Annotated in this window: 47 protein-coding genes and 1 riboswitch; of the genes, 34 read left to right on the top strand and 13 right to left on the bottom strand. The window is 34.8% G+C overall.

Going from position 1 to position 53034, the window contains the following annotated elements:
• The first annotated feature begins 76 nt into the window (after positions 1-76).
• The 10 genes from CLLU_RS08525 (at position 77) to CLLU_RS08480 (ending at position 12623) form a co-directional block, all read left to right on the top strand.
• Positions 77-1720 (top strand): PucR family transcriptional regulator, encoded by a 1644-nt coding sequence (locus CLLU_RS08525; RefSeq protein WP_106009316.1) that lies wholly within the window; start codon positions 77-79, stop codon positions 1718-1720.
• 172 nt (positions 1721-1892) lie between these two features.
• On the top strand, positions 1893-3476 hold the full coding sequence (locus CLLU_RS08520; RefSeq protein ID WP_207655969.1) for an OPT/YSL family transporter: 1584 nt from the start codon (positions 1893-1895) through the stop codon (positions 3474-3476).
• 32 nt (positions 3477-3508) lie between these two features.
• Positions 3509-4570, top strand: a complete 1062-nt coding sequence (locus tag CLLU_RS08515) for a DUF917 domain-containing protein (protein ID WP_207655968.1) — start codon at positions 3509-3511, stop codon at positions 4568-4570.
• Positions 4571-4605: 35 nt separating this feature from the next.
• Positions 4606-5538 carry a DUF1177 domain-containing protein gene (locus CLLU_RS08510; protein WP_106009314.1) on the top strand — a complete coding sequence of 311 codons (933 nt, stop codon included), beginning with the start codon at positions 4606-4608 and terminating at the stop codon, positions 5536-5538.
• 17 nt (positions 5539-5555) lie between these two features.
• Entirely contained in the window at positions 5556-6227 is a 672-nt protein-coding gene (locus tag CLLU_RS08505) for an AroM family protein (RefSeq protein ID WP_106009313.1), read from the top strand.
• A gap of 18 nt (positions 6228-6245) precedes the next feature.
• Positions 6246-7187, top strand: a complete 942-nt coding sequence (locus tag CLLU_RS08500; protein WP_242977524.1) for an aminopeptidase — start codon at positions 6246-6248, stop codon at positions 7185-7187.
• 26 nt (positions 7188-7213) lie between these two features.
• A complete protein-coding gene (locus tag CLLU_RS08495; protein WP_106009312.1) occupies positions 7214-7876 on the top strand; it encodes an aspartate/glutamate racemase family protein in 663 nt (220 codons plus the stop codon).
• Positions 7877-8182: 306 nt separating this feature from the next.
• The gene (locus tag CLLU_RS08490) at positions 8183-9838 is read left to right on the top strand and encodes a glutamine--tRNA ligase/YqeY domain fusion protein (protein WP_106009311.1); all 1656 of its coding nucleotides are present in this window, start codon (positions 8183-8185) and stop codon (positions 9836-9838) included.
• A gap of 136 nt (positions 9839-9974) precedes the next feature.
• Positions 9975-11816 (top strand): asparagine synthase (glutamine-hydrolyzing), encoded by a 1842-nt coding sequence (gene asnB, locus CLLU_RS08485; protein WP_106009310.1) that lies wholly within the window; start codon positions 9975-9977, stop codon positions 11814-11816.
• 207 nt (positions 11817-12023) lie between these two features.
• A complete protein-coding gene (locus tag CLLU_RS08480) occupies positions 12024-12623 on the top strand; it encodes a nitroreductase family protein (protein ID WP_106009309.1) in 600 nt (199 codons plus the stop codon).
• A gap of 99 nt (positions 12624-12722) precedes the next feature.
• Here the strand turns inward: CLLU_RS08480 and larE are convergent, their stop codons facing one another.
• Positions 12723-13541: an ATP-dependent sacrificial sulfur transferase LarE gene (gene larE / locus CLLU_RS08475; protein WP_106009308.1), complete on the bottom strand. Its 819-nt coding sequence runs from the start codon at positions 13539-13541 to the stop codon at positions 12723-12725.
• Between the two features lie 158 nt (positions 13542-13699).
• Here larE and CLLU_RS08470 point away from each other — a divergent pair, with 158 nt between their 5' ends.
• Entirely contained in the window at positions 13700-15088 is a 1389-nt protein-coding gene (locus CLLU_RS08470) for an ATP-binding protein (RefSeq protein ID WP_106009307.1), read from the top strand.
• Between the two features lie 62 nt (positions 15089-15150).
• Here CLLU_RS08470 and CLLU_RS08465 read toward each other — a convergent pair whose 3' ends face one another.
• Positions 15151-16077 carry a DUF2156 domain-containing protein gene (locus CLLU_RS08465; protein ID WP_106009306.1) on the bottom strand — a complete coding sequence of 309 codons (927 nt, stop codon included), beginning with the start codon at positions 16075-16077 and terminating at the stop codon, positions 15151-15153.
• A 71-nt stretch (positions 16078-16148) separates the two neighbouring features.
• Positions 16149-16703 carry a GNAT family N-acetyltransferase gene (locus CLLU_RS08460; protein WP_106009305.1) on the bottom strand — a complete coding sequence of 185 codons (555 nt, stop codon included), beginning with the start codon at positions 16701-16703 and terminating at the stop codon, positions 16149-16151.
• Between the two features lie 275 nt (positions 16704-16978).
• Here CLLU_RS08460 and CLLU_RS08455 point away from each other — a divergent pair, with 275 nt between their 5' ends.
• The gene (locus CLLU_RS08455; RefSeq protein ID WP_106009321.1) at positions 16979-17989 is read left to right on the top strand and encodes an asparaginase; all 1011 of its coding nucleotides are present in this window, start codon (positions 16979-16981) and stop codon (positions 17987-17989) included.
• Positions 17990-18094: 105 nt separating this feature from the next.
• Here the strand turns inward: CLLU_RS08455 and CLLU_RS19325 are convergent, their stop codons facing one another.
• Positions 18095-18922, bottom strand: coding sequence for a methyl-accepting chemotaxis protein (locus CLLU_RS19325; RefSeq protein ID WP_106009304.1), 828 nt, complete (start codon positions 18920-18922; stop codon positions 18095-18097).
• 596 nt (positions 18923-19518) lie between these two features.
• Entirely contained in the window at positions 19519-20196 is a 678-nt protein-coding gene (locus CLLU_RS08445) for a Crp/Fnr family transcriptional regulator (protein ID WP_106009303.1), read from the bottom strand.
• 302 nt (positions 20197-20498) lie between these two features.
• Between CLLU_RS08445 and CLLU_RS08440 the strand changes: the two genes are divergently transcribed.
• Together CLLU_RS08440 and trxB are read left to right on the top strand one after the other, a co-directional pair.
• Positions 20499-21230, top strand: a complete 732-nt coding sequence (locus CLLU_RS08440) for an ATP-binding protein (protein ID WP_106009302.1) — start codon at positions 20499-20501, stop codon at positions 21228-21230.
• A gap of 70 nt (positions 21231-21300) precedes the next feature.
• Entirely contained in the window at positions 21301-22227 is a 927-nt protein-coding gene (gene trxB / locus CLLU_RS08435) for a thioredoxin-disulfide reductase (protein WP_106009301.1), read from the top strand.
• Between the two features lie 23 nt (positions 22228-22250).
• Here the strand turns inward: trxB and iadA are convergent, their stop codons facing one another.
• Both iadA and CLLU_RS08425 read right to left on the bottom strand, forming a co-directional pair.
• Entirely contained in the window at positions 22251-23417 is a 1167-nt protein-coding gene (gene iadA / locus CLLU_RS08430; protein ID WP_106009300.1) for a beta-aspartyl-peptidase, read from the bottom strand.
• A 158-nt stretch (positions 23418-23575) separates the two neighbouring features.
• Positions 23576-24562, bottom strand: a complete 987-nt coding sequence (locus tag CLLU_RS08425) for a biotin--[acetyl-CoA-carboxylase] ligase (protein WP_106009299.1) — start codon at positions 24560-24562, stop codon at positions 23576-23578.
• Positions 24563-24727: 165 nt separating this feature from the next.
• Between CLLU_RS08425 and CLLU_RS08420 the strand changes: the two genes are divergently transcribed.
• Positions 24728-24949 (top strand): helix-turn-helix domain-containing protein, encoded by a 222-nt coding sequence (locus CLLU_RS08420; protein ID WP_106009298.1) that lies wholly within the window; start codon positions 24728-24730, stop codon positions 24947-24949.
• Positions 24950-25081: 132 nt separating this feature from the next.
• Here CLLU_RS08420 and CLLU_RS08415 read toward each other — a convergent pair whose 3' ends face one another.
• From CLLU_RS08415 to CLLU_RS08405, 3 genes are all read right to left on the bottom strand, one after another.
• Positions 25082-26293, bottom strand: a complete 1212-nt coding sequence (locus tag CLLU_RS08415) for an L-lactate MFS transporter (protein ID WP_106009297.1) — start codon at positions 26291-26293, stop codon at positions 25082-25084.
• A 102-nt stretch (positions 26294-26395) separates the two neighbouring features.
• Positions 26396-27118 carry a LytR/AlgR family response regulator transcription factor gene (locus CLLU_RS08410; RefSeq protein WP_106009319.1) on the bottom strand — a complete coding sequence of 241 codons (723 nt, stop codon included), beginning with the start codon at positions 27116-27118 and terminating at the stop codon, positions 26396-26398.
• Positions 27119-27122: 4 nt separating this feature from the next.
• Positions 27123-28775, bottom strand: a complete 1653-nt coding sequence (locus CLLU_RS08405) for a sensor histidine kinase (protein WP_207655967.1) — start codon at positions 28773-28775, stop codon at positions 27123-27125.
• 128 nt (positions 28776-28903) lie between these two features.
• Here CLLU_RS08405 and CLLU_RS08400 point away from each other — a divergent pair, with 128 nt between their 5' ends.
• From CLLU_RS08400 to CLLU_RS08380, 5 genes are all read left to right on the top strand, one after another.
• Positions 28904-29812 carry a ribonuclease Z gene (locus CLLU_RS08400; RefSeq protein ID WP_106009296.1) on the top strand — a complete coding sequence of 303 codons (909 nt, stop codon included), beginning with the start codon at positions 28904-28906 and terminating at the stop codon, positions 29810-29812.
• A 140-nt stretch (positions 29813-29952) separates the two neighbouring features.
• A complete protein-coding gene (locus tag CLLU_RS08395) occupies positions 29953-31116 on the top strand; it encodes a PDDEXK nuclease domain-containing protein (RefSeq protein WP_106009295.1) in 1164 nt (387 codons plus the stop codon).
• 112 nt (positions 31117-31228) lie between these two features.
• Positions 31229-31816, top strand: coding sequence for a protein kinase (locus tag CLLU_RS08390; protein WP_106009294.1), 588 nt, complete (start codon positions 31229-31231; stop codon positions 31814-31816).
• Between the two features lie 57 nt (positions 31817-31873).
• The gene (locus tag CLLU_RS08385) at positions 31874-32707 is read left to right on the top strand and encodes a 5'-methylthioadenosine/S-adenosylhomocysteine nucleosidase family protein (protein ID WP_106009293.1); all 834 of its coding nucleotides are present in this window, start codon (positions 31874-31876) and stop codon (positions 32705-32707) included.
• On the top strand, positions 32673-33686 hold the full coding sequence (locus CLLU_RS08380) for an SPL family radical SAM protein (RefSeq protein WP_106009292.1): 1014 nt from the start codon (positions 32673-32675) through the stop codon (positions 33684-33686). Before CLLU_RS08385 ends, CLLU_RS08380 begins: the two co-directional genes overlap by 35 nt.
• Before the next feature lie 122 nt (positions 33687-33808).
• Here the strand turns inward: CLLU_RS08380 and CLLU_RS08375 are convergent, their stop codons facing one another.
• Genes CLLU_RS08375 through CLLU_RS08365 form a run of 3 tightly spaced genes read right to left on the bottom strand, consistent with a single transcriptional unit; the run spans position 33809 to position 37193 of the window.
• Positions 33809-34945: a glycosyltransferase gene (locus CLLU_RS08375; RefSeq protein ID WP_106009291.1), complete on the bottom strand. Its 1137-nt coding sequence runs from the start codon at positions 34943-34945 to the stop codon at positions 33809-33811.
• A 5-nt stretch (positions 34946-34950) separates the two neighbouring features.
• On the bottom strand, positions 34951-36111 hold the full coding sequence (locus CLLU_RS08370) for a glycosyltransferase family 4 protein (RefSeq protein ID WP_420866703.1): 1161 nt from the start codon (positions 36109-36111) through the stop codon (positions 34951-34953).
• Positions 36112-36131: 20 nt separating this feature from the next.
• Entirely contained in the window at positions 36132-37193 is a 1062-nt protein-coding gene (locus tag CLLU_RS08365) for a nucleotidyltransferase family protein (protein ID WP_106009290.1), read from the bottom strand.
• Positions 37194-37687: 494 nt separating this feature from the next.
• Here CLLU_RS08365 and CLLU_RS08360 point away from each other — a divergent pair, with 494 nt between their 5' ends.
• The 14 genes from CLLU_RS08360 to CLLU_RS08295 form a co-directional block, all read left to right on the top strand.
• Entirely contained in the window at positions 37688-38686 is a 999-nt protein-coding gene (locus CLLU_RS08360) for an ABC transporter substrate-binding protein (protein WP_106009289.1), read from the top strand.
• The gene (locus CLLU_RS08355) at positions 38649-39398 is read left to right on the top strand and encodes an ABC transporter permease (RefSeq protein WP_106009288.1); all 750 of its coding nucleotides are present in this window, start codon (positions 38649-38651) and stop codon (positions 39396-39398) included. Before CLLU_RS08360 ends, CLLU_RS08355 begins: the two co-directional genes overlap by 38 nt.
• 28 nt (positions 39399-39426) lie before the next feature.
• Entirely contained in the window at positions 39427-40035 is a 609-nt protein-coding gene (locus CLLU_RS08350; protein WP_106009287.1) for an ABC transporter ATP-binding protein, read from the top strand.
• An 81-nt stretch (positions 40036-40116) separates the two neighbouring features.
• A riboswitch (TPP riboswitch) is annotated at positions 40117-40227 on the top strand.
• A gap of 157 nt (positions 40228-40384) precedes the next feature.
• Complete coding sequence (locus CLLU_RS08345; protein ID WP_106009286.1) at positions 40385-41140, top strand: ABC transporter ATP-binding protein; 756 nt, start codon at positions 40385-40387, stop codon at positions 41138-41140.
• Positions 41137-41880, top strand: coding sequence for an ABC transporter permease (locus tag CLLU_RS08340; RefSeq protein WP_106009285.1), 744 nt, complete (start codon positions 41137-41139; stop codon positions 41878-41880). Before CLLU_RS08345 ends, CLLU_RS08340 begins: the two co-directional genes overlap by 4 nt.
• Complete coding sequence (locus tag CLLU_RS08335) at positions 41877-42893, top strand: ABC transporter substrate-binding protein (RefSeq protein WP_207655966.1); 1017 nt, start codon at positions 41877-41879, stop codon at positions 42891-42893. Before CLLU_RS08340 ends, CLLU_RS08335 begins: the two co-directional genes overlap by 4 nt.
• A 308-nt stretch (positions 42894-43201) precedes the next feature.
• Positions 43202-44005: an NUDIX hydrolase gene (locus CLLU_RS08330; RefSeq protein ID WP_106009284.1), complete on the top strand. Its 804-nt coding sequence runs from the start codon at positions 43202-43204 to the stop codon at positions 44003-44005.
• A gap of 28 nt (positions 44006-44033) precedes the next feature.
• Positions 44034-45050 carry an SPFH domain-containing protein gene (locus CLLU_RS08325; RefSeq protein WP_106009283.1) on the top strand — a complete coding sequence of 339 codons (1017 nt, stop codon included), beginning with the start codon at positions 44034-44036 and terminating at the stop codon, positions 45048-45050.
• 2 nt (positions 45051-45052) lie between these two features.
• The gene (locus tag CLLU_RS08320; RefSeq protein WP_106009282.1) at positions 45053-45991 is read left to right on the top strand and encodes a diacylglycerol kinase catalytic domain-containing protein; all 939 of its coding nucleotides are present in this window, start codon (positions 45053-45055) and stop codon (positions 45989-45991) included.
• Positions 45992-46234: 243 nt separating this feature from the next.
• A complete protein-coding gene (locus CLLU_RS08315; protein WP_170065745.1) occupies positions 46235-48877 on the top strand; it encodes a penicillin-binding transpeptidase domain-containing protein in 2643 nt (880 codons plus the stop codon).
• 55 nt (positions 48878-48932) lie between these two features.
• Positions 48933-49610 (top strand): M28 family peptidase, encoded by a 678-nt coding sequence (locus CLLU_RS08310; RefSeq protein ID WP_106009280.1) that lies wholly within the window; start codon positions 48933-48935, stop codon positions 49608-49610.
• A gap of 172 nt (positions 49611-49782) precedes the next feature.
• Positions 49783-50145, top strand: a complete 363-nt coding sequence (locus CLLU_RS08305) for a BlaI/MecI/CopY family transcriptional regulator (protein WP_106009279.1) — start codon at positions 49783-49785, stop codon at positions 50143-50145.
• A 20-nt stretch (positions 50146-50165) separates the two neighbouring features.
• A complete protein-coding gene (locus CLLU_RS08300) occupies positions 50166-51347 on the top strand; it encodes a M56 family metallopeptidase (protein ID WP_158255911.1) in 1182 nt (393 codons plus the stop codon).
• Between the two features lie 33 nt (positions 51348-51380).
• Positions 51381-53034: MMPL family transporter (locus tag CLLU_RS08295; protein WP_106009277.1), on the top strand; the 1654-nt coding region annotated here is incomplete at its 3' end.

Below are 53034 nucleotides of genomic sequence, written 5' to 3'. Positions count from 1 at the left end.
ATTGTATACTATTTAAATATAAAAAGTTAAACATTAGATGAAAAGTGGGAGATCTGTTGTGAAGAGGTGAGAAAAAATGGACATAAATTCAAAGAACTCTAATAAATTAGATTTAAAAAACAGTTTACTTGTAAGAGAAGTTTTAAGTATACCTGCCTTTGAATCCGGCAGAGTTATAGCTGGGAAGAACGGACTTGATAATGAGTGCAGGAATATAACTATAATTGAAACTCCGGATGGAATAGAATGGCTTGAAGGTGATGAATTTTTACTGAGTGCTGGATATGCATTCAAAGATAAAAAAGATGAATTGAATAATGTCGTATACAGAGCATATAAAAAGGGGGCTGCGGCACTTGCAATTAAGGAAAAAAGATATATAGATGTCATACCAGAAAAAATGATAAATCAAGCAAATCAATATAATATTCCACTTATAATATTACCCTGTAATTTTATATATACTAAGGCTTTAAGCAGTTTTTATAATTCACTCTTATATAAAAAAAACAAACATATATACAAGTCAAAAAAAATGCATGATAAATTGCTTAGACTTATGCTAGAAGATAAAAATGCTGAAGATACAATTAAAGCATTGTCAGAACTTACTGGTTTAAGCATAATAATTTTAGATTCTGTTTTTAATTTGATATATAAAAATATAATTGATATACCTTTTACTATAGTTAATGAAATGATTAAAAATAAAGTAAAAGAATTTGACGTGAATAAAATGCATGAGCATGCTAAAATAAAATATTATGGTTATGATCTATACATATATAGATTGTCTTATGATAATAAATTTTTAGGGTATATGTACGTTGTTAATAAATCACCCCAAAATAGTATTTATATTGATGTAATTGAAAATGGAAAAAGAATGTTGGAATTGAAACTGGCGAAAGAGAAAGATAAACCTCTAAATGTAGTTAATGTAAATATGATGATAACAAATATGATTTTAAACAGCAGAAATTTACCGTATAAATTTTATTCTAATATAAAAAATGACTATGGATGGAATAATGATAATAAATTTATTGGCATTTGTATAAATATAAATCATAATTTGAAGGATGATTCGAAAAGTGTAAGTCATCAATTAAATGAGGAAATATGTAATCTAATTGCAAGAATTTTTAATGGGCGTGGTTTTTTTATTACTGAAGAAAATAGCAGAATAATTTTATTTTTTTGTTTGGAAGATGTTATATCTTTAGATTATGTAGTAAAAAAAATAAACAACTACATAAATAATTATAATAATAGCATGAGAGTGTCTTTTTCAGTATCAAGATCATATGATAATATAGTAGATATACCAGAGATGTACAATGAATGTTATCTGGCATCATTGTTTAATACCAAAAAAAATATGGTATTATATTATGATTCCTTGGATACCATAAAATTACTTTACCCATTAAAAGAGAATATGCAAACTTCTGAATACTGTGATAAAACCTTGGGTGAGATTAAGGAATATGATAATAAAAATAAAAGTGAGCTACTTAGAACATTGGTTGCTTTTTTTAAATATAATATGAAAAAAAAGCTGGTGGCTGATAAATTGCATATACATCCTGAAACTTTAAGATATAGATTAAATAAGATAGAAGATTTGACAGGATATTCACTTCATAGTTCAGAGGGAATATTTGCGCTTCAGATTGGAATTAAACTCTATCAAATAACAAAGAATAATGATTTTTAAATTAATAAATATATAAAATAAAAAAATTAAACATATTAATAAAATCCACATATTTATGATAATGCGTAAATGTGTGGATTTTATTTTATGAAATTACAGTATATTATATTTTCTGAAAAATGATTATAATTTTACTATATTGTTCATGGATAAAAGAAGGGGGAAAAACTATATGACAAATAATTTAGAGAATCATCCATCTGTATTTGAACCTGTTGCATTTGTAGTAAATATACTTTGTGCCGTACTTGGTGCAGTGATAGGAATGCAGCTGGTAACTACACTTGGAGTAACACCAAATACTTCTATAATAGGTGCACTTATTGCCATGCTTATAGCAAGAATTCCTTTAAATGTACTTAGAAAATTTAGATCAATACACAGACAAAATATTGTACAGACATCGATATCATCAGCTACATTTGGGGCTGCTAATAGCTTGATGATACCTATAGGCATTCCGTTTCTGATTGGAAGAAGTGATCTTGTAATTCCACTTCTGATAGGTGTTAGTTTTGCCATGATTGTGGATTCTGCTATTTTGTATAATGTATTTGATTCTGAAGTGTTTCCAGCGTCAGGTGCATGGCCGCCGGGAGTTGCCACTGCAGAATCTATACTTGCAGGTGACAAAGGTGGTAAAAGAGCAGGCATACTTGGTATTGGAACTATAGTTGGGGTAATTGGATCTTTCCTGCACATACCGATGTCGGCTTTTGGTATATCATTTATAGGAAATATATGGGCATTATCTATGTTTGGAATAGGTCTTCTAATAAATCAGTATTCCAAGCCCTTATTTAATATAGATGTAAATGCGCTTTACATACCACATGGAATTATGATAGGTGCAGGATTTATAGCCATATGCCAAATTTTCAAGATTATATTTGTTAAACAGAAAGAAGTGAAGAATAAATCAGAAAATGTAAGCTATACTCGTTCGGCTTCAAGAGTTAAAAAGTCTTTACTGTTTGGGTATATAGCCTATGCATTGATTGCTTCTGGAATTGCTATAACTTGTGGACTTGCTTCTAAAATGACTACAAAAATGATAATAGGATTTGTGATTTATGCTGCTGCAGCTGCTTTTGTTCACGAACTTTTAGTAGGAATTGCAGCAATGCATTCAGGGTGGTTTCCTGCATTTGCCATAGCATTTATTACACTTATAATCGGCATGCTTATAGGATTTCCGCCCATAGGTCTGGCACTGCTTGCTGGATTTAGTGCTGCAACGGGGCCTGCTTTTGCAGATATGGGATATGATTTAAAGTCCGGCTATGTACTCCGTGGAAATGGAAATAATTCAAAATTTGAGCTGTTAGGAAGAAAGCATCAGTATATAGCTGCTATTGTAGCATTTGTAATAGCTATGATAATTGTATTCCTGGCTCATAACAGTTTTTTTTCCAAGGATCTTGTGCCTCCAATAGATAAGGTGTATATATCCACAATTAAGGCTGGTGCGTCAGCTGAGGTCGCAAAACAACTTCTTATCTGGATGATTCCTGGGATAATACTTCAATTTATAGGTGGATCCAGCAGACAACTTGGTGTTTTGTTTGCTACAGGGCTTCTTATAACATCTAAGAACGCCTGTTGGGCCGTGCTTGTTGGTATATTGATAAGGGTGATATTTATAAAACTAAAGGGAAAAGAATCGGAGACACCTCTCAGTATCTTCGCAGGGGGCGTAATAGCAGGAGATGCTTTGTTTAGTTTCTTTAGTCCTATTGTTAAACTGAGGAAATGAAAATTTTTAATTTTTTTAAAAGGAGAATTTTTATGGGGAAAATAAAAATTGATAATGAAGTTTTAAATTATGCCGTTTTCGGCGGGAATATACTTGGAGGTGGCGGCGGCGGCTCCCGGAAGGTTGGAATGGAGCTTGGAAAAGCAGCTCTTGGATATGGAAACATTCAAATGCTTGATATAGATGATATTCCGGAAGACAGGCTTATAATTACATGTTCTGCAGTAGGGGCTCCTGCAGCTAATTTACAGCGTATGTCACCGGAAGATGCCATAGACGCTATAAAAATATTTAAACGGAATGTGGATAAGAAAATAGGAGGAATAATAACAAATGAAAATGGCGGAGGTTCCTCCATAAATGGATGGATACAGTCTGCAGCATTGGATCTGCCGCTTGTAGATGCTCCTTGTAATGGGAGAGCCCATCCTACAGGTGTCATGGGAAGTATGGGACTCAACAATATTAAGGATTATGTTTCCTGCCAGACAGCAGTTGGCGGTAATCCTGAAATAAACAAACATATTGAGATATTTGTTAAGGGTTCTATAGAAAACACTTCCAATATGGTAAGGAAAGCCTCTGTATGTGCAGGTGGACTTGTTGCAGTTGTAAGGAATCCCGTTACTGTGAAGTATGTAAAGAAAAATGCTGCTTTGCATGGTGTGAAACATGCGATTGAACTTGGAAAAGTGTTTTTGAAAGCTTTAGGAAAAAATCCATGTACTGCACCTGAAAAAACAGCAGAGTATTTAAATGGTGAGATAATTGCAGATGGCAGAGTTGACAGAATAGATTTGAAAACAAGTGGTGGATTTGATACAGGCAAGGTGCGAGTAGGAAGTTTTGAAATAACATTTTGGAATGAATACATGACTCTTGAGAAAAATGGAGAGAGGCTGGCGTCTTTTCCCGATCTGATAATGACTTTTGACAGTAATACGGGTTTGCCAGTGACGAGTGCGGAAATAAAAAAAGATCAAAATGTCAAGATATTGAAAACTTCCAGGGAAAATCTGAGGCTTGGAAGCGGAATGAGAGATGTAAATTTAATTACCCAGGCTGGGGAAATTGTAAATAAAAAAATTTTGTAATTATTTAAATATATATGTAAAGAAGGATGAAATCAATGGTATTAAAACAAATTATAGAAATAAATGACATTATAGACAGAGCTGATGCCAGTGGAAATATGGTGAAAGAATACCTGGAATCATATGGAGGAAAAGATATACAGGTTAAAAAAGTAAAGGGAAACAAAGGCTCAACTGATTTTGTCAAGGTAAAAATCCCTGGATTAAAGGGAAAATCAAAAGGAAAGGATGCCCCTACAATAGGCATACTTGGAAGACTGGGAGGAATAGGGGCAAGGCCTGAAATTACTGGAATGGTTTCAGATGCAGATGGTGCTGTGACTGCTATGGCGGCAGCTGCCAGAATTTTGGATATGCAAAATAAAGGTGATTATCTTGATGGTGATGTGATTTTATGTACTCATATTTGTCCTGATGCTCCTACACAGCCGCATGAACCGGTGCCATTCATGGATTCCCCTGTGGAGATGTCTGTAATTAATAAAATGGAAGTTGATGACGAAATGGATGCAATATTATCTGTAGATACGACCAAGGGAAACAGTATAATAAATACAAGGGGTTTTGCCGTTTCGCCTACTGTGAAGGATGGCTATATATTGAAGGTGAGCAGTGATATTTTAAATATAATGCAGATCACTACAGGAAGGCTTCCCTATGTTTTTGCATTGTCACTGCAGGATATTACACCCTATGGAAATGGACTTTACCATATGAACAGCATACTTCAGCCTGCCACGGCAACAAGTGCACCTGTAGTTGGTGTTGCAATAACCACGGAGTCATCTGTATCTGGGTGTGCAACTGGAGCAATTCATTTTGGTGATGTAGAGGAAACAGCCAGATTTGTAATTGAAGTTGCCAAAGCCTATGGCAAGAGACAGTGCAGCTTCTTTGATGAAGATGAATTAAACATTATGGAAAGTAAATACGGATTTATGAAACATTTTCAGACTTTGGGAAAGTAGGAAAGGAGTGCATTGCTTTGAAAAAGAAAATAGGTGCTATAACTATAGGACAATCCCCCAGGACCGATGTTGTTCCGGAGATAAAGGCCGTAGTCGGGAATAATATAGAGATACTGGAAGCTGGAGCTCTTGACGGGCTTACCAAGGATGAAATAGACAGATTTATTATAGAAAAAGATGATTATATACTTGTGTCTAAACTTAGAGATGGCAGTTCTGTAAAATTTGCGGAGAGAAATATATTGGAGAGATTGCAGAAATGCATATATGAACTAGAAGACAACGGAGCAGAAATTATTGTGTTTATATGTACGGGATGTTTCCCTGATGTATTCAAATCAAGGAAGCTTCTTATATACCCACAGAAAATACTGCATTCTGTGGTGCCTAAAATTTCAAATAATAAGATAGGCATTTTTACTCCAGTTAAAGATCAAATAAAGCAGTGTTATGAAAAGTGGTCGGAGAGCGGAAAACATATCGAGGTGGTGTCCGCATCACCATATGGTGATATTGATAAAATTAGAGAGGCTGCATTTTCCATGAAGGAAAAAGATGTGGATATAATTGTCATGGATTGTATAGGATATAACATGAAGATGAAAGTGATGGTGAGGGAGATAACAGGGAAACCTGTCATATTGCCCAGAACTTTGGTTGGCAGAATTGTAGCGGAAATGTTTGATTGATTGTGGGAGGATGGTATTTTGAATTTAAAAAAAGGTAGTAAAATAGTTCTTGATAATTGCCTTGGAATTAAAAGAGATGAAGATGTTCTCATTGTAACAGATGAAATTGAACTAAATATAGGTAAGGCTCTCTATGAAGAAGCAAAAAATATAGGAGCAGAAGCAGTGCTGGCAATTATGAAGGAAAGAGATGTAAGTGGAGAGGAGCCGCCTAGAAATATTGCAGAAGCCATGAGAAATTCCGATGTGGTAATATGTGTTACGGATAAATCTCTGACTCATACAAATGCAAAGATAAATGCAGTTAAAAATGGTGCAAGGGTTGCCACCATGCCTGGAATAAGTGAAAGAATGTTTTCACAAGGTCCTATAATGGCAGATTATACTGAAGTGGAAAAACTTACATTAAAAATAACAAAATTATTGACAAAAGCAAAAACTGCCAGGATATGTAAAAACGGATCTACTCTTACCATGAGCCTCGAAAATAGAGATGGAATACCTAGCACGGGGGTTTATAGAAAGAGTGGAATGTCTGGAAACCTTCCTTCTGGAGAGGCCTATATAGCTCCAGTAGAAGGAACTGCAGAAGGTGAAATTGTCATTGATGGGAGTATGGTTGGAGCTGGAAAACTATCGGAGCCGCTTTACTTGAAAATAAGTAATGGAAAGCTTGAAAAAATGAAAGGAAAGGACTCGGGTAAGTTCGAATTCTTGTTTGACAATGAAAAAAATTTAAATGTAGGTGAGCTTGGAATAGGTACAAACCCAATGGCTAAGGTAACTGGAATAATACTTGAAGATGAAAAAGTATACGGCACAGTTCACATTGCCTTTGGAACCAATAGTTCTTTTGGAGGTACTATAAAAGCAGATTGTCATATAGATGGTGTAATTTTGAATCCCGATCTCTATTTGGATGACAATTTGATAATAAGTAAAGGAAAATTTGTAATCTGATTTTAATATAAGGGAGGACTTAGACTGTGGATGGTAAAATTAAAATAGGTATAATAAGAGTACTTACCTTGGAGAATAAATATGATCTTGAAAATCATGCTAGAATTATAGATGAAAATGGCAAATTTAGAGAAAACATTGAATTTGTGAGCAGATGTATAGAAGATCAACCTTTTGGAATACATGATGATGAAACTCTAAATACAGCTGTTCCTAAAATAGTAAAACTTGCAAAGCAGATGGAGAAAGAAAATTTGGATGGAATAGTTATCAGCTGCTGTGCTGATCCGGGATTAAAAGAAGTTGAGAAAGAAGTTAAAATACCTGTAATAAGTGCAGGACGGGAATGTTCAGAGGAAGCACTTAAACTTGGAAAAAAGATAATTGCAATTGGAATAACTGCGGAAGCTAGTGAACATCTTAAAGAATTGCTCGGAAATAACCTTTTTGATTATTATAATCCTCAAAATATAAACAGCACTTTAGATTTAAATTCTAAAAGAGGAAGAAAATCTGTGGTAGATTCTGCAAAAAAAGCTTATAGATGCGGCAGTGATTGTATAATGATATGCTGTACGGGAATGTCTAATATAAAAATTGCAGAAGAAATAAAGAGCAATGTAGATATTAAAGTTGCGGATCCACTTGAGTCAATTGCATCAAAGATAAAAAAAGTATATGATCTTTAAGTTGAGTAAAAAATGGATTTCCAAGGTGTCCTTTAATATAAAATTGTTATGTATAAAGAGGAGCTGCTGCTAATTGTGAGCGGCTCCTCTTTTAGTGCACCATGTAAGGAGCATTAAATTTTTTAAATTATATAATAGCTTATATGATAATTGCATAAACTATAACATAATGTGCTGTAATGCGGGTAAATAGAGGCCTATTATTGAATATACATGAAATGTATGGTAATATCAGATTAAATGATTCTTAGGTTTAGATAGAGTTTTTATAAAATATGAATAAGTTTTAGAAAAGGAAGGGTACTTATGGAAGATAACAACAGCTCATCGAATTTTATCAGAAACATAATTGAAGAGGATTTAAAATCAGGTGAATACAAGAAAGTAATAACCAGATTTCCGCCTGAACCAAATGGATATTTACATATAGGTCATGCCAAGTCCATAGTTTTAAATTTTGGTCTGGCAGACGAATTTAACGGGAGAACCAATTTGAGATTTGATGATACCAATCCTTCAAAAGAGGATAATGAGTATGTGGAATCAATAAAGGAAGATGTAAAATGGCTGGGATATGATTGGGAAGAACTGCATTTTGCATCCAGTTATTTTGATCAAATGTATGAATATGCACTGTTATTGATAAAGAAGGGAAAGGCATATGTATGTGATTTAACTTCAGATGAAATAAGGCAGTACAGGGGAACACTGACGAAACCCGGAAAAGAAAGTCCCTATAGAAACAGGACCACAGAAGAAAATATCAAACTGTTTGAGAAAATGAAAAATGGGGAGTTTAAGGACGGTGAGAAGGTTTTAAGAGCTAAAATTGATATGTCGTCTCCCAATATAAATATGAGAGATCCCATATTGTACCGTATAGTTCACGCACATCATCATAATACCGGTGACAAGTGGTGCATATACCCCATGTACGATTTTGCACATCCACTGGAAGATGCAATTGAAGGAGTCACTCATTCCATCTGTACCCTTGAATTTGAAGATCATCGTCCTCTTTATGAATGGATAATAAAGGAATGTGAAACGGAAAATAAGCCTAAACAAATAGAATTTGCCAGATTAAATATGACCAATACTGTAATGAGTAAGAGAAAACTTAAAAAACTTGTAGATGAAAACTTTGTAGATGGATGGGATGATCCAAGAATGCCGACTATTGCAGGACTTAGAAGAAGAGGATTCACTCCACAGTCCATTCGTAGATTTTGCAGGGAAATTGGAGTTGCAAAAGCCAATAGTGTAGTTGATTCCCAAATGCTTGATTATTTTTTGAGGGACGATCTTGAAAAAAAAGCACTTAGAACTATGGCTGTCCTAAATCCATTGAAGATTGTAATAACAAATTATCCTGAGAACAAGAGTGAAACTTTCAAAATAGAGAATAACCCGGATGATCCGTCTGCAGGAATTAGAGAAGTTCCTTTTTCAAGAGAACTATATATTGAACAGGAAGATTTTATGGAAAATCCACCTAAAAAGTATTATAGATTGTTCCCTGGAAATGAGGTAAGGCTGAAAGGTGCTTATTTTATAAAATGCAGCGAAGTGATCAAGGATAAAGATGGCAACATAACTGAACTTCACTGTACCTATGATCCCAGGTCAAAGGGCGGCAACAGCCCTGATGGAAGGAAGGTCAGGGGCACAATTCACTGGGTAAATGTGAGCACTGCAATTTCAGCAGAGGTGAGATTGTATGAACCGCTTATATTAAATGAGTCCGAAGAGGAAGGCGATTCATTCTTAGATAATGTAAATCCTGATTCTCTTAAAATTTTAAAAGGATTTTTGGAACCTGATATGAAGAATGCAAAACCAGGAGAGAAGTTTCAATTTTTCAGACATGGATATTTTAATGTAGATCCCAAGTATACGAAAGAAAACAAGCTGGCATTCAATAGAATAGCATCTCTTAAAAGCTCCTTTAAAATCAAATAATTTCCAATTCCAAGGAAAATTTAATTAAAATGTTAAATAGATATGTGCATAAATTTATGGATTTATGCACATATCTATTTTTAAATCATAAATTATAAGTAGCTTTAAATTAATAATTGATTCGGAGGGGACTTCTATGTGTGGAATTGCAGGATGGGTTAATTTGAAAGAGGATATCTCTAAAAACAGAGATGTGATTTTGAATATGACAAATACCTTAAAGGACAGGGGACCGGATAATGAGGGATATTATTATTCAAGCAATGTGCTCTTGGGACACAGAAGATTGATAGTAGTGGACCCTTCTGGCGGAGCTCAGCCCATGTTCAAAAAGGTAAATGATAAAAAGTATATAATAGTATATAATGGGGAGCTTTATAATACTGAAGATTTGAGAAAATTACTTTTAAAAGAGGGATACTCATTTGATTCTTATTCTGATACGGAGGTACTTATTACAAGCTATATTCACTGGGGTATAGATTGCTTAAAATATATAAATGGCATATATGCATTTGCAATATGGGACGAGAGTGAAAAAGAATTATTTATGGCAAGAGATCCCTTGGGAGTAAAACCTTTATTTTATTCTGTAAAGAATAATTCACTTATATTTGGTTCGGAAATAAAGACTATTTTAGCCCACCCGTTTATTGAACCTATAGTCGACAGGGAAGGGCTCACTGAAGTATTTGCTCTGGGGCCTGCCAGATCTTTGGGCGGCGGCATATTCAAAGATATACATGAAATACCGCCGGCTAATTATATAATTTACAATAGAGATGGGCTGCGTCTCAAGGAATATTGGAAACCCCATTGTAAAGTTCACACTGAAGGTGTAGAGGATACGGCGGAACATGTAAAGACACTTTTAGTGGATGCGATTAAAAGACAACTGGTAGCGGATGTTCCTGTATGCACACTTCTTTCAGGAGGTCTTGATTCCAGTGCAATATCTGCAGTGGCAGCTTCAGAATTTAAAAAACATGGGAAGGTTCTAAACACCTATTCTATAGATTATGAAGATAATGACAAATACTTCAAGGCCAATGCTTTTGAACCTACCTCGGATAAAGTATGGGCTTTGAAAATGTCAAAATATATAGGAAGTCATCACCATGGAGTTATAAATACCAGCAAGGATCTGGCAGATGCTCTTCGCAATTCCGTCAAGGCCAGTGATCTTCCAGGCATGGCGGATATAGATTCTTCACTGTATCTTTTCTGCAGAAAAATAAGAGAGAACAATACAGTAGCATTATCCGGTGAATGTGCAGATGAAATTTTTGGAGGATATCCGTGGTACAGAAGACCTGAAGATATCAATGCACATACTTTTCCCTGGTCAAAATCAGTTAATTCGAGAAAAGAAATTTTGTCGGATGAATTGAAATCACTTAAACTAGATGAATATTTGGATGAACAGTACAAAAGCACTATAAGGCAGGTTCCCCATCTGGACGGAGAATCAAAGATTGAATATCGTATGAGAGAACTTTTCTATTTAAACATCAAATGGTTTATGATAACCCTGTTAAATAGAAAAGATAGAATGAGCATGTCTAATAGCCTTGAAGTGAGAGTTCCTTTTGCAGATTATAGGCTGGTGGAATATGCTTTTAATATACCTCCAGATATAAAATTTTATAAGGGAAGAGAAAAGGGGCTTCTCAGAGAGGCTTTGAGAGGAATATTACCGGAAGATATTATTACAAGGAAAAAGAGCCCTTATCCCAAAACACATAATCCTGAATACACTAGAATAGTCCAAAAGTGGATGAAGGATATAATGGAAGATAAAACTTCTCCCATACTTCCACTCATAGATAAAAAAGCTGTGATGACTTTAATAGAAACTGGAGGGTCTTCTTTTAAGGCACCCTGGTTTGGGCAGCTTATGAGAGGACCACAGCTGCTGGCATATTTGATTCAGGTAAATGTATGGCTTAAATACTACAATATAAAAATAGAATTCTAAAAAATTGCTGGTTAAATGCCAGCAATTTTTTTGCATCGGATCTTTGAAAGTTTCCATATACAGGACATGTAAAGTATATCCCCATTTAATTTTCAGAAATATTCTGTTCCATCAAAGAAAAATTTTACTTACATGTATTGAATTTTTAGACAAATAGTGTATAATTTATATCAACAGATAATTATTATTTGATTGGAGGTATATAAAATGAGTAAAGATTTTTATAGTGCAGTGAAAAATAGAAGAACTATTTATGGTATAAATAAGGAAAAAGTTGTGCCCGAGGATAGAATAATAGATGTAGTTCAGGAAGCAGTAAAAAATGCCCCTTCTGCTTTTAACTCACAGAGTTCAAGAGTAGTGGTGCTTTTGGGGAAAAATCATGATAAATTGTGGGATATTGTAGAAGCTGAACTTAAAAAGATAGTTCCCCCTGAAAATTTTTCAAAAACGGCAGAAAAGATTAATTCTTTTAGAAATGGCTACGGTTCTCTTTTGTTCTTTGAAGATCGGGATGTAGTATCAGGGCTTCAGAAAAATTTCCCCACTTATAAAGACAAATTTCCTCTCTGGTCCCAGCAGGCTTCGGGGATTCTCCAGTATATAATATGGACTTCATTGGAAGTAGAAGGTTTAGGAGCTTCTATTCAACATTATAATCCGCTTATAGATGAAGAAGTGAAAAAAACATATAAAATACCTGGTAATTGGGAATTAATTGCACAGCTTCCTTTTGGAAAACCAGTTTCAGGAGCTGGAGAAAAGGAAATCAGTCCACTGGAGGATAGAATAAAGATATTCAGATAGATATAAAGATCGGATGAATGAGAGGTTAATAGTTAATAGTATATAGTTAATGAAGGTTTTCGACACAGTCTGAAAACCTTCATTATTATTTTATAGCTGTTATTTTAACTGTACACTTTTTTGAAGTACTGCGTTCATGCTGCCTGTTTTATATCCTAAGATATCCAGGGTAACGTAGGTATATCCTATGTCTTTTAATTTATTGCCTACTTTATTCATTACATCCAGATCAAAAAATTTAGTTCTTTCATCCGGAGCAACTTCAATTCTTGCAATTTCTCCATGATGTCTAACCCTGACCTGTTTAAAACCCAAATCCAGTAAAAATTGTTCCGCATCTTCTACCATTTTTAATTTTTTACTATTGATTTCGTTTCCATAGGGAAATCTTGAAGATAAACATGCAAAGGAAGGTTTGTCCCAAGTCGGCAGACCCATTTCCTTAGAATATGTTCTAATCTCTTCTTTAGTCAATTCGGCTTCTTTTAGTGGACTTATAACTCCAAGTTCTCTAGCAGCTTTCATTCCAGGTCTGTAATCACCTATATCGTCAAAATTTGAACCGTCTAAAATATATTTTATGCCATTTTCATCTGCCACTTTTTTGAGCTTTGAATACAGCTCCTTTTTACAATAGTAGCATCTGTTTACTGGATTTTGTGAGTACCCTTTGATGTCGAGTTCTTCTGACTCTATAATTATATGTCGTACTCCTATGGATTTTGCATATTTTTTAGCTTCGTTCAATTCTCTTTTGGGATAGGTAGAGGAAGTTGCAGTGACGGCAATAACTTTATCCTGTAGAACGTCATATGCAACTTTCAATAAAAATGTGCTGTCAACTCCGCCGGAAAATGCTATTAATACGCTTTCATGTGATTTAAGATTTTCTTTTAATATTTCTAATTTTGTATTCATGATCAACCTCTGCTTTTATGATAATTTTTACTTACATTAATTATAACATAATATTTCATTTTTGATCTCATGGGTATAAATTTAATTTGGATAAATGCTGGTTTTTAATAATCAATGTGCTAAAATGAAGTATAAATAATTTATTTGGGGGGCTATTTATGAAAAGTATAAATTTTAAGGCGGATTTTCACATAAAGTATGAAAGTCTAGCTTTGGATTCCATTTCTGTTTATAGAAATTTGCTTGGGGATAGGGTTATAGGCAGTTTAAGAAAACTTGTAGGATATATTGACAAGGAAAAAGTTAACATGGAAACTTCAGCAAATTTGTACAATGAATTTTTCTTTGAACTAGTGGAAAGTGAATATTTTTCCTTAAGGGATTATATCATTGACAAGATAATTTTTAGTGAGAATTCTTTTTCACTCAAAGCCGAGAGGGGAAACTTTAAAGAAAGTGAAAATGTAATTAAGACCGCGGCAGCTGGGGACCTTGAAAAGCTTCAAAGTATTGCTGAGCTGAGTGCTTCCGATATAAAGAGACAATTATTGAAACATTTTGACAAGGATGTATATAAAAGAATGATTTTAAGATTTCCTCAATGGGAAACAAAAGATGATTTCAAGGAAGAAAATTATCCTGATCATCTGAGGGCAATAGAAAAGAGTTTTCACTGCAGCAGCAGCTGGGGGAAATGCATTGATGAATTGGAAAAATTCCACAATACATATGGATGTGGTGTATTTGCCAGGTATAGGGCCTTTGTATGGGCACATATCGACGGAAGAGGACATTTCAGAGAAATTGAAGATCCGGATCCAATTCAACTTTCAGATCTTATTGGATATGAAAAGGAGCACCAAATTGTAGAAGACAATACAGTACAATTTTTAAATGGTTTTCCGGCCAATAATGTGTTGATTCATGGAGATAGAGGTACAGGAAAATCTTCTACGGTTAAGGCTATCCTCAATAAATATTATAAAAAGGGACTTCGAATGGTGGAATTGCCCAAGGCGTATCTGGAGGAGTTCCCGGAGATAATAAGAAAATTAAAAAACAGGCCTCAAAGATTTATCGTTTTTGTAGATGATTTGGTTTTTTCAGATAATGAAGAGAGCTACACTGCTCTTAAATCAATGCTTGAGGGGGGATTTGAAAACAGATCTTCAAACATATTGATATATGCCACTTCAAACAGAAGACATCTGGTCAAGGAGTATTTTAGTGAAAGAGGGGATTCGTCCTCTGCTGGCTTTGATGATGAAGTCCACGGTCAGGACAGCGTGCAGGAAAAACTTTCATTGGCGGATAGATTTGGAATAAATGTAGTGTTTGTATCACCGGATAAAAATAAGTATCTGCAGATTGTAGAAGGTATCGCAGAAAAAAGAAAATTAAATATTGACAGAGAAAAACTTTACAATGAGGCTCTTAAATGGGAGCGATGGTACAATGGACGTTCAGCAAGAACTGCCAGGCAGTTTGTAGATTGGGTGGAAGGATGCCAGAAAAAGTTTAAAATAGAAAATAAAACTCAGAAATAAGTTTTATTTTCTGAGTTTTATGAAATGAAGCTGTTCAATTTGTCGGCAAATTCTATCTGAGCTTAAAAATCACTTGATTTACATCCTACAAGGGCGGGAAAATTTATACAATATTTCTCTCCCATTTTTATGGGATGATATGATTTTTTAGCTTTTCTGAGACCTGGAATTCCCAAATCCTGCTCTCTGTTGATGTACTTTACATCTGCCAGATAGTTCTGTACAAAAGTTTTATTTACAAAGGTGTATATGCCCCTTATGGAAGAGGTGCCTTTTTCTATGTGTATAATTCCCATATTGTTGTTGACCCGTTCACCTATGGTAAAGGCGGCTATTCTATCATCAACATATACTGCCATGGCATTTAAGTTTAAAATATCCATATTTTCTACAATTTCTTTGATACCTTTTAATTCGTAGAATAAATGTTTATCGCCTTTATTGTTTTCCTCATACCAAATTTCAGCAGCTTTTTTGATATCATCTTTTACACCTGGTTCGGAAAAGTCTTTAACTTTATAATCATAGTTTTTTACGAAATAATTGTAGTGATTTTTTTTAGAGTGGAGTTTTTTACCTGATAGATTTATGAGCTTGTCGGAGTCATAGATATAATCAAAATTGTCTATATCAGCTTTTATATGGATATTGTCTCCGTAAATTTCCTTCAATTCGTCTAAAAATGTTTGCTCGAGATCTTTGAACAAGTAAGGCATGGAATGTTCTTCCTTGTACTTCAGCAGTTCTTTTATTATATTTTTTAAGTTTGATGCAGTATACCCAAGAGGCTGCATAAAATAATAGTTTTCATTGAAATCTTTTTTCTTTATGATGAGTGCATTATCATAAATGGTATATTGAACATCACAGCCTTCTTTCCATATAATCAGGCTGGTAAAAGAATATTCGCAGGTATTGAAATTGTATTTGTTCAAGTATTTGTCAAAGACTATTTTGTCATCTATAGTAATAGGTTTAAATGTAAGCATAAAATTCTACAGTTTAATAGATTGTACACGTTATGGTGTAATATCTATTATTTTACTGATAATACCTCCTCTTATTTTTTTATAGTGGCTTCCCATTCAGATCTTAGTATTCCATAAAGATACATGTCATATCTGTTTCCATCCCTATAAATAAATTGTCTGTAGGTTCCCTCTTTCTTGAAGCCCAATTTTTCATAGAGCTTTATGGCAGGTTTATTATAAGATATAACGGTCAGTTGTATTCTGTGAAGATTTAATTCTTCAAAACCAAATTCCATAGTAAGGTATAAAGCTTCGCTTCCTATTCCGCAGCCTCTGTGATCTTTCTCACCGATGCCTATATATATTGTTGCAGTACCATTATTCCAAAGTATGTTCTCAAAACCTGTAATTCCAACTATTTCATCATCTTTTACTGAGTTTATTGCAAACATAAACTTATCCTGGGATTCAAACAGATTTTTTAGTGTAACATTCAATTCCTTAGCACTTCTTGGAAAAGCCGGTATCATGTCAAAATTTCTTAAAAAATATATATCATTATACCACTTTTCTAAAGAAGGCAGATGGGAGTCTTTGAAAGAAGTAAGTGCTATTTTAGAACCTTTCAATAAATCTTTAACCAAAGTGTGGTTCACCCCTTGTAAAAAAGTCAAAATTAAAAAATAATAGTTTTTTATACGTAACTATTATAACCTAATCCATAACTTATGTAAAATTCCATTAAAAATAATTTCCTGAACATTAATCTTTTATATATTATGATACATTTTTGCTTACTATAATATAGAAATGATGAGGACATTGATAATGTGTGAAAAAATTTTTAAATTGTATACTTATAAGAAAAATTGAGGTAGAATACTTTAAATTGGACTTTGAATTAATTGGAGGAATTTTTATGTCAGAAATAGTAGTAAAAGTTACAAGGGGATCTTTGGTTGAAAGTATTCACAGAGCGGATATAGCAGTAGTAAATAGTAAGGGTAATCTTGTCTATAGTCTGGGAGATTCACATAAAGTTGCTTATATGAGATCTGCCGCTAAACCAATACAGACTATGGAAGTTATATTGTCAGGGGCATCGGAGAGATTTTCCTTTACGGATAAGGAGCTTTCTATAATGTGCGGTTCCCATTATGGGGAAGAATTTCATAGAGAAACTGTAGAAAAAATATTAAATAAGATAGGACTTAATGTAAATAATTTATTGTGCGGTTCTACATTGTCCTTGAGCAGGGAATATTCCCAAAAACTTTTATGGGAACATGCAAAATTGAACCCCACCTATACGGACTGCTCCGGGAAACATGCCGGAATACTTTCCGTATGTGTGTTAAAGGGGTATAATATAGAAAATTACAATTCACCAGAACATCCTGTTCAAAAAGAAATTAAGACTATAGTATCTGAAATCTGTTCTATAAAAGAAAAAAATATAGTCATGGGAACGGATGGGTGTACTGTACCTGTTTTTGGAATGCCTTTATACAACATGGCACTGGGGTATTCAAAAATTGCCAGTGGTTATGGGCTGTCTGAAAGCTATAAAAAAGCTGCGGATAGAATATTCAGTGCTGTAAACAATGCTCCTGAAATGGTGGCAGGTACCAATGGGTTTTGCACTGAAATCATAAAAAATACCCATAATAAAATTATAGGGAAATTTGGAGCAGAGGGCATATATTGTATTGGAGTCAGAGGTGCTGATTTTGGGATAGCAATAAAGATAGAGGATGGCGGTACCAGGGCAATATGGCCTACAGTGGTTAAATGCCTGGAGGACCTTAATGTCCTGGATGATAGGGAAAAAGATATATTGAGTAGATATAAAAATGGAAAAAATTTAAATAATGTGGGAGAAAAAGTAGGGAATATATTTCCAGATTTTACGTTAAAGAAAAACTTTTAAAATCTTTTAAAAAAAGTGGTTTTTGAAGGTAGTTATAAGTTAATGGCGAAAAATATATCCAAAGTACAGAGTTTAGTTTTGAACTCTGTACTTTAATTTTAAATACTATTCTGACAGCTTCGTTAGCTTATCTGTTAACGTGTTCAGACTGTTTATGGAGGCATCTAGCTCCTGTATTTCAGACAACTGATTTTTGAAAGTATCAGCCGTAGATGAAATTCCCCGGGAAATATTGCTTACAGATTTTTTTATTTCAGTTAATGTAGAATTTATTTCATTTATGGATGTGTTGCTTGAATTGGATAATTTCCTTATTTCATTGGCGACTACCGAAAATCCTTTTCCATGTTCTCCGGCCCTTGAAGCTTCTATAGCTGCATTTAAACCAAGAAGATTGGTTTGAGAGGCTATATTTCTTATGAAATTTAAGACCTTATCTGTATTTTCAGATTTGTTTAAAGCATCTCTTACCTCATTTAGTATATTTTCGTTGGAATTTACAGCATTCTGAACTCCAGAAGACAAAATACCTGAAGCTTTTGAAATATTGCTTATAGATTCGGACAAAATTTTGAACACTTCCCTGAATTCATAATGCCTTTTTAAGCTCTTTGCCAGAACTATACTTCCAATTATTTTGTCGTCTTCTTTTACAGGTATTCCTATGGCTTTTAATTCTAATCCAAAGGTTTCTTTGGGGACCATGATTGAAACAGGTTTTTTAGCTTTTATACATTCATAGGCAGCACCAGTAGGCCTTAGAGGATCCCCAGCTTTTGCATTCATGTTTATGCTCTCGCTATTCACCACTTTTATGAAGTGAGTGGTATTTGACATGGTGAAGGCCACCTCATCATCAAAAAAATACTGCATATAGGGAATTAAAGTTTCAAAAGCCTGCTGAAGTTTATTCTTAATTTTAATTTTTTCCATAATCAGTCCTCCAAATTTGATAATATTATTTAATATGTACAAGTATACAATAACACAAATGGGAGGATTTTTTAATTATTTTAGAAATAAAAGTCACATTTGTAAAGATAGTTAATATTATAAAAGTATAGAACACATGATGAAAAAAAAGAGTACGTAAAATAATACAATTATTTAAAGAAGATAAGGAGGGGTCTTTATGTCACGTAGAAGTTGTGGTAAACGAGGCAGTGGAAAAGAAATACTTGTTATAATAATAATTCTAATACTGTGCTGCGGTATTGACTGTGGTGGTTTTGGAAAAGATTGTTAGATACAGGCTGCCTATACTGAAGAATAACATTTTTTCATTTTAAAAAGCTTATATACTAATAAAATATAAAAACAAAGGATGAAAAATTAAGCTAACTTAAAAATTATATATTATAATTTAAGGATAATAAGGAGGGGTCTTTATGTCACACAGATGTTGTGATCGTGGACGCGGAAACAGTTCAATAATAATAATAATAATATTATTGTTATTATGTGGTGGATGTGGAAGAGGAATATGCTAGAATAAAATAAAAGGGAGACGAAATTTTCGTTTCCCTTTTTTAGAATAACAGTTTTTCCAGATTATTTACATTTTTTATTATTATATGGTTTTTGCTGAAATCTATTAAATTGTCTTTTTTCATATTCACAAGCTCTCTGGAAAGTGACGGTCTGGGAATTCCGAGCTGTTCAGCCATTTCTTTTCTTGTATAATTTAGAATTATATCCAGTTTTTTTTGATGGCTGTACTCATCTAAAATGTAAGATGCAATTTTTTGACGCAGGGTTTCATAAGATATATTTTTAAGCTTTTTATTCAGCATAAGTATTTTATTGGATAAAAGCGACATGAAATTATTTAGAAATACAGGGAATAGATTACATAATTTCAATATATCCTCCTTGGATATAAACATAACATCTGCATTGCTTGAAGCTGTGATAGTGGCAGGGTAGGTGTTTCTATTAGAAAATATTATCACCTCTCCAAATATGTCACTTACTTTTAAGCTGCCTATAGTAATGACTTTTCCTGAAGAAAATATTTTTTGAACTTCCACAGTTCCGCTTGTAATTATTCCTATCTTTGAACAATTCGATTCTTCAATAGCTATAATCTCTCCCTTTGAATAGGAAAGAAAAGTATAGTTAACCTTTTCCAAAAAGCTTTTAATTTCATTTTCTGAAAAATTTTTCATCAATATACAATTACTCAATGCATTATGCATGTCTTTCATACTTTTCCACAACCTTAATATCAAGTGATTCTTAGGTTCAGGGGAGTTTGCCAATAAGAAATACTCTTCTCCACCTGAACCTTAGCAGAACTTATCCAGGTGCGTAGCAGTGCTTATCTTTCACTTTAAGAAAAGCAGATGTCCCAAATCTTTGATTTGATGACAGTCGCTTTCACAGAGTGCGTTGGGAGTATTAGCAATGGTAGCGTTCGGATAAATATAATCATGGTGGTAACCTAAGATACGGATTATATAATTTTATTTTATTATAATGTAATCATAAAAACAAGGGAGGAATTCACATGAAAAGAAAAATTGTAAATATAGATGAGAAGAAATGTAATGGATGCGGCCTGTGTGTAAATGCCTGCCATGAAGGTGCTATAGAATTAGTGGATGGAAAAGCTCGACTTATAAGTGATGAATACTGTGATGGACTGGGAGACTGTCTTCCAGAATGCCCTGTAGGTGCAATAAAGATAGTTGAAAGGGAAAGTAAAGATTACAATGAAAAGTTAGTTATGGAGAAGAAAAAAGAAAAGGAAAAACTGGCTCTTAAAGCTTACCTGCCCTGCGGATGCCCTGGAGCTGCAGCAAGGACTATAGAAAGGATGCCAAGATCAAAAAAGAATATAGACAAGAAAGAACACAGGGAGAATTTGAAAAATATATCTGAACTCAGACAGTGGCCGGTTCAATTGAAGCTTATAAATCCCAGGGCACCTTATTTGAAAAATGCAGATCTACTGGTAGCAGCTGATTGTACAGCTTATGCCTATGCAAATTTTCATGAGGATTTTATCCAGGATCATATTGTGGTAATAGGATGTCCAAAATTGGATGATATAGATTACTATGAAGAAAAATTTGAAGAAATTATAAAAAATAATGATTTGAAAAGTATAACTGTAGTTAGGATGGAGGTTCCTTGCTGCGGCGGAATTGTAAATGCAGTGAAAAGGGCCATGCTTCAGTCCGGTATCATAATTCCCTATAGGGAAGTGACAGTAGCCACTAATGGGGATATAATATAGATAAGGAAATATCATTTTAATGATAAAACCTATTATCTATTTATACTTTGAAAATACTGGGAGGTACAAAATGGAACATATATATGATTGCATAATAATTGGAGGAGGACCAGCAGGGCTTTCCGCAGGACTTTATGCAGCAAGATCTAAAATGGATACCTTATTGATAGAAAAGGCGGAATACGGTGGACAGGTGACTACAACAGCTGAAATTGAAAATTATCCAGGTTCTATTGAAAATTGTACGGGGAGCAGTTTAAGTGAAAGAATGAAAAATCAGGCTTCAAGCTTCGGTGTAAAGTTTATGGAGGACGATATAGCTGATACAGATATAGATGGGGCAATTAAAGTTTTAAAAGGTAAAAGAGACAGTTATAGATCCAGGACAATAATAATTGCCACAGGTGCCAATCCAAGGCTTTCAGGTTTTAAAAACGAGGAGCAGCTGAGGGGAAGAGGAATTTCTTATTGTGCGACCTGCGATGCCGACTTTTTTACTGGTCTTGATGTAGCAGTGATAGGTGGAGGGAATTCAGCTATTACAGAAGCTATATACCTTTCAAAGTTTGCAGAAAATGTAATAGTCATACACAGGAGGGATTCTCTCAGAGCGACAAAATATCTTCAGGATAGAGCTTTTCACAATTCCAAAATAAAGTTCATATGGAATTCTGTCGTGGAAGAAGCCAAGGGAAAAGAAGCACTTGAACAATTGGTCGTAAAAAATAAAATTACAGGTGAAACAAGAAAATTAAAAGTAGACGGATGTTTTGTATTTGTAGGATATGATCCAGTATCACAGCTATTCAGGGAAATAATAAAAATGGATGAAAAAGGATATATTATAACAGATGAAGAAATGAGGACCAATATTGAAGGGGTGTTTGCAGCGGGAGATGTAAGAAAAAAATCTTTAAGGCAGATTGTGACTGCAGCAGCAGACGGTGCCATAGCGGCAACTACTGCAGAAAGCTATATAGAAAAAATGAAGTTTTAAATAGAGAGGGTGAAAGACTCGCTCTATTTGGTTTCAAAAGTTCCATATACAAGAGGCCTATAATTTTGCACCATAATTTTTCCCCTGCTTATGACGGTATGGATATTTAATTTGCTGTCAAGTAAGACTAAATCTGCATCATAGCCCTCTGCTATTATGCCTTTATTCTTAAATTTAAGAAATTTGGCAGGAGATTCAGTGAAGGGAATAAGTGCCAGTTCCATGGAAAGACCTTTTTCAATGGATTCCCTTACAGAGTCCATGTCAGTAGATGGCATACCTATAGATAATTTGGTAAGTTTTCCTCTGCTGTCGAAAAAAGGCATGCTTCCTCCTGCATCAGAACTCATGGTCACATGGTAGGGAGAAATATTTTCTTTTAGTATTGCTGTGTACAACTCGGCGGAGCTTACAGCTTCATCGCCTTCATTTTTAATGCCGGTGGTTATATCAACAAAACCTCCTATTTTTAAATATTCTATGGATTGTTTTAATAATAGTTTGTTTCTGTTGAGATGTGTAGGCAGTAAATTTTGAAATGGCATATCCGAATCCTCTACCATATCAAATATGGGAGCCATTCCCTTTTTACCATCTCCCAGGTGCATGTGAAGTACACCGCATTTACCTGAAATAAGGCCGCCTACTCTGGTTTCACAGGCTAGATGTATTAGATCTTCCTCCGAAGGGTGGCTTCCCCTGTGATCGGAAACAGCTATTTCACCAGCTCCTATTATTTTATCTACAGTGACAATGTCACCGCGCACACTGTCTGTCAGAGTTCTTGTGGGGACACTATAACATCCTGTCCAGCAGTATGTGGTTATGCCCTCTGACTCGAGAGCTTTTGACTTTGCTATGAGACCTGCCATATTTCTCGTAATTCCATCTGTACCCAAAAGACCTACACAGGTTGTAATACCATTTAACGTAAATTTTGTAAGATTCAATTCCGGAGTTCTGTTGTAAAATCCACCTTCGCCTCCACCGCCGTTTATATGTATGTGAAGGTCAATCAGCCCGGGAATGGCTTTTAATCCTGTACCATCCAGTATCTCCACCTGGGGAAAATTCCTGTCCGGGATATTTACACTATGAGATATATATGCTATTTTGTCGAAACATATAAATATATTTTTTTTACCTATGGGTTTTGGATCAAATACTTCTATGTTTTTTATCAAAATCATATTATACACGTCCTTAAAAGTATTTTTGTTAGCAAATTCCAGCTAAAATTTAAGAAAGATTCCATATTATAATTTACTATTTTGATTTATTTTAAACATAGAAATAAAAGATGTGAAGTGCATACCGTGTTTTTGACCTTGAGGATACTGGACAAAAACTAAATATAGCTGTCCAGTCCTCTTATGGAAATCTCCCCGGATATGAGTTTCTCAAGAGATCCATCTTTATGTTTAACTATCAATCTTCCCTTTCCGTCCAAATCCACTGCCTTTGCACAGCTTTCCTGGGTATTTTTGATTATTTTTATATTTTTACCTATGACAGCTGAGTTATTTTTGCATATTTCTACGGAAAGGTTTATCTTTCCTTTTTCCTGAAATTCCGTGTATAGAATTTCAAATTCATTCAGCAGAGCTCCCACTAGAGCTTTCCTGTTTATGTTGGATTTTGTTTCTATTTTAATGGAAGTAGCTTTATCCAGCAGATCTTTTGAGAAATCATACTTATCCATATTGGCATTTATGCCTATTCCCACAATTACGTAGTTTACTTTGTTCAATTCACCGCTCATTTCGGTTAGAATTCCGCATACCTTTTTACCATTTATTATTATGTCATTTGGCCATTTTACTTTGGCGTCTATGTTGAATTCCTTTAAGCTGTTTATCATGGAAGCGGCGGCTATCTGAGTTATTTGAGAGGCTTCCATAGGATCTATATTTGGTCTTAATATTATGGTCATAGATATTCCCTTGTACTTGGGGGAACACCAGATTCTTCCAAGCCTGCCTTTTCCACCTGCCTGCTCTTCTGATATTACCACAGTTCCATGTTCTGCTCCCTGTTCAGACAATTTCTTTGCCCTGTCATTTGTAGAATCTATGCTTTCAAAATGTATAATATTTTTCCCTATGTATTTTGTATTTACATATTCTTTGAGCTCTTCATAAGTGAGTATATCAGGAAGACCTGTCAGTCTATAACCTTTTTTGGAGGAGGAATCTATTTTATATCCCTCTTCTTTTAGTGATTTTATGTATTTCCATATAGAGGTGCGGCTTACTCCCAGTTTTTCACTTATAAGCTGTCCGGATAGAAATGTTTCAGTATTTTTTTTCAATAAATTGAGGACTTCATATTTCATGTAAAACCCACCTTTTCGTATTGTTAATAATATTATAACACAGTTTGTATATTTAAACTGTGTTATAAAAAAATAACAATTTAATAACAAAACTCCGCTATAAATTTTTATAGAAAAGTAATATAATTTAATTAGAGAAGTTAATATTAAATAGGGGGTTTTCTTATGTTAAACGGAAAAAAAATTCGGGATATAAGGATGAGTTTAGGCTACACTACCTTAGATGTTCAGAATCTTACTAAGGATACCAGTTTTGAAACTTCAATTTCAAAATCTTATTTAGAAGAACTGGAGAGAGGAGATAAGAAAAATCCAAGTTTTGAAAAAGTTGCTGTAATAGCAAAAATACTTGGCTGTAAAATCGATGATTTAATATTAAGTGCATGATGAACGGAACTTCTCATAAATAAATATTTTCAATTTAAATAAAGAAACCAAGGCAGCTGTAAAATTCTATGCGAAGGATTTTATAACTGCCTTTTATATTTTAAGATAAAGGTCTGACTTTATTAAAAAAGTCTAGGCGATGTTTTTATCGAAATCCAATTTGAAGGATTTGATTTTTGAAGCTACCGGCGGCTTTATAAATGCCAGTATGATGGAGGAAGCTGCACAAAGTATTCCCATTATTATAAATGTTTCCTTGAAACCACCTGCAATACCTGCTATGAATGAACCTGCAAGTGCACCAAGACCGAAACCCTGATATATGATTCCATAGTTTTTGGTTTGATTTCTCAGCCCGAAAAATTCTCCTACTACAGGGGGGAATACTGTGATATTGCCTCCAAAACAAAAGGCTATTGCGCTCACGCAGACAAAGAAAACCGTAAAATTCAAATGTCCGAAACTCAGTACAAAGGTGGCAGCAGTTGTCACTAAGAGTGAGGCGGAAATAAGTTTTGTCCTTTCAATCTTATCGGACAAGGATCCGAGAACTATTCTGCCAAGTGTGTTGAATATTGCTACCAATGCCACTGCATTTGCAGCAGTGGAAGCGTCTATGCCGACCAATTTTACGCCTATATCCTTTACAATTCCTATAAGATACAGACCGCTCATGCAGACAGTAAACAAGGATATAAACAGCAGATATGCTTCTTTGGTTTTCAGCATTTCCTTTACAGTGAAATCTGCATCTTTTGAGGAGGATGTATTTTGAGAAACTGCATCTTTTAACAGCTGTGCTCCCGAGAATACAAGTATCATGGCTAAAACACCCCAGATAAGGAAAGCACCGGATACGCCTTTTGAAGCGATAAATCCACCATTTATATATTTGAACAACAAACTTCCGCATCCATAAGCACCTACAGATATTCCAGATATGAGACCTTTTTTATCAGGAAACCATTTTATACAGTTAGACAATGTTGTCATATAGCCTATACCATCTGAAGCTCCAACGATTACACCTGCTGTGATGTACAATATTGGAAGGGAAGATGCGGTAGAAGTTAAAATCAATCCTATTCCAAGAGTTATTCCACATAGGGAGATCAATTTTCTTATTCCTAGTTTTTCCTGAAGCTTTCCCGAGGCAAGTGTGGAAAACGACAGTGCAAAACTGGTAATGGAAAATGTAAGAGCTACCTTATTCAAATCCCAGCCAAATTTGTTTACAATAGGTTGATTGAATAAACTCCAGGTATAAATTGTACCCAATCCCAATTGTACGATTACAGAGCCCAATACTATCAGCCAGCGATTATTCTTTGATATGCTTTTCATTTCATTCACCTCTTAAATCATTTGTTGATATTATTATAGGGCCGGTAGATTGTAACTTCACAATTTGTGAATGAAATGTCAAAAAAGCTGCATGAAGTGCAGCTATATGTTCATTATTTTCCTGAATTCTTTTACGTTGCTTCTGCTCACTGGAACCTGAAACTCCATACCATCAAGTTTCAGATTATAGGTATTGTTGAACCAGGGAATTATCTCCTTTATTTTAGCTATGTTTACGATGTAGGATCTATGGCATTTAAAAAATTTACTTTTTGGAAGAGTACTGTAAAAATCAGATATACTTTCGTTTACAAAGTATTCCTGATCTTTTGTGTATACCACAGTTATTCTCTCCTTGGCACAGCAGTAATATATATTGTCCATGTCAACTACTATGATCTTGTCATTTTTCCATAAATTTATCTTATTCAGCATACTTTTTTTAGGTGAACTGTGGTTCTTTTCCTCATAGGCCATTTGAAGCTTCTTTAGCATGGATTTTATTCTGGATTCATCATAGGGCTTCAATATATAGTCGAAAGCTTCTAGCTCAAAAGCCTCCACAGCGTATTCTCTGTAAGCTGTGATAAATATTATATATGGTTTTTTTGAAAATTTGCTTATATTCTTGGCAAGCATAACTCCATCTATGGAGGGTATGTTTATATCCAGAAATATGACATCAATTTCATTTTGCTGAATGAATTTAAGCACATCCAGGCCATCCTCAAATTCACCTTCAATTTCAATACTGCTGTAGTTTTTTATAAAGTATTTCAATTCCTCTCTGGCTGTAAATTCATCTTCTGCTATTATTGCCTTCACAAACTCACCTTCTAACATAAAATTCTATTTTTGTGCCTCTTTCCAATCTTTCGATTTTGAGTCCCTGGCCGTATATGAGTTTCAATCTGGAATGTACATTGTAAAGTCCGATTTTGTTTTCGGGCATATTATCGTGATATATCTTTTCAATGACTTTCTGGCTTATTCCAACTCCACTGTCTTCCACCGATACCTTTACTTCATGGCCCATGTTCTTCACGCTTATTTTCACAGTACCGGGACCTTTTGATTTCAATATTCCGTGTATTATTGCATTTTCAACCAGGGGCTGTATTATAAGGCTGGGTACTTTTATATCCACCTCATCTATATCATATACCATATTCAGCTTTGTTCCAAAACGGGCTTTTTCTATTTCTATATAGTCCCTCACCTGTTTCAATTCACTTTTTATAGGTATGAATTCATCGTTCAGTTCCAGATTAAATCTCAAATAGCTTGAAAGATTTATTATAAGTTCTCTTGCCTTGTCAGGGTTTATTCTTATAAATGAAGCTATGGCATTTAATGCGTTGAACAGAAAATGAGGATTTATTTTTGTCTGAAGAGCCTTGATTTCAGCTTTGTCTGCCATCTCTTTAATCTGTTCCACTTTAGAAACTTCCATAAGGGTGGATATAATCTGGGAGAGTCCTACAGCCAGGCTTTTTAGAGAATAGGTTATCTTGTGGGCCTTCACGTAGTATATCTTCAGGGCTCCTATGACTTCTTCCTTGTCTTTTAAAGGTATTATGATGGCCGATTTGAGCTTTGGACTCCTGTTGTCTATATGGTCGTCTTTTATTATTATGTTTCCACTTGATATAGCTTCCTTGGTGGTATCGTTCAGTATATGTGTGCCTATATTGTAATATTCTTCTCCAACTCCCGTATAGGCGAGTATATATTTGTTGTCTGTTATGGATACAGCATCTGCTTTTATATCGGTTTTTATTATGTAACATATCTTATCCAGAGAATCACTGTTTATTTTTCTGAAATAGGGCAGGGTTTTATTTGCTATGTCAAGAGCCAGTTTTGCCTGTCTGGCAGCTATCATGTCTTTTTCATCCTCTACATTTTGTACCAGAAGTACTATGAATCCCACGTTGACCTCACCGATTATCATGGGAATTGCAATTTTTGAAATTATATCGATTCCTATACTGTAAGGTCTTGCAAAGATCACTATGAGCACCATGGTTAGAGTTTCACAGAGCATACCGGTTATTATACCTGCTATCCATCTGTATTTCTTTTTGAGCCTGGTGTTTATGAATCCTGCAGTTATTCCAGCGGTTACACTGCTTATCAGACAGGGGAGAGAGGTAATGCCGTTTATGTCTATCAAATATCTGTGGAGGCCTGATATTACACCGGAGGTTATTCCTACGAAAGGACCAAACAATATACCTCCTGATATTATGGTGACTATTCTAACATTTACAAGAGAACCCTCTACCCTAAGACCAGTGTAGGTTCCAGCCACTGAAAAAATGCTGAAGATCAATGAGATTATGAAAAGATCTTTCTTTGTATAATTTTCTTTTTGAAATATATTTCTAAAGCGCTGTATTCTGGTTATTATGAATAGGCAGATTATTAAAAGTGCTGCTCTTTCCATGAATTTAATCAGTATATTATAAGTATCCGCCAAGGTTCTCCTCCTAAAATTTGTTTCATTTAAATACGTATATTTTAGCACAGTTTATATTGAAAGGTACAGGAAATTGATTTAAATTTATGTTATTATGTATATACTAAATTCAGGAAGGGGATAGACTTATGCTGGATTTATGCTTGCTGGGCTGTGGAGGAAGTATGCCTGTTCCTGGAAGATACCTTACTTCAGTGATAGCTTCCTACAATGGGAGAAAGCTTCTCATAGATTGTGGTGAAGGTACTCAGCTCAGCCTGAAAATTTTAGGATGGAAAATAAAGAACATAGATATTATTTTATTTACACATTTTCATGCAGATCATATAGCAGGGCTTCCTGGATTGCTGCTTACCATGGCCAATTCAGGAAGGACAGAACCTGTCAGTATAATGGGACCAGCAGGACTTTCAAAAGTGGTAAACGGGCTCAGGGTGATAGCTCCGCTGCTTCCCTACAAAATAAATTTGATTGAGCTTTGTGGGCGGGGAAGCTGCTGCAGGAAGATAGGGGATTTTACTATAAATGCATTGTCAGTGGATCACTATATGCCCTGCTTTGCATATTCTCTTGACATAACCAGAAACAGAAAATTTGACAAAAATAAAGCTCTGGAAAATAAAGTTCCCATCAGGTTTTGGAGCAGGCTTCAAAGAGGAGAGACCATGGAAGACAAGGATCATGTATATGATCCTGACATGGTACTTGGATGTAAAAGACCAGGATTGAAAATATCCTACTGTACAGATTCAAGACCTACAGAAGCACTGGTAAAATTTATTGAAGGTTCTGATGTATTCATATGCGAAGGTATGTATGGGGATAATGAAGATATTCCAAAGGCTGTAAAGTACAAACACATGGTATTTTCGGAAGCAGCCCTTCTTGCTGTGAGGGGAAAAGTGAGAGAACTGTGGCTTACTCATTTTAGCCCTTCCATGCCTCATCCGGACATATATTTGAAAAATGCAAAAGATATATTTGAAAACACAGTGCTGGGAAGAGACAGGTATGAGAAGAGCATCAATTTCAGGTAAAGAGGGGATTGTTAGATTCAAGCATGTGTCTTAGTGATGAATAAATACTTTTAATCTGGTAGAAATATTATTGATTTTACCGTATAATAAAATTAATATATATTTAAATTAAGATGATACTAGTCTAGGGTGGTTTTGGTATGATAGATTATCATAATGATATAGATAAATTTCTTGAAAATCTGGGTGATGATGTGATTTTTTCAAAAAATGCATCTCTTATAGCTGTAAATAAAAATATGTTTATGCTTTACTGGAGAATTGGCAATTTGATTTTGGAGAAACAAAATCAAGGCTGTGGAGATGAATTCATAAGTACTCTGGCACAGTATTTTAGGATTAAATTTCCAGATAATCTAGGGTTTTCAGAAAAAAATTTAAAGAGCATGGTTAAATTTGCCAGTGAGTATGAATCTCAAAACTTTGTGGAGAATACAGCTTCTAGAATAAGCTGGTCCTGTAATATGGTTATTCTAGACAGGATAAAAGATATAAATAAGAGAATGGAATATGCGGATAAGGTTCTGGAAAAAGGATGGACTGTGGAAGAACTGATAAAAAAAATAGATTTGCAGTATGGTATAGAAGAAGAGGTTGATGAAGAGGTTTCTCACAATGACACAATGGTGGAACAAGAGCAGCCTTTTGAAAATAAAGATATTATAACATCGGAAACGGACTGTGGTCCTGAAGATAAGAACAATGGGAAAAAAGAAGATGCAGGTGCAGCACATTTTATAAAGGATATAGTTTTAACTGATAAGTCGGATGAAAAAGATTTGAAAAATTATTTTTTAATATTAAAAGATGAGTATCTCGTAGATTTTATGAATAATTCGGATGAGGAAAAGGAAAAAATTTTTGAGAAACAGTTTGTTAAATCAACCATAGAATTTTTTTTGGAACTGAACTCTGGGTTTGCATTGGTTGGCAACAGATATCATATAGAACTTTCAGGAGGAGATTATTACATAGATTTGCTTTTCTATAATTTAAAACTGAAAGGTTATGTGGCAGTAGAATTGAAAATTGGGAGATTTAAACCTGAATATCTGGGAATCCTGACTTTTCATCTTTCTCTGTTGGATGATTCGGTTAAAGGTGAAGATGACAGAAGTTCTGTAGGTATAATGATCTGCAAGGAAGATGAAAAATTAATTGTGCAGTACGCTTTTAAAAATCTGGAAGAATCAGGAGATTCCGAATACATACTGAATGAGGATATTCCAGGTAAATTTCAGGGTATATTACCTAGAGTGGAAGAAATAGGGTGTGGAATTAAGGCAAAATTAAAATCATTTTGAGTTAATGAAGCCGGAAAGATTTTTACTTTCTGGCTTTTTATTTAAGTTATTATCAAATTATTGCACCTGAATTCATACAATATAATAACAATATTTATAGAAAGGTTTGTTTATGGGTAAAAGAGAAGGTTATTATATTGAACTGGACGAAATAGCTGAAAACATGCTGAGAGGTGCAAATTTTATTGGATCTGGTCATAATGGCATAGTGTATCTGCTTGAAGATGGCAGAGTGATAAAAATATTTAAAAACAAGTATGTATGTAAAAATGAATATGATATATTGAAAAAAACCAGCAAAAGCAAATATTTTCCTCAAGTATATCTTCATGGAGATTATTATATTGTAAGAAGTTATGTTAGCGGAGAGAGACTTGATTATTATATTAAGAAAAATGGACTGAATAAAGAGGCAGCCATCAATATAATTCAGCTTATAAGGGAATTTAAAGAACTTGGATTCACCAAGTTGGACATAAGGTGCAAGGATCTTTATATAAATAATGATTTTTCCATAAAGGTAATAGATCCTAAAAACAATTATTCCAGAAATTGTGATTATCCGCGTCATCTTATGAAGGGATTGAGCAAGTTGGGGGTGCTGGATGATTTTTTGAAGATTGTAAAGGAAGAATACAGCCAGGACTATGGAAAATGGAATTTTAAAATGCAGAGATATTTGAGGAAAGGTATAAAATGATAAGACTTTTCGGATATGAACTGTAAATTGGATAAATAGCAGTGGAGGTGGATAATTTTGATCTTTATATCGACAGCTTTGTACAGTGAGGCAGAACCATTCATAAAGAGATTTTCTTTAAAAAAATATAATTCTATAAATAAATTTGAAGTTTTTAAGAATGATGAAATTTTACTTATAATAAGTAAAACTGGAGCCGTAAATGCAGCTAGTGCCTGTAGTTATATTATAGGAAAATTTGATGTAACTGCATATGATACTTTTATAAATATAGGATTATGTGAAAGTGTGAACGGGAAATTTAAAGCAGGTGCTGTAGTACTTTGCAATAAAATAATCAATGGTGAAACCGGCATGGATTTTTATCCAGATATGATATTCAAGCATCCTTTTGAAGAAGGGTGCTTGGATAGTTTTTCCAGGGCTTCCGGAAAGGAGTCTCCTGAAAGTATAAAGGGGGACATTGCAGATGTAGAAGGAGCTGCCTTTTTTGAATCAGTATCTATATTTTTACCACCTCATAGAATTTACTGCTTGAAAATAGTAGCGGGTTATTTGGGCATCGGCAATTTGGAGCCGGCAAAAGCAGACAGTTTAGTTGAAAAAAATTCGGTGGAAATTTGCAAATGGATACTTGATATCTCCCATGAATGCGCCAAACCAATTGATATACTGGATGAGAAAGACATGAATTACATAAATGAGATCATATTAAATTTGAACTTATCAGTATCCATGCAGCAGAAACTTAAGAAATTATGTAGATCCTATAAAATAAGGCAGGATAGCTTGATTCTAGCTCTTGAACCATTTACACAGATTTACTGTAAAACTAAACAGGAGAGGAAGATATATTTTGAGAAATTGGTACAACAGCTTAAATTCATCTAGTTTCTCTCATATTTATGTGGAAAACAGGGTACTTCAGAACGAAAATGCAAAAGCCATACTTTCAAGATTCAAGAATTCCAGGGTAATAAATATTGAACACTATAAAGATGTATTCTGCAGGCATAATCAAGATTTTTTGGCGCAGAAAAAATCACCTCAGCTGATACTGGCGCATAATGACGGAAATTTAATTTATAAAGGTGCCAAAGTTTGTGATGATTTCGGGAACAAATATTTTTACTATACATCTTCCATAATGAATTGCATTTATAATTGTGAATACTGCTATCTTCAGGGAATGTATTCTTCCGCCAACATAGTTGTATTTGTAAATATAGAGGATGTATTTCATCAGGTGGAGCATATTTTGAAAGAACATCCTGCATACATATGCATATCTTATGATACAGATATTATGGCTTTTGAAAATATCACGGGATTTTTGAACAAATGGCTGGAATTTGCTGGAGTGAGAGATAATTTAAAAATAGAAGTCAGGACCAAAAGCTCTAATTTTAAAAGTATAGAAAAAGCCGTACCGGGGGACAATATTATACTTGCATGGACAATTTCGCCAGATGAAATTGCAAAAAAATATGAACAAATGGCTCCGGGATTGGACTCCAGGTTGGAATCAGCCAGAAGTGCCCTGAAGAAGGGATGGAAGGTTAGAATATGTTTTGATCCCATATTATATGTTGAAAATTGGGATGAATATTATAAAAAATGTATAGAAAAAACTTTTCGGGTAATTCCGGCAGATAAAATACAAGATGTAAGTATAGGTGTATTTAGAATTTCAAAAAATTATTTTAAAAATATGATGAAATCAAATCCAAATTCTCTTTTACTTTCCTATCCTTTTGAAATACTGGATAGTGTGTGTACCTATTCTGAAGAACATCATAATAAGATGGTGAATTTCGTATACAACATGGTTTCCAGTTATGTTGGAAAAGATAAAATATTTATACAGTAGACTCAAAGCAATTATGGCAAAAGTTCAGTAGAGAATAACTAAAGTTCAGAGTGCAAGTTGTATTTAGATATCAGAGCTGAAGTATCAAATTTGCACTTTAAACTTTATATTTTAAATATCTACTATTGCAGTGTATCCAAAGTGAGTTCAGTTATTATTTTTGCTAGAATGCTCTCTGCCCCTTCATTTAAATTTATATGAGTTCTCATTATTCCGTCATAGCTGCCGTTAGTAAAATTATCCACCAGGGTTTTGTTTATGGAATTTTTTCCTCGAAACCACTCGTAGCAGGCATAAGCTCTATCCAGATATTTTTGATGTCTGAATATATTGTAGGCTTCTGTATACATAATACATGTACCGCAGGCCTCTATAGGTTGTTCGTCGAATTCAGAAGGAGCTGCATCTCCTTTCTTAAACCAGGTATTGCTGCCTATAGGTTTGAAATAGCCTTTTGAAAAACTGATTTTTTCTAGAAAGTCCAGGGATTTGAGTGCTGTGTCAATATATTTTTTGTTTTTTAATATACTTCCGCTTTTTAACATGCTCCAGGGAAGCATAGCATTTCCATAAGTCAGACTATCCTCAAACCACTGCCAGGAATCCTCCTTATGAGCTTCAAAATTATCCAAAAGGTACTGGGAGATATCAACCATTGTATCTTTTGTCGTACTGATTAGATCCTGAGTGGTTGCCAGGGGTGTATTGTTGAATTTTAACACTTCAATTCCATTTAAATACTTATCTACAGGCTCTTTTATGTTGCTTGTATTTTTTTCTGAAAGAGCTTTGTAGAAAAAGCTCAATCCCAGCAGAGAATAGGATTTTCCTCTTATATGAGCCAGTGAAGGTATATTGGGTATTGCTCTGTACAGCATGGTTAAAGCTGCAGATTTGATAGATTGCGGTATACTTTCTGAACTGAAGGTATAGCCGAGTGTCCACAGACATCTTCCAAAACAGTCTTCAGACCCTTCTTCCTCCGTAAAGTTTCTGTTGTAATCCATAAAATTTTTAAAAGTACCTTTTTTGTTTTGGGCATATAGTAAAAAAGAAGTATATATAAGAATTAGCTTCAAATATTTTCTGCTTTTAAATTTTTCATAGAGCATTACTGCTGCAATTAAGGCTCTTGAATTGTCATCTGTGGTATAACCCGAGTTCGGATCAGGTACTGAAAATACACTGTGCTGAATAATTCCTGTATCATCGGTCATTATAAAAAGCGGCATTGAATGCTCTTCCTCAAAAATACGCATGACTGCTATACCACCTGCCTTGTAATTTTACTGGTTTTGATTATATTTAAAAATAAATTTTCATATTGTTTTGATACGTAAGACCATTTCATCTTTTTACCCAGGTAAAGCATGCTGTTTTCCATATTTTTTCTGGATGCAGGATTATCAAGCAAGTATAGTATGGCCCGGGCCAGGGAAGTTGAATCCTTAAATTTGGCAAGCATTCCCTTTCCATCCTTCAACATTTCCTGTGCGTATCTGTATGGGGTAGAGACTATTACCTTTCCATACCCTGCAGCATAAGCCAGTGTACCGCTCACTGCCTGTTCACCTTCCAGATAAGGTGTCACATATATGTCAGACAGAGTCAAATACTGTACTATTTCTTTTTTTGTAAGGTATTTGTTTACAAATTGTACGTTGTTCTCTATATGGAATTTTGAAACCAAGTCCTGTAATTTTTTTCTGTAACTTTCCCCCTGGACCTTTTTTACACAAGGATGGGTCTGACCAAGCACCAGATAAAGTACTTCAGGATGGGCTTTTACTACCTGACTCACAGCTTCAATGGCATATTCTATGCCTTTTCCAGGACTTAAAAGTCCAAATGTACTTATGACATTTCTATTTTGAAAACCAAATACTTTTTTTAAGGATTCTCTGCTCTCTACATCAATATCAGGCACTCCATGAGGTATTACAGTAATTTTATTTTCCGGTATATTGTATATCTTATTTAAAATTTCTATAGAATTTTCTCCCATGGTAATGATTTTTTTGCTTTTGCTGCCCAATATTTTAAGTATTTCCCTCTGTTTTTCATTTGGATTTGACAATATGGTGTGAAAGGTTGTTATAAAAGGAATTTTTAAGTTGTTTATAAAATCCAGAAGGTACTCTCCGCATTCCCCGCCGTATATTCCGTATTCATGTTCTATTACAACCAGATCCGTGTCTGAATTATTTATCAGGTTCGCAAGGTGGATATAAGATTTTCTGTCAAATTGATTTAAAGTAGACCATATATCTTTCTCATATTTATAGTTTTCATCATTTATAGCAGCTATTTTATAATTGTCCGAAGGGAATTCATAGGACAGATTTTTGGTTAAATCGGCAGTAAAAGTTGCTATTCCACATGCCCTTGGCGGATAAGTACTTAAAAAAATTATGTTTTTGTTCACTAATATCACCTCTTTAGTTTTTATATAGCAAGCAGATTGTTATCATAATTATTTGAAACATAGGCTGTATTTAATAGGTCACAGCATTTATCTATAGTGCAGTCGGAGCTTATTACAGAATTTGTTATATTTACATCTCCGTTTATGTTTATTCTGTCCCACAGTATGCTTCTGCTTATATTGCTCATTTGATCTATATGGCAGTTATTTCCGATGACCGTATAAGGACCTATTTGAACATTGGAACCTATAATGGAATTATTGCCAATAAACACCGGCCCTATTATTTTTGCATCCGGATATATTTTTACATTCTTACTTTTAAAGATTATGTTCTTTATATCTGAAATATTATTGGCTTTTCTATATTTGTTACAGCTACTGTGAAGTATGTCTACATGTGCCTGTATATATTTCTTTAAAGTTCCCACATCAATCCAGTAGTCATTGTATTTATAAGCTGCCATCCTATAGCCTTTTTCAAGTAATAGAGGATAAACATCCCTTTCTACGGATACCACCCTGTCTTTGGGTATTTCTTTAAAAACTTCCGGTTCAAATACATAAACTCCAGCATTTATCCATTTTGAATTTGTTTCGCCCTGTTTGGGTTTTTCTTTAAATGCATTTATATAATTATCACTGTCAAATTCTATAACTCCATATTGAGAAGGGTCTTTGACCTTTGTCATTGCAATGGAAACTGAGGCCTTCTTTTTATTGTGAAATTTTACAAGATCTCTGTAGGATATGTCATCTACTATATCAGAATTCAAAACTATAAAAGTATCATCAAAAAATTTTTCGGAATTTTTTATAGCACCTCCTGTCCCAAGTGGAATGTCTTCTGAAACGTAATCTATTTTTATGCCTAATTTTGAACCATTATCCAAATAATTTTTTATATAATGAGATTTGTAACAAGTACTTAGAACTACTTCGGTAACTCCGGCTTCTTTTAGTTTGTTTATCACTCTTTCTATAAGCGGTTTTCCCATAATTGGAACCATGGGTTTTGGTAACCTGTCTGTTAGAGGTCTTAATCTAGTACCCTTGCCCCCGGCTAAAAGTAATGCTTTCATATCGATTCCTCCCTTATGTTAATTAAATTTCTTATATTGAATAAACACTCTTATTTTACAAAGAATGTTATCTGCCAAATGAATTTTAATTATTTGCATTGATTAAATGGAAAACCTAACATATTATGAATATTATTCCTCAGGTAGTATTTATAGCTATTGCTGAACCTTTTAAAATAAAAGGTCAGTTTAAGATATGAATTGATAGCTGTGAAATTAAGAATGTTTTAAATCTCCATAACAGTATTAGCATCCATTGGTATGGATTGGCATGGACTGCTAATAAAACCATTGTAATATAATAATATTATTATGTCAACATGATATTCCATAATTTACTAAATACAATTATACAAAGTTGTTTTAATATAATTAAAATCTGAAAATAATGGTATAATAGGATAGTAAAATATCAGAGTTCAGAGTCAAATATTTTATATTTGCATAATGAGAACTGTGAATTGTGAGTTATGCATTGTCAAAGGGGGATTTTTATGAAAAAGAGATTGAGTGCACTTATTTTGGTGCTGATGTTTATAGTATCAACTTTATTTGCAGCAGGTTGTTCCAATGGTTCCAGTAATACTTCATCGGATGTCAAAGGAAAGAAGATTGAGATTGCGGCGTTAAAAGGTGCTACTGGAATGGGAATGTCAAAACTTATGGAGAATAAAAAAGACTACCATATTACCTTGTACGATTCACCAGATCAAATAACTTCAAAACTTATAAATGGAGAATTGGATGGAGCGGCAGTGCCTTCAAATTTGGCTTCTATTTTGTACAACAAGACCAAGGGTCAGGTCAAATTGGTTGCCATAAATACATTAGGTGTACTATATATTGTAGAAAATGGCAGTACAGTGAAAAGTATAGGAGATTTAAAGGGGAAGACCCTTTATTCAAGCAACAAGGGCTCCACACCTGAGTTTATATTGAATTACATATTAAGAAAAAATGGCCTGGAGCCTGGAAAGGATGTAATTGTGGATTACAAAATGAACCACAGTGATCTGGCAGCTGCAGTGGCATCTAAAAAAGTAGATCTGGCAGTACTTCCGGAACCTTTTGTAACTACTACCAGGATGAAGGACAAGAATCTTCAGGTCCCTATAGATTTGACTAAAGAATGGGATAAAGCTTCTGATGGACAAAGTAAACTGGCCATGGGTACCATAGTGTTTAGAAAATCCTTTATAGATAAGAGATCGAAGGATTTGGACAATTTTTTGGATAAATACAGGGATTCTGTGGATTTTGTGAATTCAAATAAAACGGAAGCAGGAAAACTGATGGAAAAATACAGCATAATTCCAAAGGCAAAAGTGGCTGAAATGGCAATACCAGGAAGCAATATAGTATTTATAAATGCCAAAGACGGGAAACAGGTTCTCCAAAAATTTTATAAAGTTTTATATGACAGTGATCCAAAATCTGTTGGAGGAAAGATGCCGGATGAAAATTTCTATTACAGTGGAAACAAGAATAATTAAAAAGATATGCATACTGTTGTTTTGGTTGTTTATATGGGAGCTCTGCTCCCTTTTTATAAATAATTCTCTTATTTTGCCATCGCCTCTTCAAGTTTTGAAAACTCTATTTGTGCTCATGAAAGAGGCTTATTTCTGGCAAAGTGTTTTCAGCAGTGTAATAAGAGTGATTTCAGGAATCTTGATATCTATAATTGTGGGGGTGGTATTTGGTGTGGCTGCAGGTCTCAATGAATTTGTGGAGGAGCTTTTAAATCCTCTTATAATTACCATGAAGGCAACTCCTGTCATGTCTATAATTATTATAGCATTACTCTGGTTTAACTCATCTCATGTAGTTGTTTTTACAGCTATTCTCATATGCTTTCCCATAGTATATACAAATGTAATTCAAGGGATAAAGTCTGTAGATGAGAGGCTTATTCAAATGGCACAAGTATATAGAGTAAAGCAAAAATATTTGTTAAAAGATATATATATACCCGGCATAAAAAATTATATTATATCAGGTATACTCATGTGCCTTGGAATCGGCTGGAAGGTCTCGGTGGCATCGGAGGTACTGAGTACACCTAATAACTCTATAGGATTGAATCTTCTCAATTCCAAGACGACTCTTGAAACTCCCGAGCTATTTGCATGGACTATTGTGGTTGTTATATTGAGTTTTACCTTTGAATGGATATTTAAACTCTATTTGAGGGCAAAAAAATAATTTTCGTGAAATAGGGAGGATAAGTTCTATGTCAAATGATGATATATATGAAGTCAGCATTAGAAGTTTAAACAAATCCTATGGCAGGGCATCTGTATTTAAGAACTTAAATATAAATTTTTTAAAAGACAAGATCACAGCGGTACTTGGGCCTTCCGGGTGTGGTAAGACTACTCTTTTAAATATTATAAGCGGAATTGAAAAGGACTATAGCGGGCAGGTATATTTGAGAAGCAGTAGATTATCCTATGTCTTTCAGGAAGATAGGCTTATCCCTCATTTTACAGTATATGAAAATGTGGCTTTTGTATTAAAATCTGTAATGAGCAAAGGTGAAATAGAAGCAACTGTGAATAGTTTTTTGAACATGGTGGAATTGTCAGACTGCAGAGATAAGCTTCCAGCAGAATTAAGCGGAGGCATGAAGAGAAGAGTTGCACTTGCCAGAGCATTTGCCTATAAAAGTGATCTGCTTCTGATGGATGAACCTTTCAAGGGCCTGGATAATAGATTGAAAGGTGAAATAATACAGAAATTCCTGCTGCTTTACAGGAAAGATAGAAGGACGGTTATAATGGTAACTCATGATAAAGAGGAAGCCAGGGAATTAGGTGATGTAATTTATTCGTTGGAGTGAAGTACAGTAGAAATATTGATTAATTTCAATTATTGTAGTAATATAATTGATGTCTGTATAATATATAGAATTAAATAGTTTTATATATCCCGGGGGTGCTGGTGTTACCGGCTGAGATGAGGATTGAATCTTTAGACCCTAGTTGTACCTGATCTGGTTAATGCCAGCGTAGGAAGAGGTTTAAATATAGTTTTGGTTTATAAAGGTACAAACATTTTTTCAAAAGTTTGTACCTTTTTTGATGAAGAATAATTGGGAACTGTAAATCTTGCATTGAAAAGGTGGGGTTATATGAGAACATTTGTAAAAGTATATTCTGTAATATGGTATATAACAGGGGGATGTAATTGTGCTGGAGTTTAAAAATATAAGTTTTAAATATGAGGAAGATCCTGATTTCATAATAAGAAATTTAAGTTTCAAAGTAAACAAAGGTGAATTTATAAGTATAGTAGGTCCCAGCGGATGCGGGAAGAGCACGGTGTTCAGACTTATCTGCAAACTGGAGAGGCCTTTTGAGGGAAATATATTTTTAGAGAACAAAAACATAAATACTTTGGAAAAAGGATATATAGGATATATGCCTCAAAATGACCTTTTGATACCCTGGAGAACCATACTTCAAAATTGTTCTCTGCCTCTTGAAATCAAAGGTGAGAATATGAAAGAGGTAAAATACGAAGCGGAAAAGATGCTGAAGGATTTCGGCCTGGAAAAATACAAGAACAAATATCCTAGAGATCTGTCCGGTGGAATGCGTCAAAGGGTATCTTTTACGAGAACTCTTCTCACGGGTTCCAAAGTACTCCTTTTAGATGAGCCTTTCAGTGCATTGGATGCAATAACCAGACTTTCCATGCAGGAATGGCTTTTGGATAAGTGGTCCAAGTTAAACAAGACCATATTGTTTATAACCCATGACGTGGAGGAGGCTCTTTTTTTATCTACCAGGGTATTTATAACAGATGGAAGCCCGATAGGGAAATTCAGGGAAATAAAGGTGGATTTAGATTATCCAAGGAGTAGAGACATGCTTGATAATCCCGATATTTTGAGAATAAAGGCACAGCTTGTAGAAGAGCTTAAAAAGGGGGTAAGATTGTGAAAAAATACAGATCCTCCGCAATAATATGCCTGTTGTTTTTTGCAGCCTGGGAAGGAATTGCCAGATATATAGATGCCATGTACATACTTCCTTCCCCTACGGCAATTGTAAAAAAAATATGGGAACTAAAGGACATTTTATTTTTGGTACATTTGCCGGCAACCCTTGCTGTGACTTTTGAAGGACTTGGAATATCCATAGTATTTGGAGTACTTCTTGCTGCGGCCATGAGCATCAGTGAAAAAGTGCAAAGAGCCCTTTATCCTATTGTAATTGTAACTCAAACAGTACCCATAACTGCACTTGCGCCTATATTCGTGCTCTGGTTTGGATATGGAATATGGAGCAAGGTACTGGTTACCATACTCATAACTTTTTTTCCTATAACCATAAATGTATACGATGGCCTTCGCTCCACCAGAAGAGATATGGAGGAACTTCTTTTTACCTATGGTGCAACTAAAAGAGATATATTTATAAAATTAAAGTTTCCGGCATCACTTCCCTATTTCTTTTCCGCACTTAAGATAGCAGTTCCACTGAGTGTGGTAGGTGCGGCCATAAGTGAGTGGCTGGGAGCACAGGCAGGTCTTGGATATTTCAGCAAAAGGATGATGACACAGCTGGATGGAGCCGGAGTTTTTGCACCTATTGTAATATTGTCTGCAGCTGCACTGGTCATGGTCAAAATTATAAGTGTACTTGAAAATAAAATAGTAAAAGGGAGGAATGAAGCTTGAAGAAAATAAAAATCATGGCTTTTATGGTGTCAATTTTAATGTTTGTGAGTTTTACTGGATGCGGCAGCAAGCCGTCTCAGAGCAGTAACGGTCAGCTGGAGAATGTGGATCTGGTACTTGACTGGTATCCAAATGCCATACATAGTTTTATATATGCAGCTATTGAAAAAGGATATTTTAAAGAGGAAGGGCTGAAGGTGAATATAAAATTCCCGTCGGATCCTACAGATCCTCTTACTTTACCCGCAGCAGGAAAGGCAACACTGGGGATTTACTATCAGCCGGATCTTGTAATTGCAAGAGCCAACCAGGGAGTACCTGTAAAATCCGTTGGAGCAGTAGTGCATACCCCTTTGAATGTTATAATAGCCCTAAAGTCCAACAATATAAATTCTCCAAGGGATCTTCAGGGAAAGACCGTAGGTTATTCAGGAAATCCGCTGAATACGGAGTACGTAAAGACCATGGTCAAAAAAGATGGTGGGAATCCAGATACTGTTAAAATGGTGGATGTAGGATTTGATCTACTGTCATCCATGGTAACTAAAAAAGTGGATGCCACTACAGGGGGACTTATAAATCATGAAGTTCTCATGCTGGAAAATGAAAATCATCCTGTAAATTATTTTGATCCTTCTAAATATGGAGTTCCAAATTATTATGAGGAAGTGTTTGTAACCAGCGATAAAACTCTCAAGGAAAAGCCCGAAACCATTAAAAAATTCATGAAAGCCGCCCAAAAAGGATTCGAATATACCAAAAATAATCCGGATGAAGCCCTGAAGATACTCATGGACAATCAACAAAAAGGCAGTTTTCCTCTCAAGGAGGCAGTTGAAAAGAAAAGTCTCAGCATACTCCTGCCTAAGATGGAGTCTAAAGATGAGCCTTTTTTGAGCCAGGATAAAAGTGTGTGGCAGAACAATATAAACTGGCTTAAAAAACAGGGACTTCTGAAAAAAGATGTAAATGCCGAAGATTTTTATGTAAATGTTCTGAAAGACAATAAATAGTTAAGTAGAGAGATGATTTCATCTCTCTATTTTTGATTTTTATCCAAATTTCCAGTATAACTGCAAATTCAAGCAACACAGAAAAGGTGCAGGTGAACATATACCTAAAATGCTAAAAATGTGTTGACAACCGGTACAGTTAATGATAAAGTGTTAATAACAGAACGATAATAACAAGAATATAATATGACAGGGAGGCGGTAAAAATAGATAAGAAAAAGCTTAAAAACAAGCAGGGACTTACGGAAGAAGCATTTTTACAGAAGTATGATATTAATGAATATGAAAGACCGTCTATAACGGTGGATATGTTGATTTTCACCGTGAAGGACAAGAAAGAGGAAAATTACAGGAAGCTTTCAGGGAAATCAATAAAGTTGCTCCTGGTTAAAAGGGCAGATCATCCTTTTATAGGACAGTGGGCACTTCCGGGAGGATTTGTGTCGGTAGACGAAAGCATTGATGAGGCCGCCAACAGGGAATTGAAAAGCGAAACCAATGTGGAGGACATTTATATGGAACAGCTCTATACCTGGGGCGATGTAAAGAGAGATCCAAGGTGGAGAGTTGTAAGCTGCTCCTACATGGCATTGGTGGACGGCAGCTTGTTTGATATAAAAGCCGGAGATGATGCGGATTATGCCGGGTGGTTTGATGTTAAATTTGAGGTGTTTGAAGAGAAAAAAACTGTTCTGGAAAAAGAACTTGTGTTTGAAAAATCGGTCAAAATCATTCTTTCAAGTGAGGAGGATACTTTGGAAGCCGTTGTAAAAATTACTGAAAGGCGCAGGGGGAGATCCACAAGTGTTAAGAGAGAGATTGTAAATTCCAGGGGGATTGCATTTGATCATGCCAAGATCATCGAATATGCTATTGAAAGACTTAGAAACAAGATAGAATATACGGACATAGTTTTTAATCTTATGCCGGAGCGGTTTACTCTGTCAGAACTTCAGCAGGTATATGAGATAATATTGGGCAGGGAACTCCTTGCTGCAGCCTTTAGGAGAAAGATATCAGACAAGGTTATTGAAACAAATGAATTTTCAAAAAATGCAGGACACAGGCCTTCAAAGCTGTACAGGTTCAATCCAGGTTGGAAATACATGTGAATATCAAAATGAATTGGGAGGGTTATTTATGTTTGGATTTAGGTTTATAAAATTTCAGCCAAGTGAGTATGTTTTAAAATACAGAAATGGGAAAATAGTAAAAGAAGGTGCAGGCATATCATTTTACTACTATGCTCCTACTACTTCAATCGTACTTGTTCCCGTAGGCAGTGTGGATGTACCTTTTATCTTTGAGGAAGTTACTTCGGATTTTCAGACTGTCACTGTCCAGGGACAGATTACATTCAGGATAGTTGAACAGAAGAAAATTGCAAAGCTTCTAAACTACACTCTTGATATTAAGGGAAAGGGATATGTTTCAGAGGATCCTAAAAAATTACCCCAGAAGGTGATAAATATTGTGAGAGTGCTGGCTAAAAAGCTCCTTGAGAATCTGCAGCTTAAAGAGGCCATCAGATCCAGTCAGCTGCTTGCAAAGGGCATACTGGACAAAATAAAGGAAAATGAGGAGATGGATCTTCTGGGCATTGAAATTCTCGGTGTCTCCATATTGGCTGTTCTTCCCAACAAAGAAACTGCAAGGGCACTGGAGGCACAGGAAAGAGAGCAGATTTTAAAGGAGGCAGATGAAGCCATCTATGCAAGGAGAAATGCCTCCATTGAACAGGAAAGATGTGTAAAACAAAATGAATACAACACGGAAATTGCAGTTGAAAACAAGAAAAAGCAGGTGAGAGAAACCCAGCTGGATACCGAGAGGATTGTTCAGCAGAAACAAAATCAGCTTAAAGAGGAAAAGATGAATTTTGAAACTGCCATGGAGGAAAAGAGAAAGGAACTTACTAGGCTCAGCACTCAGAATTCAAGGACCAAAGCTGATGCCAGGGCTTATGAATTGTCCGTTGTCATGAAGGCATTTGAAGGTATGAATCCTGATGTGATACAATCCCTTGCAAATGTTGGAATGCAGCCTGATAAGCTTATAGCAGTAGCCTTTCAGGAGCTGGCGGGAAATGCAGGGAAAATTGGCCAGCTGAATATATCACCTGATTTGCTTCAGGAAATTGCCAAAGGGAGAAATTGACTATGGATAGACTAACCGAAAACAAGATAATTCTTGTAAAGAGAAAGACCCGGTTTGAAGAACTCATTGCAAGATATAATACAGCTGAACAGGCAAAATTTTATATTGAACATCTTGGCGGTGATTTTTCAGACTATGTAGAGGAAGACAGACTATATAGAAAGGTATTGATTTCTGCCCGAAATCAGCTGGAACTTCTGGGCAGGCTGCAGATTGTGGACAGGGACTATGTACCTAATTTCATATTTGGCGACAATGATGTGGTAGTGGTAATAGGACAGGATGGCCTTGTGGCAAATACCTTGAAATATCTTTCAAGACAGCCGCTTATTGCCGTGAATCCGGATCCTTCCAGGTGGGAGGGCGTGCTGCTGCCTTTTAAAGTGAAAGATCTGAAACTGGTTGTGCCGGATGTATTCAATTCAAAGAGTCAGGTGAAGGAGGTCTCCATGGCGAAGGCATCTTTAAATGACGGACAAATGATCTATGCCGTCAATGACCTTTTTATTGGACAGAAAACCCATGTGTCCTCCAGATATCATATCCAGCTGGGAGACCAGCACGAACATCAATCCTCCAGTGGAGTTATCGTGTCCACGGGACTTGGTTCCACGGGCTGGCTGAAAAGTATACTTACAGGTGCCGTGAATATTGTAAAACAGGTATCCAATGGAAGAGAACAGCTGCAGCAGCAAAAAAAGGTTGATTGGAATATTGATTATTTATATTTTTCCGTACGTGAACCTTTTCCCAGCAGGGTCTCAAAAGCGGATATGGTTTTTGGAAGGATAACAAAAAAGTGTCCCCTTAAGATATCCTCCCAGATGCCTGAAAATGGAGTTATATTCAGCGATGGTATTGAAAGCGACTATCTTCAGTTTAATTCCGGCATAGAAGCAGCAATTACAGTTGCCGAAAAAAAAGGTCATCTGGTTGTATAAATATATGTAAATTATGGTATTATTTGCTGTATACATCTATTACATTGAAAAATTTGTATACGGGAAAAGGATATTACAGATTTAGGAGCTTGGAAAAAAGCTGCCGCTTTTGCAAATTGCAGGGGCGGTATTTTTTAAATAAAAATTTATTCATTATATTGACATTGTCCGACAAAAAAATACACTGTAATAGTGTATAATAGAAAATATTAGTTGTTTTTGAAAATGTTAACGATTTGGAGGATGGTATTTTTGCTGGAAAGGAGAAAATTTGATATTACAAGATATAATATTTTGATAGTGATTATGACAGTTATATTTTCTATTATCATGGTAAGAATTTTCTTTCTGCAGGTGGTGGAAGGCCAGGAATATAAGGAACGGTCCAACAATAAATCCATACGGGAAATTCCCGATGCAGCTCCCAGAGGGAAAATTGTGGATGTGAAAGGCAATGTTCTGGCCGCCAGCACTCAGGGCTATATGCTGGTGTACAACCAGACCGACGACAGCGACAAGGTTTTTTTCACTACAATGAGCAAGGTATTTAAAATACTGGATGAAAGCGGTGAGAGCCAGCAGGACGATTTTGAGCTGAAGATAGATCCATACAAATTTGAATTTAGAAGTGATGATGAAGAGACTAGAAAAGCTCTTGAAATCAAATTCAAGAGGGACAGGGGTCTGAATGAACCAATAGAGAAGAGCATCAAGAGCAAAAACAAGGATATCTCCGGGGATGAACTGAAAAGCTTGGTCAACAAGGAACTTTTGAAGATATCTCCCGAGGATACCTTCAAAAAACTTGTTAAACAGTACAAGATAGGCAGTGACTATTCCCTGGAGCAGCAGAGAAGGTTTATGATTGTAAAGGATACTCTGAAGATGCAGAGCTTTTCCGGGTACAAGCCTGCCACGGTGGCCGGCAACATAAGCAGGGAAACCGCTTTTAAATTTTTACAGATGTTAAATGATCTTCCGGGAATAGACGTGACCACCCAGCCTCTCAGATCTTATCCAAATGGAGATCTGGGTTCCAATTTTATAGGATACATATCCAAAATATCTTCCGATTATGAAAGGTATACTGAAAAAGGATATGACGTGAGCAGCGATTATGTAGGGCAGGCAGGAATTGAAGGTGCACTTGAGGACAGATTAAAGGGTTCAAAAGGCGGAAAAATAGTGAAACTCAATAAAAATGGAAGGATAATTGAGGAACTTGGTGAAAGGGAAGCTTATCCGGGACAGACGGTACAGCTCACAATAGACAAGGATGTGCAGAAAGCAGCGGAAACTTCTCTTGAAAACACTCTTGCAAGTCTTAGAGCTGATCCATATCGGATGAGAGGTTCTAATACTTCAAATGCCACCAGGGGCACTGCAGTGGCAGTTGATGTGAATACGGGAGCCATAGTGGCAATGGCACAGGTACCCCGTTATGATCCAAATCTGTTTGCCTTACCTGGAAGGCTCAGTTCGGAGCAGTATAATGAATATTTCAGCCCGGATCTAGAACAATTTGGAAGAAATTATATTCAGTCCCGTGGAATCACGGCCAATTACCCGGGAGAGAGTGAAGAGGATGTGCTGAACACCCTTTTCCCTATAGACAAAAGCATAAAAAATAACACCACCATAAGGAAGGATGTATATGACATATATCCAAAGCCCTTTTACAATTATGCCACCCAGTCATTGATACCACCCGGCTCTACTTTCAAGCCCATGACGGCCATTGCAGGACTTGAGACCGGGGTCATAACTCCTTATTTTACTATGGAAGATAAGGGATATTTCTATCAGGGAAGTAAAAAAGTGACATTTGACACAGATGGACCTCAGGGAGTTGTAAATCTGATAACTGCCATACAGAAATCCAGCAACCCCTATTTCATGACAGTGGCTGAAAAACTCAGAAATGCCTTCGGAGATGATATTCTGGCCAAGTATGCCTGGAAATTTGGACTTGGGATATCTCCAGACAGCAAGGTAAAGCCTGCTACTGGCATAGAAATACCGGAAAACTTTGGACAGGTATATAATACCGTATCCAATAAGAACACCTATGCAAGTATCTATCTCTTGAAAACCATGGAGGTGCTCAAAGGCGGCCAGGATGACTACGGACATGAAGTGGTTACCCTGGATCTGTACGACAACGGCAGTGATTCAGCTGAAGTCAAGAATATTAAAAATAACATCAAGACCTTGATAAAAAATTCCATAAAGGAAGGTAAAACTGCTTTTGACAAATCAAAATACAGTGAGTTGTTTTCAGAGCTTGTGAAGGCAGATCCGAACAACAAGAAAGAGGTAAGTGACAGCCAGATGGATAATCTGCTGAATGTGGTGTACAGTATAACCATATCGGATGCCAATGCCCAGCTTAAGGTGCCGGCAAACGTAGAAAATGCCGCCATAGGCCAGGGGCTTAACCAGTTTACCCCTCTTCAGATAGCAAACTATGCTGCCACCATTGCCAACGGCGGCACCAGATACAAACTTCACCTGGTGGATCAATATCTGAATGCAGAGGGTAAAGTCATTGAAAAGGTGAAACCCGAAATAATAGAGAAAACAGGTGTTAAAGCTGAAACCATAGCAGCAGTCAAACAGGGAATGAACGCCGTTAATGAGAGAGGTACGGCTGCACAGGTATTTAGCGGATTTCCCATAACTACCGCAGGTAAAACAGGTACCGCCCAGAGTCTGGGCAACCAGGAGCAGGTGGGCAGGACCGACTATGCCGAATACATTGGTTTTGCTCCTCTTGACAAACCACAGATAGCCGTATGTGTAGTACTCTTTGACGGTGGTCAGGGAGGATTTGGAGCAGCTACTGTAGCAAGGGATATTTATGATGCATATTATTCTGTGAAGTAAAGTGAGATATGTTATATAAAAAGGAATAGATAATGAGAAAAAAGCTTGTGAATACATGAAAAGTAAAATTCAATCCTATGGATATGAAATACAGATACAAGTATTTTCTGTACCTATTCTTACAGAAAATGATACAGAAAAGTTAGGCATAAGTCAAAATTTAATAGCAGTTAAAAAAGGTAAATCAAGTTATAATAAAGGCACAATAGTAATTTGTGCACATTACGATTCCACAAAAGATTCCATAGGGGCAAATGACAATGCCTCCGGGGTTTCAGTAGTTATGGAAACAGCCAGACTGCTTAAAGATGTATCAAGTGATTATGAATTGAGGTTTATCTTTTTTGGAAGTGAAGAAGCTGGCAATATAGGTTCTCACAATTATATAGACGGGTTGTCACCTGATGATAAAAAAAATATAAAGGCAGTTTTGAATATTGACTCGATAGCTCAAGAAGGTGCCAGTAAACCATATATATTTACTATGAATGGCAAGAAAAATTTTGCCATCATGTTGTTGAAAAATATTCCTAAAAATATGAATGTAAAAAAGGCGGGTAGGGAAATTAGCGATTATGCTGTCTTTTATGAGGCCGGAATTCCATCATTATGCATAGGACAAGCATATGATAAAAATTTGAAAATAAATGGACCTCGGGATACAATTTCGGCTATAAGTGGATCAAAGCTTAAATTGATTGCGGATATTATCATAAATTCACTGGACAGTTAGAAATTAATGAATGCTGTAAAATTGTTTCGTAGCGTAATTTTACAGCTTTTTTCTTTCTATTATATTAGTAAGGCTTGGATACAATCTTAAGGCCCATAAAGATATTGACATTACGACAATTGTCGTATATACTTTATTTAAAACAGGAAATAAAAGAAAGGTTGATTATAAAATGAAAAAACTTCCCAGAACGGAACTTGAAATAATGAAATTTATCTGGAGTGCAAAGAATAAAGTATCTACAAAGGAGGTTGCCAATCATATGGAAAATGTTCTAGAGTGGAAGCTCAGTACTACATCCAAAACTTTATCAAGGCTTGTAAAAAAAGATTTTCTTGCTACAGAACGAATAGGAAAACAATCTTATTTTACTCCAATAGTAGAAGAAAATGATTACTTAAAATTTGAAACTAGAGATTTCTTTAATTATCTTCATGGAAAGTCATTAAAAAGTATAATATCCACTCTTGAGGAAAGTGATGAAATTACTGATGAAGATTTAGATGAGCTTGAAAAATGGATAAGGAACAGGTAATTTACATGAGGGATATTTTTTTGGAAGTATTAAGAACAAGTTTGCTTACAGGAATATTAATATTGGGAATAATCATTACGAAAGATAAGTTTTTAGCTAAATATAGTCATAAGTTCAATTACTTTTTAGCTGTTATGGTCATTATAAGAATGCTTTTAGTAATCAGTGTTAAACTTGATATAAATATAAATGAGAATGATACTGCTTATTATAAAGTTATATATAACCTCACCCAATCTCATCTAAATAATATAAATACAGTGGACTACATTTACATTGCAATGCTGATTTGGATTATTGGATCAACGGGAGTTTTACTATACTATATTTATTTCCAGGGGAAATTTTATTTTAAGGTTAGAAATAATATGACTTCTGTAAAAAATACAAGGATATTACAAATTTTGATTGATGAAAAAAAGAATTTTAATATAAATAAGAACATAAAAATTAAAATAGTAAAGGGAATTTTTTCACCAGCTGTAATAGGAATACTGAATTCCACAATAATTTTACCAGCTCAACAATTTTCAAACAATGATATAAAATGGATATTAAGGCATGAACTAATCCATTTTAAAAGAAAGGATAACATTATGAAGCTTCTAATGATATTATCAATATCACTACATTGGTTTAATCCATTGATATATATATTCAGAAAATTTTTCAATGAACAATGTGAGTTATCCTGCGATGAAGCAGTCATCAGCAGATCTAAAATAGAAGATATCAAAGAATATGCATTGCTTTTAGTAAAATCGGCCAGATATAGAAATAAACTTGAAATTTCTATAATGTCATCACAGTTGACTGATAAAAAGGTAAATATAACGAAAAGGAGAATAGAAAATATGTTAAATTTGAAATCAAGAAAAAAAGGAATGGCAGCTGCTGCCATATTATTGTCTGTTATAGGAGGCTCTTTGTTTGCACTAAATATTAATGAGGTATCAGCAACAGCTTCTCAAAATAATACCAATAATGTAGCTGAAAAAAATTTTAATCAAAGCAATGACAACTATAAAGGTAAAAAACCGGCAGCAAGGAGAAGTGCAACAATAAAGTTAGAAACATATACATATAAAGATGCTCCGGAAGAATTGAGGAAACAGCATGAGGAAAACTGCAAAGCGGTTAATAAAGAAGTCAAGGATTCAGATATAATTGGGAAATTTGTTTCAGTAGTTTGGAATGAATAATATTAACAAAGTTGTTATTATGGAGGAATTTTTTTGAAAAAAGTCAAGTATATAATCAGCTTTTGTATCATGTTGATAGGACTTTTAATTATCGGAGAAAGTCATATTTTTTATTTGGATAATTTTTATACTAAGTATGCCAATACTACACTGTATCTGCAAAGTAATACGACAAGTGATGAAATGATTGCTGATATTATTGATTCAGCAGCTGATAATAGAGTTGAAGTGTTTACTTTTATACCATCTCAGCCAGATAGTTCCCTTACTGAATACGATATTTACGGGACACCGGGAGTTGAAAAAAGTATAAACCAGAATTCAAATATATTTAAAGGAAAGTATACAAGCCTTTTCCTAGGGAATATCAACTTTAAATTCAAAGATATTGGTAGTATACCTGATATCAAAAATCAAAATGAATATTACATTATTGGAAGCAGGGAAAAAACCAATCAATTCAAAATGAATTTAATTGACAAGTATGCAGGCAATCATCCCAAACAAGGCTATCCTGACAGGGAGTCGGAAAAGAACACAATTGCCATATGGATACTTGTCATTAGTATTATATTGTTATTTTCCTTTTATGATGTTATTTCACAAAAAAAAGAAGCTGTTGTTAGAATGACTATGGGAGAAAGAATAAGTACTATTATCTGGCAGAATATTCTTTTGGATTCTCTTGCATTTACAGTATCTTTTATCTTCATATTATCTGTTTTGTCTAGATATACTTATGTATTCTTCAATTTAAAAATCTCAATTATACTGTTTGCTATATTATTATGTATCAATGGATTGTTATATATAAATTTATATTTTTACAATGTAAAAGAGGTTTTCTCCAATGGCAGAAGTTCTAAGAAATTATTGACACTTAATTATGGATTAAAATCAGTGACGACCATTATCACTATTTTTATAATATCCAGCAATATTGCTTTCATTTTTCAATCCTATACTTTTTACAGACAAAAAACTTTTTTTCAGGACCATTCGGAGTATTACCATATTAAGTTCATGTATAAGTCAATTAGGAATACTGACGGTTCTATCAATGATGTATTTGATAAATCCATAGCCGTACAGGAAACATTTTATAGAGAATTTTTCAGAGAATTTAATGCAATTGCCTTGAAAGATATCTCCCAGGTTGTAAGTGTAAAAACTATTTCTGCAAATAAAAATGCCTTTGATTATTTATCCAGTAAAATAAAAGAATTTAATCATTTAAATTCAGATAAAGATTTCTATTTCATATTACCTGATAGAATGAAGGGCAATTCCAAAATTATCGAGGAACTAAAAAAAAGTATACCATACAATGATACTATTAATTTTGTTCGAGATTATAATGTGATTTATTATCACGATAACATTGATATTGTGGGAATAGACGAGGATTACATATATGGAAGTGATTTAATTAGAAATCCTGCTATTGTTTATAATAACATGTCAGCGGATCAAGTTGAAAATCAGAGCGTTTTGAAATCCATAGGATCAGTAGATGAAATATACGATGTCATGTACAAGATATCTTCGGAGGAACAGCGTGATAAATTCAATAAATTTATAGTTAAACATAATTTACAAGATCAAATTGTACAGAAGATAAACGTCTTGGGAAAATATGAAAAAATGTGGATTATATCTAAAAGAATTTTATATATTAATCTAGTAT

The organism is Clostridium luticellarii (genome assembly GCF_002995845.1).
Classification (GTDB): Bacteria; Bacillota; Clostridia; order Clostridiales; family Clostridiaceae; genus Clostridium_B; species Clostridium_B luticellarii.
The sequence above is the reverse complement of the archived record's forward strand: the minus strand, read 5'-3'. Positions and strand labels throughout refer to the sequence as shown.

Coding starts and splice junctions, on each gene's coding strand:
- CLLU_RS08525 (WP_106009316.1), top strand. CDS start 77: ATGGACATAAATTCAAAGAACTCTAATAAATTAGATTTAAAAAACAGT.
- CLLU_RS08520 (WP_207655969.1), top strand. CDS start 1,893: ATGACAAATAATTTAGAGAATCATCCATCTGTATTTGAACCTGTTGCA.
- CLLU_RS08515 (WP_207655968.1), top strand. CDS start 3,509: ATGGGGAAAATAAAAATTGATAATGAAGTTTTAAATTATGCCGTTTTC.
- CLLU_RS08510 (WP_106009314.1), top strand. CDS start 4,606: ATGGTATTAAAACAAATTATAGAAATAAATGACATTATAGACAGAGCT.
- CLLU_RS08490 (WP_106009311.1), top strand. CDS start 8,183: ATGGAAGATAACAACAGCTCATCGAATTTTATCAGAAACATAATTGAA.
- asnB (WP_106009310.1), top strand. CDS start 9,975: ATGTGTGGAATTGCAGGATGGGTTAATTTGAAAGAGGATATCTCTAAA.
- CLLU_RS08480 (WP_106009309.1), top strand. CDS start 12,024: ATGAGTAAAGATTTTTATAGTGCAGTGAAAAATAGAAGAACTATTTAT.
- larE (WP_106009308.1), bottom strand. CDS start 13,541: ATGAATACAAAATTAGAAATATTAAAAGAAAATCTTAAATCACATGAA.
- CLLU_RS08470 (WP_106009307.1), top strand. CDS start 13,700: ATGAAAAGTATAAATTTTAAGGCGGATTTTCACATAAAGTATGAAAGT.
- CLLU_RS08465 (WP_106009306.1), bottom strand. CDS start 16,077: ATGCTTACATTTAAACCTATTACTATAGATGACAAAATAGTCTTTGAC.
- CLLU_RS08455 (WP_106009321.1), top strand. CDS start 16,979: ATGTCAGAAATAGTAGTAAAAGTTACAAGGGGATCTTTGGTTGAAAGT.
- CLLU_RS19325 (WP_106009304.1), bottom strand. CDS start 18,922: ATGGAAAAAATTAAAATTAAGAATAAACTTCAGCAGGCTTTTGAAACT.
- CLLU_RS08445 (WP_106009303.1), bottom strand. CDS start 20,196: ATGAAAGACATGCATAATGCATTGAGTAATTGTATATTGATGAAAAAT.
- CLLU_RS08440 (WP_106009302.1), top strand. CDS start 20,499: ATGAAAAGAAAAATTGTAAATATAGATGAGAAGAAATGTAATGGATGC.
- trxB (WP_106009301.1), top strand. CDS start 21,301: ATGGAACATATATATGATTGCATAATAATTGGAGGAGGACCAGCAGGG.
- iadA (WP_106009300.1), bottom strand. CDS start 23,417: ATGATTTTGATAAAAAACATAGAAGTATTTGATCCAAAACCCATAGGT.
- CLLU_RS08425 (WP_106009299.1), bottom strand. CDS start 24,562: ATGAAATATGAAGTCCTCAATTTATTGAAAAAAAATACTGAAACATTT.
- CLLU_RS08420 (WP_106009298.1), top strand. CDS start 24,728: ATGTTAAACGGAAAAAAAATTCGGGATATAAGGATGAGTTTAGGCTAC.
- CLLU_RS08415 (WP_106009297.1), bottom strand. CDS start 26,293: ATGAAAAGCATATCAAAGAATAATCGCTGGCTGATAGTATTGGGCTCT.
- CLLU_RS08400 (WP_106009296.1), top strand. CDS start 28,904: ATGCTGGATTTATGCTTGCTGGGCTGTGGAGGAAGTATGCCTGTTCCT.
- CLLU_RS08395 (WP_106009295.1), top strand. CDS start 29,953: ATGATAGATTATCATAATGATATAGATAAATTTCTTGAAAATCTGGGT.
- CLLU_RS08390 (WP_106009294.1), top strand. CDS start 31,229: ATGGGTAAAAGAGAAGGTTATTATATTGAACTGGACGAAATAGCTGAA.
- CLLU_RS08375 (WP_106009291.1), bottom strand. CDS start 34,945: ATGCGTATTTTTGAGGAAGAGCATTCAATGCCGCTTTTTATAATGACC.
- CLLU_RS08365 (WP_106009290.1), bottom strand. CDS start 37,193: ATGAAAGCATTACTTTTAGCCGGGGGCAAGGGTACTAGATTAAGACCT.
- CLLU_RS08360 (WP_106009289.1), top strand. CDS start 37,688: ATGAAAAAGAGATTGAGTGCACTTATTTTGGTGCTGATGTTTATAGTA.
- CLLU_RS08355 (WP_106009288.1), top strand. CDS start 38,649: ATGAAAATTTCTATTACAGTGGAAACAAGAATAATTAAAAAGATATGC.
- CLLU_RS08350 (WP_106009287.1), top strand. CDS start 39,427: ATGTCAAATGATGATATATATGAAGTCAGCATTAGAAGTTTAAACAAA.
- CLLU_RS08330 (WP_106009284.1), top strand. CDS start 43,202: ATGTTGATTTTCACCGTGAAGGACAAGAAAGAGGAAAATTACAGGAAG.
- CLLU_RS08325 (WP_106009283.1), top strand. CDS start 44,034: ATGTTTGGATTTAGGTTTATAAAATTTCAGCCAAGTGAGTATGTTTTA.
- CLLU_RS08320 (WP_106009282.1), top strand. CDS start 45,053: ATGGATAGACTAACCGAAAACAAGATAATTCTTGTAAAGAGAAAGACC.
- CLLU_RS08315 (WP_170065745.1), top strand. CDS start 46,235: ATGGTATTTTTGCTGGAAAGGAGAAAATTTGATATTACAAGATATAAT.
- CLLU_RS08310 (WP_106009280.1), top strand. CDS start 48,933: ATGAAAAGTAAAATTCAATCCTATGGATATGAAATACAGATACAAGTA.
- CLLU_RS08305 (WP_106009279.1), top strand. CDS start 49,783: ATGAAAAAACTTCCCAGAACGGAACTTGAAATAATGAAATTTATCTGG.